The organism is Erwinia sp. L03-1 (genome assembly GCF_058686115.1).
This window is the reverse complement of record NZ_CM178762.1, coordinates 1,614,195-1,670,077: the sequence shown is the minus strand read 5'-3', so window position 1 is coordinate 1,670,077 and position 55,883 is coordinate 1,614,195. Positions and strand designations below refer to the sequence as shown.

Annotated in this window: 55 protein-coding genes and 4 pseudogenes (2 of these 59 cut by a window edge); 31 read left to right on the top strand and 28 right to left on the bottom strand. The window is 56.0% G+C overall.

The window, feature by feature from the left end:
* From AC4PCC_RS07620 to AC4PCC_RS07595, 6 genes are all read left to right on the top strand, one after another.
* A protein-coding gene (locus tag AC4PCC_RS07620) for an AraC family transcriptional regulator (protein WP_492126948.1) crosses the window boundary here: on the top strand, positions 1-305 show its end. Its footprint begins 640 nt before the window's first position; the window shows 305 of its 945 coding nt (coding positions 641-945); its start codon lies beyond the left edge, outside the window; the stop codon is at positions 303-305.
* A 78-nt stretch (positions 306-383) separates the two neighbouring features.
* Positions 384-1,037 carry a LysE family translocator gene (locus AC4PCC_RS07615; RefSeq protein WP_492126947.1) on the top strand — a complete coding sequence of 218 codons (654 nt, stop codon included), beginning with the start codon at positions 384-386 and terminating at the stop codon, positions 1,035-1,037.
* Between the two features lie 226 nt (positions 1,038-1,263).
* The gene (locus tag AC4PCC_RS07610) at positions 1,264-1,701 is read left to right on the top strand and encodes a DcrB-related protein (RefSeq protein WP_492126946.1); all 438 of its coding nucleotides are present in this window, start codon (positions 1,264-1,266) and stop codon (positions 1,699-1,701) included.
* 17 nt (positions 1,702-1,718) lie between these two features.
* Positions 1,719-1,961 (top strand): hypothetical protein, encoded by a 243-nt coding sequence (locus AC4PCC_RS07605; RefSeq protein WP_067707268.1) that lies wholly within the window; start codon positions 1,719-1,721, stop codon positions 1,959-1,961.
* Positions 1,924-3,168, top strand: coding sequence for an RHS repeat-associated core domain-containing protein (locus AC4PCC_RS07600; protein ID WP_492126945.1), 1,245 nt, complete (start codon positions 1,924-1,926; stop codon positions 3,166-3,168). Before AC4PCC_RS07605 ends, AC4PCC_RS07600 begins: the two co-directional genes overlap by 38 nt.
* An 8-nt stretch (positions 3,169-3,176) precedes the next feature.
* Positions 3,177-3,623: an SMI1/KNR4 family protein gene (locus AC4PCC_RS07595; RefSeq protein ID WP_492126944.1), complete on the top strand. Its 447-nt coding sequence runs from the start codon at positions 3,177-3,179 to the stop codon at positions 3,621-3,623.
* A gap of 65 nt (positions 3,624-3,688) precedes the next feature.
* Here the strand turns inward: AC4PCC_RS07595 and AC4PCC_RS07590 are convergent.
* Together AC4PCC_RS07590 and AC4PCC_RS07585 are read right to left on the bottom strand one after the other, a co-directional pair.
* A pseudogene (locus AC4PCC_RS07590) lies at positions 3,689-3,910 on the bottom strand (transposase); the annotation flags it as partial.
* 470 nt (positions 3,911-4,380) lie between these two features.
* Positions 4,381-4,740 carry a hypothetical protein gene (locus AC4PCC_RS07585; protein WP_492127617.1) on the bottom strand — a complete coding sequence of 120 codons (360 nt, stop codon included), beginning with the start codon at positions 4,738-4,740 and terminating at the stop codon, positions 4,381-4,383.
* Between AC4PCC_RS07585 and AC4PCC_RS07580 the strand changes: the two are divergent.
* From AC4PCC_RS07580 to AC4PCC_RS07560, 5 genes and pseudogenes are all read left to right on the top strand, one after another.
* Positions 4,717-5,400: pseudogene (locus AC4PCC_RS07580) on the top strand (RHS repeat-associated core domain-containing protein); the annotation flags it as partial. The gene AC4PCC_RS07585 and the pseudogene AC4PCC_RS07580 overlap by 24 nt on opposite strands.
* On the top strand, positions 5,315-5,713 hold the full coding sequence (locus tag AC4PCC_RS07575; RefSeq protein WP_492127616.1) for a hypothetical protein: 399 nt from the start codon (positions 5,315-5,317) through the stop codon (positions 5,711-5,713). The pseudogene AC4PCC_RS07580 and the gene AC4PCC_RS07575, both read left to right, overlap by 86 nt.
* Positions 5,714-6,139: 426 nt before the next feature.
* Positions 6,140-6,304: a hypothetical protein gene (locus AC4PCC_RS07570; protein ID WP_492126943.1), complete on the top strand. Its 165-nt coding sequence runs from the start codon at positions 6,140-6,142 to the stop codon at positions 6,302-6,304.
* Positions 6,295-6,519: a hypothetical protein gene (locus AC4PCC_RS07565; protein WP_492126942.1), complete on the top strand. Its 225-nt coding sequence runs from the start codon at positions 6,295-6,297 to the stop codon at positions 6,517-6,519. Before AC4PCC_RS07570 ends, AC4PCC_RS07565 begins: the two co-directional genes overlap by 10 nt.
* A gap of 289 nt (positions 6,520-6,808) precedes the next feature.
* A pseudogene (locus AC4PCC_RS07560) lies at positions 6,809-7,153 on the top strand (RHS repeat-associated core domain-containing protein); the annotation flags it as partial.
* A 146-nt stretch (positions 7,154-7,299) separates the two neighbouring features.
* Here AC4PCC_RS07560 and AC4PCC_RS07555 read toward each other — a convergent pair.
* A complete protein-coding gene (locus tag AC4PCC_RS07555; protein WP_492126941.1) occupies positions 7,300-9,102 on the bottom strand; it encodes a DNA/RNA non-specific endonuclease in 1,803 nt (600 codons plus the stop codon).
* Positions 9,103-9,234: 132 nt separating this feature from the next.
* On the opposite strand from AC4PCC_RS07555, the gene AC4PCC_RS07550 reads away from it, so the two are divergent.
* Entirely contained in the window at positions 9,235-9,930 is a 696-nt protein-coding gene (locus tag AC4PCC_RS07550; protein ID WP_492126940.1) for an RluA family pseudouridine synthase, read from the top strand.
* A 110-nt stretch (positions 9,931-10,040) separates the two neighbouring features.
* On the opposite strand, the gene AC4PCC_RS07545 is transcribed toward AC4PCC_RS07550, so the two are convergent.
* Both AC4PCC_RS07545 and katG read right to left on the bottom strand, forming a co-directional pair.
* The gene (locus AC4PCC_RS07545; RefSeq protein WP_067707458.1) at positions 10,041-10,580 is read right to left on the bottom strand and encodes a DUF2058 domain-containing protein; all 540 of its coding nucleotides are present in this window, start codon (positions 10,578-10,580) and stop codon (positions 10,041-10,043) included.
* A gap of 240 nt (positions 10,581-10,820) precedes the next feature.
* A complete protein-coding gene (gene katG, locus AC4PCC_RS07540; protein WP_492126939.1) occupies positions 10,821-13,031 on the bottom strand; it encodes a catalase/peroxidase HPI in 2,211 nt (736 codons plus the stop codon).
* Positions 13,032-13,278: 247 nt separating this feature from the next.
* Here katG and AC4PCC_RS07535 point away from each other — a divergent pair, with 247 nt between their 5' ends.
* From AC4PCC_RS07535 to AC4PCC_RS07520, 4 genes are read left to right on the top strand one after another with little or no spacing between them, the layout of a single operon-like run.
* Entirely contained in the window at positions 13,279-14,190 is a 912-nt protein-coding gene (locus AC4PCC_RS07535) for a metal ABC transporter substrate-binding protein (protein WP_345828089.1), read from the top strand.
* Positions 14,187-14,993: a manganese/iron ABC transporter ATP-binding protein gene (locus tag AC4PCC_RS07530; protein ID WP_492126938.1), complete on the top strand. Its 807-nt coding sequence runs from the start codon at positions 14,187-14,189 to the stop codon at positions 14,991-14,993. The genes AC4PCC_RS07535 and AC4PCC_RS07530 overlap by 4 nt, the downstream gene beginning before the upstream one ends.
* Positions 14,993-15,847 carry an iron/manganese ABC transporter permease subunit SitC gene (gene sitC / locus AC4PCC_RS07525; RefSeq protein ID WP_492126937.1) on the top strand — a complete coding sequence of 285 codons (855 nt, stop codon included), beginning with the start codon at positions 14,993-14,995 and terminating at the stop codon, positions 15,845-15,847. The genes AC4PCC_RS07530 and sitC overlap by 1 nt, the downstream gene beginning before the upstream one ends.
* Positions 15,844-16,680: a metal ABC transporter permease gene (locus AC4PCC_RS07520; RefSeq protein WP_492126936.1), complete on the top strand. Its 837-nt coding sequence runs from the start codon at positions 15,844-15,846 to the stop codon at positions 16,678-16,680. The genes sitC and AC4PCC_RS07520 overlap by 4 nt, the downstream gene beginning before the upstream one ends.
* 106 nt (positions 16,681-16,786) lie before the next feature.
* On the opposite strand, the gene AC4PCC_RS07515 is transcribed toward AC4PCC_RS07520, so the two are convergent.
* The 7 genes from AC4PCC_RS07515 to citC are packed head-to-tail and all read right to left on the bottom strand — an operon-like array spanning position 16,787 to position 23,572.
* On the bottom strand, positions 16,787-18,247 hold the full coding sequence (locus tag AC4PCC_RS07515; RefSeq protein ID WP_345828094.1) for an anion permease: 1,461 nt from the start codon (positions 18,245-18,247) through the stop codon (positions 16,787-16,789).
* Positions 18,248-18,279: 32 nt separating this feature from the next.
* The gene (gene citG / locus AC4PCC_RS07510) at positions 18,280-19,272 is read right to left on the bottom strand and encodes a triphosphoribosyl-dephospho-CoA synthase CitG (RefSeq protein ID WP_492126935.1); all 993 of its coding nucleotides are present in this window, start codon (positions 19,270-19,272) and stop codon (positions 18,280-18,282) included.
* Positions 19,253-19,813 carry a citrate lyase holo-[acyl-carrier protein] synthase gene (gene citX, locus AC4PCC_RS07505; RefSeq protein WP_492126934.1) on the bottom strand — a complete coding sequence of 187 codons (561 nt, stop codon included), beginning with the start codon at positions 19,811-19,813 and terminating at the stop codon, positions 19,253-19,255. The genes citG and citX overlap by 20 nt, the downstream gene beginning before the upstream one ends.
* On the bottom strand, positions 19,803-21,260 hold the full coding sequence (citF, locus tag AC4PCC_RS07500) for a citrate lyase subunit alpha (RefSeq protein ID WP_492127467.1): 1,458 nt from the start codon (positions 21,258-21,260) through the stop codon (positions 19,803-19,805). The genes citX and citF overlap by 11 nt, the downstream gene beginning before the upstream one ends.
* 44 nt (positions 21,261-21,304) lie before the next feature.
* Complete coding sequence (locus tag AC4PCC_RS07495; protein ID WP_492126933.1) at positions 21,305-22,222, bottom strand: aldolase/citrate lyase family protein; 918 nt, start codon at positions 22,220-22,222, stop codon at positions 21,305-21,307.
* A complete protein-coding gene (gene citD / locus AC4PCC_RS07490) occupies positions 22,209-22,514 on the bottom strand; it encodes a citrate lyase acyl carrier protein (protein WP_492126932.1) in 306 nt (101 codons plus the stop codon). The genes AC4PCC_RS07495 and citD overlap by 14 nt, the downstream gene beginning before the upstream one ends.
* The gene (citC, locus tag AC4PCC_RS07485; protein ID WP_492126931.1) at positions 22,511-23,572 is read right to left on the bottom strand and encodes a [citrate (pro-3S)-lyase] ligase; all 1,062 of its coding nucleotides are present in this window, start codon (positions 23,570-23,572) and stop codon (positions 22,511-22,513) included. Before citC ends, citD begins: the two co-directional genes overlap by 4 nt.
* An 853-nt stretch (positions 23,573-24,425) precedes the next feature.
* Here citC and AC4PCC_RS07480 point away from each other — a divergent pair.
* The 8 genes from AC4PCC_RS07480 (at position 24,426) to AC4PCC_RS07445 (ending at position 33,645) form a co-directional block, all read left to right on the top strand.
* Positions 24,426-25,271 carry a winged helix-turn-helix domain-containing protein gene (locus AC4PCC_RS07480; protein ID WP_492126930.1) on the top strand — a complete coding sequence of 282 codons (846 nt, stop codon included), beginning with the start codon at positions 24,426-24,428 and terminating at the stop codon, positions 25,269-25,271.
* Positions 25,268-25,720, top strand: coding sequence for a YqeJ family protein (locus tag AC4PCC_RS07475; RefSeq protein ID WP_492126929.1), 453 nt, complete (start codon positions 25,268-25,270; stop codon positions 25,718-25,720). Before AC4PCC_RS07480 ends, AC4PCC_RS07475 begins: the two co-directional genes overlap by 4 nt.
* 361 nt (positions 25,721-26,081) lie before the next feature.
* Positions 26,082-26,633, top strand: a complete 552-nt coding sequence (locus AC4PCC_RS07470) for a fimbrial protein (protein WP_492126928.1) — start codon at positions 26,082-26,084, stop codon at positions 26,631-26,633.
* A 41-nt stretch (positions 26,634-26,674) separates the two neighbouring features.
* Positions 26,675-27,379 (top strand): fimbrial biogenesis chaperone, encoded by a 705-nt coding sequence (locus AC4PCC_RS07465; protein ID WP_492126927.1) that lies wholly within the window; start codon positions 26,675-26,677, stop codon positions 27,377-27,379.
* On the top strand, positions 27,376-29,901 hold the full coding sequence (locus AC4PCC_RS07460; protein ID WP_492126926.1) for a fimbria/pilus outer membrane usher protein: 2,526 nt from the start codon (positions 27,376-27,378) through the stop codon (positions 29,899-29,901). Before AC4PCC_RS07465 ends, AC4PCC_RS07460 begins: the two co-directional genes overlap by 4 nt.
* Before the next feature lie 16 nt (positions 29,902-29,917).
* Entirely contained in the window at positions 29,918-31,195 is a 1,278-nt protein-coding gene (locus AC4PCC_RS07455) for a fimbrial protein (RefSeq protein ID WP_492126925.1), read from the top strand.
* A 1-nt stretch (position 31,196) separates the two neighbouring features.
* A complete protein-coding gene (locus AC4PCC_RS07450; protein ID WP_492126924.1) occupies positions 31,197-31,940 on the top strand; it encodes a fimbrial biogenesis chaperone in 744 nt (247 codons plus the stop codon).
* A 160-nt stretch (positions 31,941-32,100) separates the two neighbouring features.
* Positions 32,101-33,645, top strand: a complete 1,545-nt coding sequence (locus AC4PCC_RS07445; protein ID WP_492126923.1) for a methyl-accepting chemotaxis protein — start codon at positions 32,101-32,103, stop codon at positions 33,643-33,645.
* Between the two features lie 62 nt (positions 33,646-33,707).
* On the opposite strand, the gene AC4PCC_RS07440 is transcribed toward AC4PCC_RS07445, so the two are convergent.
* A complete protein-coding gene (locus AC4PCC_RS07440; protein WP_345828113.1) occupies positions 33,708-34,919 on the bottom strand; it encodes a pyridoxal phosphate-dependent aminotransferase in 1,212 nt (403 codons plus the stop codon).
* Positions 34,920-34,994: 75 nt separating this feature from the next.
* Between AC4PCC_RS07440 and AC4PCC_RS07435 the strand changes: the two genes are divergently transcribed.
* Positions 34,995-36,134 (top strand): glutamine amidotransferase-related protein, encoded by a 1,140-nt coding sequence (locus AC4PCC_RS07435; protein ID WP_492126922.1) that lies wholly within the window; start codon positions 34,995-34,997, stop codon positions 36,132-36,134.
* Positions 36,135-36,187: 53 nt separating this feature from the next.
* On the opposite strand, the gene AC4PCC_RS07430 is transcribed toward AC4PCC_RS07435, so the two are convergent.
* Genes AC4PCC_RS07430 through AC4PCC_RS07400 form a run of 7 tightly spaced genes read right to left on the bottom strand, consistent with a single transcriptional unit; the run spans position 36,188 to position 42,970 of the window.
* Positions 36,188-37,111 (bottom strand): dihydrodipicolinate synthase family protein, encoded by a 924-nt coding sequence (locus AC4PCC_RS07430; protein WP_492126921.1) that lies wholly within the window; start codon positions 37,109-37,111, stop codon positions 36,188-36,190.
* A gap of 9 nt (positions 37,112-37,120) precedes the next feature.
* Positions 37,121-38,290, bottom strand: a complete 1,170-nt coding sequence (locus tag AC4PCC_RS07425) for a M24 family metallopeptidase (protein WP_492126920.1) — start codon at positions 38,288-38,290, stop codon at positions 37,121-37,123.
* The gene (locus AC4PCC_RS07420; protein WP_492126919.1) at positions 38,274-39,470 is read right to left on the bottom strand and encodes a mandelate racemase/muconate lactonizing enzyme family protein; all 1,197 of its coding nucleotides are present in this window, start codon (positions 39,468-39,470) and stop codon (positions 38,274-38,276) included. The genes AC4PCC_RS07425 and AC4PCC_RS07420 overlap by 17 nt, the downstream gene beginning before the upstream one ends.
* Positions 39,467-40,642, bottom strand: a complete 1,176-nt coding sequence (locus AC4PCC_RS07415; protein WP_492126918.1) for a M20 family metallopeptidase — start codon at positions 40,640-40,642, stop codon at positions 39,467-39,469. Before AC4PCC_RS07415 ends, AC4PCC_RS07420 begins: the two co-directional genes overlap by 4 nt.
* Before the next feature lie 13 nt (positions 40,643-40,655).
* Positions 40,656-41,402 (bottom strand): amino acid ABC transporter ATP-binding protein, encoded by a 747-nt coding sequence (locus AC4PCC_RS07410; protein WP_492126917.1) that lies wholly within the window; start codon positions 41,400-41,402, stop codon positions 40,656-40,658.
* Positions 41,399-42,124 (bottom strand): amino acid ABC transporter permease, encoded by a 726-nt coding sequence (locus tag AC4PCC_RS07405; RefSeq protein ID WP_067707377.1) that lies wholly within the window; start codon positions 42,122-42,124, stop codon positions 41,399-41,401. Before AC4PCC_RS07405 ends, AC4PCC_RS07410 begins: the two co-directional genes overlap by 4 nt.
* Positions 42,125-42,154: 30 nt before the next feature.
* Positions 42,155-42,970, bottom strand: coding sequence for an ABC transporter substrate-binding protein (locus AC4PCC_RS07400; RefSeq protein ID WP_492126916.1), 816 nt, complete (start codon positions 42,968-42,970; stop codon positions 42,155-42,157).
* Between the two features lie 191 nt (positions 42,971-43,161).
* Here AC4PCC_RS07400 and AC4PCC_RS07395 point away from each other — a divergent pair, with 191 nt between their 5' ends.
* The 3 genes from AC4PCC_RS07395 (at position 43,162) to AC4PCC_RS07385 (ending at position 46,249) form a co-directional block, all read left to right on the top strand.
* The gene (locus AC4PCC_RS07395; protein ID WP_067707384.1) at positions 43,162-44,058 is read left to right on the top strand and encodes a GntR family transcriptional regulator; all 897 of its coding nucleotides are present in this window, start codon (positions 43,162-43,164) and stop codon (positions 44,056-44,058) included.
* 94 nt (positions 44,059-44,152) lie between these two features.
* Positions 44,153-44,941, top strand: a complete 789-nt coding sequence (locus tag AC4PCC_RS07390; RefSeq protein WP_492126915.1) for an SDR family oxidoreductase — start codon at positions 44,153-44,155, stop codon at positions 44,939-44,941.
* A 99-nt stretch (positions 44,942-45,040) separates the two neighbouring features.
* Positions 45,041-46,249, top strand: coding sequence for an FAD-dependent oxidoreductase (locus tag AC4PCC_RS07385; RefSeq protein WP_492126914.1), 1,209 nt, complete (start codon positions 45,041-45,043; stop codon positions 46,247-46,249).
* Here AC4PCC_RS07385 and AC4PCC_RS07380 read toward each other — a convergent pair.
* From AC4PCC_RS07380 to AC4PCC_RS07365, 4 genes are all read right to left on the bottom strand, one after another.
* Positions 46,246-46,887, bottom strand: a complete 642-nt coding sequence (locus AC4PCC_RS07380) for a DUF998 domain-containing protein (RefSeq protein WP_492126913.1) — start codon at positions 46,885-46,887, stop codon at positions 46,246-46,248. The two genes, AC4PCC_RS07385 and AC4PCC_RS07380, sit on opposite strands and share 4 nt — an antisense overlap.
* A 5-nt stretch (positions 46,888-46,892) precedes the next feature.
* Positions 46,893-48,122 (bottom strand): MFS transporter, encoded by a 1,230-nt coding sequence (locus tag AC4PCC_RS07375; protein WP_492126912.1) that lies wholly within the window; start codon positions 48,120-48,122, stop codon positions 46,893-46,895.
* A 64-nt stretch (positions 48,123-48,186) separates the two neighbouring features.
* Positions 48,187-49,617 (bottom strand): EmmdR/YeeO family multidrug/toxin efflux MATE transporter, encoded by a 1,431-nt coding sequence (locus AC4PCC_RS07370; protein WP_492126911.1) that lies wholly within the window; start codon positions 49,615-49,617, stop codon positions 48,187-48,189.
* A 59-nt stretch (positions 49,618-49,676) separates the two neighbouring features.
* Entirely contained in the window at positions 49,677-50,264 is a 588-nt protein-coding gene (locus AC4PCC_RS07365; protein ID WP_492126910.1) for a hypothetical protein, read from the bottom strand.
* A gap of 403 nt (positions 50,265-50,667) precedes the next feature.
* Here AC4PCC_RS07365 and AC4PCC_RS07360 point away from each other — a divergent pair.
* Positions 50,668-50,826 (top strand): annotated as a pseudogene (locus tag AC4PCC_RS07360) (IS110 family transposase); the annotation flags it as partial.
* A 473-nt stretch (positions 50,827-51,299) separates the two neighbouring features.
* Here AC4PCC_RS07360 and AC4PCC_RS07355 read toward each other — a convergent pair.
* The 3 genes from AC4PCC_RS07355 to AC4PCC_RS07345 form a co-directional block, all read right to left on the bottom strand.
* Positions 51,300-51,620, bottom strand: coding sequence for a DUF496 family protein (locus AC4PCC_RS07355; RefSeq protein ID WP_067708320.1), 321 nt, complete (start codon positions 51,618-51,620; stop codon positions 51,300-51,302).
* Positions 51,621-51,780: 160 nt separating this feature from the next.
* Entirely contained in the window at positions 51,781-52,839 is a 1,059-nt protein-coding gene (locus tag AC4PCC_RS07350) for an FUSC family protein (RefSeq protein ID WP_067708323.1), read from the bottom strand.
* Between the two features lie 140 nt (positions 52,840-52,979).
* Positions 52,980-53,846: a LysR family transcriptional regulator gene (locus tag AC4PCC_RS07345; protein ID WP_492126909.1), complete on the bottom strand. Its 867-nt coding sequence runs from the start codon at positions 53,844-53,846 to the stop codon at positions 52,980-52,982.
* Between the two features lie 95 nt (positions 53,847-53,941).
* Here AC4PCC_RS07345 and AC4PCC_RS07340 point away from each other — a divergent pair, with 95 nt between their 5' ends.
* Together AC4PCC_RS07340 and AC4PCC_RS07335 are read left to right on the top strand one after the other, a co-directional pair.
* On the top strand, positions 53,942-54,454 hold the full coding sequence (locus AC4PCC_RS07340) for a phenolic acid decarboxylase (protein WP_492126908.1): 513 nt from the start codon (positions 53,942-53,944) through the stop codon (positions 54,452-54,454).
* A gap of 104 nt (positions 54,455-54,558) precedes the next feature.
* Entirely contained in the window at positions 54,559-55,029 is a 471-nt protein-coding gene (locus tag AC4PCC_RS07335) for a DUF3237 domain-containing protein (RefSeq protein ID WP_492126907.1), read from the top strand.
* Between the two features lie 151 nt (positions 55,030-55,180).
* Here the strand turns inward: AC4PCC_RS07335 and dacD are convergent, their stop codons facing one another.
* On the bottom strand, positions 55,181-55,883 hold the 3' portion of the coding sequence (gene dacD / locus AC4PCC_RS07330; protein WP_492126906.1) for a serine-type D-Ala-D-Ala carboxypeptidase DacD. Its footprint extends 467 nt past the window's final position; only the last 703 of its 1,170 coding nucleotides appear in the window; the start codon falls outside the window, past its right edge — the gene reads right to left on this strand; it ends in the stop codon at positions 55,181-55,183.

The window sequence follows — 55,883 nt, the reverse complement described above, 5'->3', positions numbered from 1 at the left end:
GGTTGGCGCTAAAAAGCGTTATCGATGTTTTACAACAGACTGACCGGCAGCCGTGGGCATTAGCAGAGTTGGCAAATATCGCAGGCATGAGTCGCTATCAGCTCATCAGGGGGTTTCGCGCTGCTACCGGAATGACACCGCATTCTTACCAACTCAATGTGCGCATTAATCAGGCACGCCGCTGGCTTCAGTCCGGGCATGAAATTACCGATATTGCTTATCGACTGGGTTTTGCCGATCAAAGCCACTTTCAGCGCGTGTTTAAGGCTTATACTGGCGTAACGCCGGGCTGCTATCGGGCCTGAAAATAATGCAATTTTATTCAATACAACGCTGGTCCAGATCTACACCCTGTTAAATATATCTTTTAAAAGGGTGATATCATGATGCAACAATTTTTTATCGTGGCAGCAGCGCATTTTCTGGCGCTACTGTCACCCGGCCCGGATTTCTTTCTGGTTGCCCGAACATCAATCAAAGCTGGCTGGCGTCACGCAGCGCAAGCTTGTCTCGGAATAGCGATAGCTAACGGTGTGTTTATTCTCGCTGCTTTCAGCGGTCTTACGCTTTTTCGCTCTGGCAGCATGAGCTTTGTTGCCATTCAGCTCGCAGGCTGTGCCTATTTACTGTATCTCGGTATACTTTTCATCCGTTTCGCCGGCACGAGTCCCATCGCCGTAAATAATGTTAAAACCCATGACCTTATAACAGAATCTGCCGATGTATTGCGTCTCTGCCGTGTATTCAGCCTGGGCTTTTTTTCGGGTATTCTCAATCCAAAAAACGCACTGTTCTATGTCAGCCTGGCTACGCTGATTGAAGGTTCTCATACCACGATGAGTTTGAAGGTCTTATATGGGGTGTGGATGTTTAGTATCGTGCTGTTGTGGGATTTACTGATAGCTCTCTTCATTGGCAATCGTCTGGTACTACAATACTTTTCGCAGTTATTACCCTGGCTGGAACGTATCTCAGGAGTCATTCTGATTGGGGTGGCGCTGAGTGTCATCGTGGTCAATGTCATCGCACTGGCTTGAAAATCAGTGTAATCCGCCTTTGATCTGCGGGCCGACTTTTCCAGGCGCGATCTGATAACGCTTACTGTTCAGGTAAAGACAGCAATGAGATCCTCTCATGCCGGGGATCGCTCCAACCCTATTCGATAATCATTATTCGGATGATTACCCGCCATATACACAAGGTAGCCATCCCCCACAGCCTGTGGCAAACTTAAGGTTTTCTGAAGCACAGGGAACCTGCTTTATGCCTGAGAGCCACACCACCTGTCGGTTTACCGAAGGCAATATAACGCTTCCTGACCACTATCAGGATCGCACCGTTAATGTCTTCACCCTCCCCGGTAAGAACACGCCTGCCTTTAATATCTCCCGCGACTCGATGAATGATGACGAAACGCTGTCGGCTTATATTGACCGGCAGTTAATGCTGATGCAGAAGCATCTGAAAGGCTGGAAGCAGACCGAACGGGTGTCTGTTGTTCCCGGCGATAACCTGTTGCAGGGTGAATGTGTGCATGCCAGCTACCTGCGTGACGGTAAACGGGTCTTCCAGCAACAGGCGGTATTTAACACGTCTGAGAACCATATTCTGGTGTTCACTATGTCCCGTGTGGAAAAAATCAGGGACATGGACAGCCAGTGCTTTCAGGCACTCCTCGGCAGTTTTCGGTTTAACACCTGACAATAAGGAACGTTGTTATGTTTGAAGCGGCACGCGTGGGCGATGATATCGGCCATTCCCATGCGCTGGCAGGGATGATTGCCGGAACGATTATCGGTGGACTGATTGCGGCTGCGGGCGGTATTGCCGCCGGGGCAATGATGATTGCCGGTCTCGGTGCGTCCTGTCTCGGCATTGGCGTCCTTCTGGTCGGGGCCAGCATGGCGGTGGGATACCTGACAGGTGAACTGGCGACGTGGCAGCACGATTTATGGCTATGATGAGGAAGGTTGTCTTCTCAGACACTACGAAGCCTGTCCGGACCACAGCACCAGGACGTTCCGCTATGACGCTGCGGATAACCTGCTGCCGGATAATGACCTGTCTGCCCTGCCGCTGACGGATAATCGTCTCACGCGCTGGCAAAATCTGTTTATGAAATACGACTGGTGGGGCAACCTGGTCAGCCGCCGCAGCGGGCTGTATGAACAGCATTACGAATACGACGCGGAAAACCGGCTGATACGGGCTGAGGGCAATGGACCAGAAGGCCGCTTCACGGCGCACTACCATTATGATGCCCTGGGTCGTCGTACCCGTAAAACCGTCACCACCCAGCGTGGCACTACTGAGACCCGCTTCCTGTGGCAGGGCCTGCGACTGTTGCAGGAGCAGCAGCAGAACGGTCAGTATCAGACATACATATACGACCCCAAAGAGGCATACAGCCCGCTGGCGCGGGTTGACCATTTGTGTGACGACAGTCGCGGAGAGATTCTCTGGTTCAGTACCGATCTGAACGGTGCACCGCTGGAAATCACTGATGAACAGGGACAGCTCCGGTGGAGCGGACATTACAGGAGCTTTGGTGAGGTTATCCGTCAGACAGAAGGTTTTCACCGCCTTGCACGGCAGGCCGCCCTTCACCATCAGCCGCTGCGCTATGCCGGGCAGTATGCTGACAGCGAAACCGGGCTGCACTATAATCTGTTCCGGTATTACGACCCGCAGATTGGGCGGTTTACCGTGCAGGATCCGATTGGGCTGGCGGGTGGCGATCTCAATTTATATAACTATGCGCCTAACCCTTATGTATGGATAGACCCGCTAGGTTTGGCATTGAGTGGTGTGGACTTTAGCGGAAGCCCATCCCTCTATCCAGTGACCGGCTCACAGCGTAATATTGTTGAGATTACTCTTCAAGGGGCAAGGGGGCGAGATTTTACTGAAGCTTACAAATTAGCGGGAATAAATGAAGCTGACGCATGGCAATATACATGGCACCACCTGGATGATTTTGATCCTGAAACAGGTAAAGCAACAATGCAATTGGTTACTACTGATGCGCATGTTGCCTCTTTTCCTCACAGAGGGTCAGTGTCTCAGTTTGAAAAACACTTTGGCGTCAAGTATGGCTCGCCGGAAGCTGTGAAAATATCTCATAGTAAGGGATGGCTGAGAGGTCGAATTCCTAAATATTGCCAATAGGTGAAAATATGACGATAAAACTAATTGATTCATCGCCTGCTTTAACTGCGGATGAACTTGACAAAATTGAATCAAAGCTGGGAATTACTTTCCCTCCAACTCTAAAGTCTGTATGGCTAGCAAACAATGGAGGAGTCCTGGAGGGAGGGCGGCGAGTTTACCAGAGCACAAAGTACGAGAATGACATAAAATACTTTCTGCCCGTCTTACATGCAAAAAATGCAGGAACATTAACGGTTGATACATTCTATAAAGCCTTAGTCTACGAGAAGAAACTATTACCTGAGAATTTTATTCCATTTGCAATAGATGGGGGCGGGTTTCCTTACTGTGTTGAAAGAAATGAGGAGACAGTATATTTCTGCGATCTGGAAAACCAGGAGGAAAATCTTCTTGAGCCGGATCTGGATAGTTTCGTAGGAAAAATATTCACCGAGGACGAAGCTTGGGGATAACGCTAAAGTTTTTGTTAATATTTTCTTGCTGGCCCTGTAAATAATCCTGTGTAACTGCCACAGCATTAGAGGTGATCGCTCAGGCGGTCACCGAACTTGATAATAAAGCGACTCATCGCCAGCCGCCAGTTTTGGATCGGCATATTCCATTTTTTTGAAGCATCCCTGTCCGCCAGATAAATGAATTTCCGCACCGAGTCATCTGTCGGGAACACCTTGCGTTTCTATATCCCCTGACGGATCACGCTGTTCAGCGATTCGACGACATTCGTGGTGTAGATAGCCTTGCCCATAGCTGAAGTGATCTTCCCCAGCAATAGGGGACACGCCAGCAAGTAAACTCTCATTCAGATTTTGTAAGATGAAAACTGATACTTACTGACCGTTATTCTTTGAACTGTTGTGTCTCCTGCCCCTGCTTCCGGGTTAATGAAAACCCGTTGCGCATATAGCCAATGGGCATACCATGTCGCCGGTTCTCCTGATATGACGACGGCACGGACTTACTGAGCATCCATCAGGACGGCAACGGTCTGCTGAATGAATATCTGTGGCAGAACATTAATGGGCTGCCACACGTTGCGGCTGATCGTAACAGCGCAGGTGAGCGGCTTAATGTTGATTACGATGTTTAAAACGGCACCCGGCGGGCCGTACCACGCGTTATCACTGGTTCGGTGGAACCGACCGCATTGCGCAGACCCTTTCCCCGGACGGAAAGACTACGCAGGCCACTTATGACCTGCGCGGTCGGCTGCTATCGGATGCCGACGCGCTGAATCATACCACCACGTATCATTATCCGGACGATGAAGAGACGCTGCATGACCGCATCACCGACGCCAGCGGCGACGAAGTACTGCTGGAGTGCAACCGCCAGGGGATGCTGGCGCAACGCACAGACTGTTCCGGCAGCATGACCCGCTTCACATATGACCGCTTCGGGCAACTCCTGAACAGTGTGGACGCGAAAGGTCAGCTCACCCGTCGCGAGTTGAACGACGCCGGTCAGCTTACTGAGATTATCCGTGCCGATGGCAGCAGGGAAACGCTGCTGTGGAACGAACATGGTCAGCCTGCCGTCTGGCGTGACCCGCTGGATATCACTGATGAACAAGGCCGGCTCCGGTGGAGCGGACATTACGGCAGTTTTGGCGAGGTTACCCGACAGACGGAAGGTTTTCACCGCCTTGCACGGCAGGCCGCCCTTCATCATCAGCCGCTACGCTACGCCGGGCAGTACGCTGACAGCGAGACCGGGCTGCACTATAATCTGTTCCGGTATTACGACCCGCAGATTGGACGCTTTACGGTACAGGATCCGATAGGATTGCTGGGAGGCTGGAATCTTTATCAGTATGCACCGAATCCGTTGACATGGACTGATCCACTGGGTCTTTATAATGGTGAAGGTGAGCGAGAACTCGGGAAATATCACGTTTTTCATGAGCATGGTCTGGTAGAATCAGAGTATATGCTTTCAGACAGAGAGCAATTTCGTAGCGGTAACCAGTCAGTATATGAACGTATGCAGACTGATCCTGAGTTCAGGAGAGAAATGCAGACTAAATATCCGCAGGCAGTTGACTGGGTACAACCAGGGCCCAACGGAAAATTCAGGGGTTCCTCACCTCCTGGCCTTACCTGGCATCACGAAAATGAACCTGGTATGTTGGTTCTGGTTGATCATAATGATCATAAAACCTACCATAAAATCTATCATCCCGATGGCTCCGGAGGTCGTAAGAAATGGGGCGGAGGGAACAGTTGTCGATAAAGGATGTGTTATGAAAACGTATAGTGGTTTTAACGAGTTGCTGAATAACTATAAGTCTCTTCCGGAGGCTGGGTGGATTTATACTGACAGTAAGTTAAAAACTGAAAACGACATTTCAAAAGGCCGTTTTTATGTTGCAGAAAATGATGAAGAAGAGTGGGATCTTGATGATACATATTCGGAAACTTTCCTTGAGGCTCCCATATTTCGGGCAGTAATCGATAATAAACTAGAACATCATCCCGATTCAGGTAGTGATGATTTTATGAAAGCCACAATACACTATCTTGAAGAAGATGACTTCCTCGACTGATTTATTTTAATAACCGATCTCCCAGTCCATTAACCACGCTACTGTTTCGGTATTACGACTCACCGACAAACGCTTTAAGGGACAGATAGGGCTTGTAGGTAGATTTCATCTATATCGGTATGCACCAAATCTGCTGGGGTGAATTGCCCCACTTGGATTGGCTTATTTATACTATTGCCAGAATACAAAAAAGAGTAAGCAGAATTGTTCTTTACAAAAATAGAATCATTTATAAAATATCCCAGTTGTATATTTTAATATTTTCATCTTAACTACCTTCTCCCACTTATCAATTTTGATCTTACCCACCAATAGTGGACACGCAGCTAAGTGAGTAAACTCTCAACCAGAGGTGACTCATGACAAAACCAACATCGACCAGCAAAAAGCCCCGTAGAGGAGAACGGTGATAAAAAATATATAATAATGCATGAAGAAGATAAGTTTGGCCGAGGCCCACACCTTCATACTGCTGATGATTTACATGGTAGTCCATTAGAAAAAAATATCAGATACAATCAACACGTTGGTCATATCCCTGAAAATCATAGTGGCATAACAGATATGCGAGGAAAAAAGAAATGTCCATAAACCTCAGAGAAAAACTGAAGGAAACGCAGAAAAAAAATGAGATAAAAAGCATCAAAAACCTGATCATTACTAACACGCACTTGCAAGAAAAAGATATCATTTGTGATGATATTAAATATCAAAATATTATTGATGTGTCTTACGATAAATTAACAATCAAAAAAGATTGTTTTGATGTGATGTCAGAGAGGAAAAGTTTTTCTCTAAAGATTTAGATGAAGAAAAAGTAACTTTTATGGTGAAAACGAAGAGTAATTTTTTTATCTTTACCCTATCTTTCAATAAAGAATAATTTGGAATTTTTCTGGGATGAAGATCGAATGCTGAGTCAATCGAATGATAAAATATTCATTAATTACAACCTGAGTAAAGGTTTTATAATATTAATGAGTGAATACGGATTAGAAACAGGAATATGGTAATTGCAGTTATATTTTCTTCTTCGTCAATTTTTAGTAAGCCTGATAGGATTAGCAGAACGGCCATTACAGTACACATATCTACGACTTTAACGGTGCCCCGCTGTACATTATCGATGAAAGCGGCGAACTCCGCTGGAGTGGGCATTACGGTAGTTTTGGCGAGGTTACCCGGCAGACGGCAGGTTTTCACAAAATCGTGCAGCAAACTGCCCTTCACCATCAGCCGCTGCGCTATGCCGGGCAGTATGCTGACAGCGAAACCGGGCTGCACTATAATCTGTTCCGGTATTACGATCCGCAGGTCGGACGCTTTACGGTACAGGATCCGATTGGGCTGGCGGGTGGCTGGAACCTTTATCAGTATGCGCCAAATCCATTAGGCTGGATTGATCCGTGGGGGCTGGCTAAAAATTCTTGCGTAGGCACACCTAAAGATGCTCAGAAGAAGACAGTTTCTGGCATCCCTGCACGCGTCAGTTAGTCACCACATCGCACCACGCCCTGACATGTGTATTACCCGGGTAAAGGTTGGTATTACACCAACCTGATTGCTGGTATCGTTCCTGCCGCCCTTTACAACAGATCCTGCCACGTCATAATCAGTTTCGCCGTTAACGGCTCCGCCAGCAGTGCGGCATCCGGCTGCCAGCTGTCCCAGTCACGGAAAGCGCTGAAATTAAGCCCGGTCAGGGTTTCCAGCGAGCTGACCGAAACGCGAAATTCATCGACGTTGGGCGCTGCCTCCGGATTCGCCAGCGGCAACACCCGGCGCGGTTCGTCCAGTAATTTATCCTGGCTGACCAGCAGCGCGGTGGCCTGCGGATTGCCCTGTGGCCCAATGCGCAGGACAACCTTCCAGAACATCAGCGGCACCTGTAACTCCCCATACTGTCTGCTTTGTTCGTTGAGAACCGGGCCGGTGAGAACGCTGATCTGCTTTTTTGTCTGCAACACGCCAAATTCAAGGATATAGCGCTCAACCCCCTGCCAGTATTGCTGACTCTGGTTAAAGCGAAAATGCTGCGGTGAGCAGTTGGTAAAATGAAAAGTGTCTTTATTAGCACGAACCGCTTCGGCAGCGCTCCCCCACGTGGGATCGCTGCGGCGGGTAAGGTGGCCCCGATCGAACCAGCGGCTGAACTCGCTGTAGAAAGCCTGACCGGTGACATATCGGCTGTCGATACGGCTGTCCTGATACCAGCTGTCCGCTTCAGGCAACAGCGAGGGCTGACCACTGCTGCGATCGATACTGATATAGCTTGCACCGTCGATGTTGGTGGCGGTAAAAAAGGCCAGTTTTCGCTGCGCGTTCATCAGCAGGGAAAAGTGCTGGTAGTTGAGCCTCGCCTCTGCGCCTTTGCTGCCGTCGGGTAAGGGTGCCACTTCCGCCACGCGCGGCGCGATAATCTCTGCCATATCAATATGCGTACCGGCAAGGAAACCGGCCTGAAAGCCGTCACGATTGCCGTAATTTCCGTCCGGCGCAGCAGCGCTGGCAGCGGGCCGCTGGGGCGTAGCATCAGAGGTTAACGCCTGCATCAGCTGTATCTGCATATCAGCAGAAAGCTGCGGCAGTTCGCCTTTCAGCCAGTCGGTCAACGCGCTGATGCGTATCCCTTCGTTAACCCATTTTCCTTTGTCTTTAACTCCCCCATGATGCAGCGCCACCAACTGCCAACCGTCGTTGAACACGGGCGCACCGGACGATCCGCCCTCACTGTCGGCCTCGTAATGCAGAAACTGTTCGTGCCGGGCCAGCAGCATATTGTTGCGCAGCGTAATCTGCTGTGGCGCGCCAACCGGATGATGGATCAGATTAAGGTTGATGCCCAGCGCATGTTTATCGTTGCGATCGTTAAGCGCCAGCGGCAATGGCGTTTCGCCGCTGCCCTGCAGGACGTCGCCCAGGGCAATCAGCGTGCAGTCAAACTCTGCTGTCGGGCTGGTCAGCCAGAAGCGTTCCGCATCAAGTGAATAGAGGCGACCAGCAATAATTTCGCCCGTTTCGCTCTGGCGATAGCCGAACTGTACCGTCATGGTGCCCTGCGCTGGCGGGTCAGGCAATAAGTGGTGATTGGTGACAAAAAGACCGCCATGCGTCAGAAAACCGCTGCCTTTCGGTACCCCATCCTCCCTTAACAAGCCTACTGACCGGGCCGAGGTTAGCCCCTGCTGCAAAAATGAAATCGGCAGCAGATCGTTAGTATTACCGACAATCACGCTCTGCCGGGTACGTTGCTGAAACGCGTAGCGCTGCGCGCGTCGCCGATCCGGATCGGCCTGATTTCCCTGCGCGAGGGCTGTGCGGGTCTGTTGTCGCTGCTCTGAGGTTAGCGCCAGCCGTGAGGCAATCAGTTCTTTCTGTTGCTCGTTCATTCGCATCTCCATGGTAGGGTGTGAAGCCTTTTAACCATAGCTGCTACTTCTGACGGAACAAGTGGCGATCTGATTCGCCACCCGGCTGGAAATCCGCTACTATCCGCTCCCACTCTCCATCCGGGCGGCCTGATGTCTGTGATTTTCGATACGTTTATTGCCCCACCGTGCCATGACAGCATAGAGACCCTCTATCAGGACGAGCATCTGGTACTTATAAATAAACCCGCCGGGCTACTGAGCCTCTCGGGGAAAAATCCGCAAAATCTCGATTCGGTGCATCATCGCCTGGTACAGACCTTTCCCGGCTGCACGCTCGTCCACCGCCTCGATTTCGGCACATCCGGGCTGATGGTGATTGCCCGTAATAAAGCAATTAACGCCGCTCTCTGCCATCAGTTCAGCCAGCGCACGGTGACTAAAGTCTACAGCGCACTGCTCTGTGGACATCTGGACGATGACGAAGGGGTGATAGATGCTGCGATTGCTAAAGATCCGGCGCTGTTCCCGCTGATGTCTGTCTGCTCCATCCACGGCAAGCCCGCCCGCTCCCGCTATCGGGTCGTTGAGCGCTTTTATCACCGGCTGGAAGAGAGGATGCTGCCATTAACGCGGGTCGAGCTAACCCCGGAGACCGGGCGCACCCATCAACTGCGCATTCACTGCCAGCAGCTGGGCCACCCTATTTTGGGCTGCGATCTGTATGGTGGTCGCCTGCTGCCGGGAACCGAAGGGACACCGCGCCTGATGCTGCACGCCGGTGAATTACACTTTGTTCATCCTGTCAGCGAAGAAGAGATTAAGGCCATACATCCCTGCCCGTTCTGAATGCGACAATCTCTGTTACGATGCCAGAGCGGAGAAGCCCGGCGTCAGGCTAACGCCGGTGCGTGAAGCGTTTGCCCGCTAGCGCTGAACGTGAAGACGCTAGCCGAAACTTACCACATCAGATCATCAGGCACTTTAAAATCGGCGTAGGGATCGTCTTCGTCCTGCTCTTCCTGACTGAGTGCGCTATTTAATACAATGCTGTTCGCATCCCGCTGGGCAATTTTATCGGCCACGCTCGCCGGGATAATAGCGTACTGGCTTTCGCCACCGTTATCGGCGACCAGACGGGCAATGGCCAGGCGACCATTGATAAGCTGGGTTTGCGTCGTCTTATCAACGGCTATTTTTTTAATCAGGTTATTGTCTGTAAAGTTAAAATCAATGCTGCCTTTTGCAATGACCACCCTGTTCATTTCAATAAGCTGTTTCACCTGGGCTTTATACTCTTTCGATAAAGCGGCCTGTTTCTGCTGTTCATTGAGCTGCTTATCACGCTCAAGCTGTGACTTTTTATTTTCTTCCACCGCCTCTCTGGCCTCACGGGCCTGAACGCGTGATTTTTTAGCCGTTTTCTGCACTTTGGCCATTTTTTTGCTGGTCACTAATCCAGCCTTAAGCATCTGCTCTTGTAAGGTGAGTTTTGTCATCTTCGTCTCTAAACCCGTAAAAAAATTTAGGGGATTATACCTGTAACTTTCAGAGCTGTACCAGCCTGTCGGACCGGATCGTCAGGGGGGGAGTATGGAGGGGTTTATTCGCACCGGGTGTGACCTGCTTTCTGGTCCGGACAGGCTGTTGTTATTTGCTGTGGATCAGAAAAGCCCGCTTAAGCGCACTTAAGCGGGCCTGTTGCACAACAATTTTAGCCGTTAGCGGGCCGACAGACTTCAGATGTCGAAGCGATCCAGGTTCATCACCCGGGTCCATGCCGCCACAAAGTCCTTAACAAACTTCTCTTTGGCATCTGCGCTGGCGTAAACCTCGGCGCTGGCGCGTAGTACGGCGTTGGAGCCAAACACCAGATCGGCGCGCGTGGCGGTAAATTTCACCTCACCGCTGACGCGATCGCGCCCTGCAAAGCGTTCACCGGAGGCGTCGGTGGCTTTCCATTCCGTGCGCATATCCAGCAGGTTCACGAAAAAGTCGGCGTTAAGTTCGCCCACTTTGTCAGTGAAGACGCCGTGCTGGCTGCCGTCAAAGTTTGTTCCCAGCGAGCGTAATCCACCGATCAGCACCGTTAATTCAGGCACGGTAAGCGTAAGCTGCTGGGCCTTATCGATCAGCAGATCCTCTGTTGAGGTCTTGCCAAAAGTACGGCGGTAGTTACGGAAGCCATCCGCTGCCGGATTGAGCAGTTCAAACGATTCGATATCCGTCTGTTCCTGACGGGCATCCACGCGACCCGGGGTAAAAGGCACCTCAACATCTACGCTGACCGCCTTCGCGGCTTTTTCTACGCCCACGACGCCTGCCAGAACAATGATATCCGCCAGGGATGCTTTCGGATATGACTGCTGAATAGCTTCCAGAACCGGCAGTACGCGGGCGGCAGTGGCGTTAACCTCCCACTCTCTTTGCGGCAGCAGCGCCAGACGAGCGCCGTTTGCGCCGCCGCGTTTGTCACCGCCACGGAAGGTTGAAGCCGAGGCCCAGGCAACCGAGGTTAGCTCACTAACGGAGAGGCCGGAAGCCGCAATTTTTTCCTTCAGCTGTGCAATGTCGGCAACCGTTGGGTGATACACCGGCGCAGGCAGCGGGTCCTGCCAGATCAGGTCTTCTTTAGGCACTTCTGGTCCGATATAGCGCGCTTTCGGCCCCATATCCCTGTGGGTCAGTTTATACCAGGCCCTGGCAAAGGCTTCGTTAAAGGCCTGCGGATCGCTATGGAAACGGCGCGAAATTTTCTCAAATTCCGCATCGAAACGCAGGGTCAGATCGGTCACCAACATGGTCGGCTTGCGTTTTTTCGACGTATCGAAAGGATCGGGAATAATATCCCCGGCATCAACCGCTTCAAACTGAATAGCACCAGCCGGGCTGCGCGTCTGCACCCACTCATATTTAAACAGGTTTTCGAAGAAGTAATTACTCCACTGGGTTGGCGTCTGTGACCAGACAACTTCCAGACCGGAGGTAATGGCATCCGCACCGACGCCGCTGCCATAGCTGTTTGCCCAGCCAAGGCCCTGCGCTTCAATAGGCGCGGTCTCAGGATCGACATCAACATGGCTGGCTGCCGCTGCCCCATGGGTTTTACCCAGCGTGTGACCGCCAGCGATTAATGCAACGATCTCTTCATCGTTCATCCCCATATTGCCGAAGGTGGCGCGGATAGCCGGAGCCGCCGACGCAGGATCGCCACTGTGCTCTGGGCCTTCCGGGTTAACGTAAATCAGCCCCATTTCCGTTGCACCCAGCGGCGCGCTCGCCAGCGATTCAGGATGGCGGTGTTCAAGCCAGGTGGTTTCATCACCCCAGTTCACATCCATATCCGGCTCCCAGACGTCTTCGCGTCCGGCACCAAAACCGAAGGTACGGAAACCAGAGTTTTCCAGCGCAACGTTGCCCGCCAGGATATAGAGATCGGCCCAGGAAATTTTCTGGCCATATTTTTGTTTAACCGGCCACAGTAAGCGGCGCGCCTTATCCAGGCTCACGTTGTCTGGCCAGGCATTCAGGGGAGCGAAACGCTGCTGTCCGCGACCTGAACCGCCTCGCCCGTCAATCGCACGGTAGGTGCCTGCGCTGTGCCATGCCATACGGATAAAAAGGCCAATGTAGCTGCCCCAGTCGGCAGGCCACCAGGATTGTGATTCAGTCAGCAGCGCTTTGAGATCGGCTTTAAGTGCAGCGTAATCTAATTTGGCAAATTCTTTACGATAATCAAAGGATTCATCCAGGGGGTTAGAGCGGGCTGAGTGCTGATTCAGCAGATCGACTCTGAGCTGATTGGGCCACCAGTCACGATTGCTGGTACCGCCACCCGCCGTTTTATTTGAGTTTCCTGCATGGAACGGACATTTGCTAATGTCGGCTTCTCTGTCTGCTTCCACAATCGGTTTTGCGTCTTTTGCTGCTTCATCAATAGAACTGCTCATGCTCACACCCCTTTTATGTATTCTTGTCGCTACTCTATACGCGGAAATAACGCAGTCACATCTGAAATACCCTATGTATTTGATAGAGCTTCCCTTCGGAATTTTTGGGCGGCTTCAGCTTTCCCTGCCCGCTTCTAACCTGGCGTGCCCCTCATGGAAAAAACTGTTCGCCCCGAGTTATAGCCTGTGCTATACATTATAGCAAATGCTAATTATGCTGTTTTTATAAGCCTTCTGGGGGATTTTTATGCCGTTTGCTCCGTGGTTGAAATCAGGGATTTGCGCCCTGCTGGCGACCTTTCTGTCGCTCACGCCTGCCGCCGCGCAGGAGAAGTTTAAAGTCATCACCACCTTCACCATCATTGCGGATATGGCGAAAAACGTTGCCGGTGACGCCGCCGATGTGGCCTCCATTACCAAACCGGGTGCAGAGATCCACGAATACCAGCCCACTCCGGGTGATATTAAACGCGCCCTGGGCGCTCAGTTGATCCTCGCTAACGGCCTGAATCTGGAATTGTGGTTTAAACGCTTTTATCGCCATCTCGCTGGCGTGCCGGAGGTGGTGGTGTCCGATGGCATTCAGCCCATGGGTATCAGCGAAGGCCCCTACAGCGGCAAACCTAACCCCCATGCGTGGATGTCGCCGGAAAATGGGCTGATCTACGTCGATAATATCCGTGATGCGCTGGTGAAATACGATCCTGATAACGCGGAGATTTATCGCCAGAACGCCGCCGCCTATAAGCAAAAAATTCGCGCCACCGTCGCTCCGGTTCAGCAGGCGCTGGCGAAGATCCCGGCAGATAAGCGCTGGCTGGTAACCAGCGAAGGCGCCTTCTCCTATCTGACCCGTGACTTTGGGCTGAAAGAGCTATACCTGTGGCCGATAAATGCCGATCGGCAGGGAACGCCGCAGCAGGTGCGGAAGGTGATTGACGTCGTTAAGCAGCAGCATATCCCGGCGGTGTTCAGTGAAAGTACCGTTTCCGATAAGGCTGCCCGTCAGGTGGCACGTGAAACGGGCAGCCACTACGGCGGCGTGCTTTATGTCGACTCACTCAGTACCGCCGACGGCCCGGTGCCGACCTATCTCGATTTGCTGCGCGTGACCAGCGACACCATTGTTAAAGGCATCACTGAGGGTTTAGCGAAATGAATCCGCGCCCGGCTCTTCAAAGCGGCATACGGGTTGACGACCTGACGGTGACCTACCGCAACGGTCATACCGCCCTTCGCGCTGCAACCCTGGCGGTTCCGTCCGCCAGTATCACGGCGCTGCTGGGCATTAACGGCTCGGGTAAATCCACATTGTTCAAGGCTATTATGGGCTTTGTGCCGCTCTCCGGCGGGTCAATTACGCTGCTGGGAATGCCGGGCAAACGCGCGCTGAAAAGCAATCTTGTCTCCTACGTGCCGCAGTCCGAAGAGGTGGACTGGTCGTTTCCGGTGCTGGTGGAGGACGTGGTAATGATGGGCCGCTACGGTCATATGGGCATGCTGCGTATTGCCCGCGCGGAAGATAAACGCCTGGTGGATGCGGCGCTGGAAAGAGTGGGCATGTCCGACTTTCGTCACCGGCAGATCGGTGAACTCTCCGGCGGCCAGAAAAAGCGGGTTTTCCTGGCGCGCGCCATTGCCCAGCGCGGCCAGCTGATCCTGCTGGATGAGCCTTTTACCGGCGTTGACGTTAATACCGAACGGCAGATTATCAGCCTGCTGCATGAGCTGCGGGCAGAGGGCCGCACCATGTTGGTCTCTACCCATAACCTCGCCACGGTTAGCGACTACTGCGACCATACGGCAATCGTGAAAGGCACGGTGCTGGCCTGCGGGGCGACCTCCACCATCTTTACCCGGGAAAACCTGGAAAACGCCTTTAGCGGCGCGCTGCGCGGGGTGGTGTTCAGCGATCCGCCGCCTAATCCCCAGGATCTGGCGGCCGTTGGAGAGGTGCGCTGATGGCGTGGCTGGCCGAACCCTTCCACTATCAGTACATGCTGAACGCCATGTGGGTGTCGGCGCTGGTCGGCGGAGTATGTGCTTTTCTCTCCTGTTACCTGATGCTAAAGGGCTGGTCGCTGATTGGCGATGCCCTTTCGCACTCAATCGTGCCGGGCGTGGCGGGCGCCTATATGCTTGGTCTGCCCTTCGCGCTGGGGGCATTTCTCTCCGGCGGGCTGGCGGCGGGAAGCATGCTGTTTCTGAACCAGCGGTCGCGGCTGAAAGAAGATGCCATTATCGGCCTGATTTTCTCGTCATTCTTCGGCCTCGGCTTATTTATGGTCTCGCTGAATCCCACCTCGGTGAATATTCAGACCATCGTGCTGGGCAATATTCTGGCCGTTGCACCGGAGGATATTCTCCAGCTGGCAATTATCGGCTTCACCTCCCTGCTGGTTTTGCTGATCAAATGGAAGGATCTGATGGTGACCTTCTTTGATGAAAACCATGCGCGATCTATCGGCCTGAACCCCACCCGTTTAAAACTGCTGTTCTTCACCCTGCTGGCGGCCTGTACCATTGCTGCGCTACAAACCGTTGGGGCGTTTATGGTGATCTGTCTGGTGGTCACGCCCGGCGCGACGGCATGGCTGCTGACTGACCGGTTTCAGTGGCTGCTGCTTATTGCCGTGGTTATCGGCAGCCTCACCAGCTTTTTCGGCGCCTGGCTCAGCTACTACCTCGACGGCGCAACCGGCGGCATCATCGTGGTCGCGCAGACGCTGGTCTTTCTTTCCGCTTTCGTCTTTGCGCCGAAACATGGCCTGCTGGCAAGGCGCAGGCGTTTTAGCAACGGGCAGGAGGCAGTATGACCCTGACAGAAGTGTTACTTAGTCCACTACAGTTTGATTTTATGCACACGGCGCTGGCCATCGCGGTCATTGTCGCCATTCCCTGCGCCCTGCTCTCCAGCTTTATGGTGATCAAGGGCTGGTCACTGATGGGCGATGCCATGAGTCACGCGGTGTTTCCCGGTGTGGTCATTGCCTGGATTATCGGCATCCCCCTCGCCATCGGCGCGTTTTGTGCCGGGCTGTTTTGCGCGCTGGCTACCGGCTACCTCCAGGAGAACAGCCGCATTAAGCAGGATACGGTGATGGGCATCGTTTTCTCCGGGATGTTTGCCGCAGGCCTGATCGTCTATATTTCCGTGAAGCCTGAGGTGCACCTCGATCATATTTTGTTTGGCGATATGCTTGGCATCGCTTCACAGGATCTCTGGCAAAGCGGCCTCATCGCCTGCGCCATTGCGCTGATTGTCGGAACGAAATGGCGCGATCTGCTGCTGCATGCCTTTGACCCACAGCAGGCTAAAGCCTGCGGTCTGAACACCTCGCTGCTGCACTACGGGCTGCTGAGTATGATTGCGCTGACCATCGTTGCCACGCTGAAAGCGGTGGGGATTGTTCTGTCGATCGCCTTGCTGATAGCGCCCGGCGCTATCGCTATTTTGCTGATGCGCCGCTTTTCGTCGATAATGATCTGCGCCGTGCTGCTATCGGTCACGGTGTGCTTTAGCGGCACTTACCTCGCCTTTTTCCTCGACAGCGCGCCTGGCCCAACCATCGTGCTCCTGTTCGCCATGCTGTTTATTGCGGCGTTTATCTTCTCGGTCCGTCGCGAACGGTACAGGACTCTGTGCTGAGTTTTCAGACAGCGCTGCCCGTTGCGGCAGCGCATTTAAACGTCATTTTATGGAACGGGGCACGGTGAGCGTTGTGCTCACGGATTGCCGTCGGAGCAGCAGGAACTTAGTACCACAGACGCAGAATCGGCCAGCCCACCAGCAGCAGTGCGGCGATGTAAACCACGCCGAGAATGCCGCCCAGACGCCAGTAGTCTTTCGACTTCACATAGCCACAGCCGTAAATGATGACGCCAGGACCGGTCGCGTAGGGCGTAAGCACGCCCATCAGGCCGATGGAGAGGACCAGCAGCATCGAGAGCTGCTCCATGGGGACGTCAAGACCTTTACCTACCGCCAGAATCACCGGTAACAGCGTCGCCGTATGGGCGGAGAGGCTGGCAAAGAGGTAATGAGCAAAATAGAACACCAGCACTAAGGTGATGATGGTCATATCCGGCGAGAACCCGTCCAGATGGGTGCTCATGGTAGTGGCGAACCAGTCGATAAAACCAGATCGGGTCAGGCCACTGGCCATCACCACCAGCGTGGCGAGGTTGACCAGCGTATTCCAGGCGCTGGCGTAGCGGGTTATCTCCTTCCAGGCAACGACCTGGAAGACCAGCATCAGTGAGACTGCCAGCAAACAGACCGCCGTGGCATTCACCACTTTTCCGCCAAAGACCCACAGGCACAGGCTGAGCAGCACCAGCGCGATCAGGCTGTACTCTTTACGCGTCACCCTGCCCATCTCCCGCAGTGCGCCACCGGCCCAGACCGCCACTTCATTGCTGTGCGTAACGCCGGGCTTATAGAGATACCAGGAGATAAGCGGCGCCACAATCAGCAGCAGCAGTCCCACCGGCAGAAAGGCCAGAAACCACTGCATCCAGCTGATTTGCAGCCCGGCGATTTTATTAACAAACTCAATGCCCAGCACGTTCGGCGCCGCCCCGGTGATAAACATCGACGAGCTGAGGCTGGTTCCGACGACCATCATCCACATCAGGTAGCCGCCAATGCGGCGGGATGAGGGATCGTTCGGGAAGGAGTCAAACAGCGGCGGCAGATTTCTGACCACCGGAAAGACGGTGCCGCCGGTACGGGCGGTGTTGGAAGGGGTAAAGGGAGCCAGCAGAATATCGACGATAACCACGGCGTAGCCCAACGTCAGCGTCCGTTTGCCCATAAATTTAACCATAAACAGGGCAATACGCCTGCCGAGTCCGGTAGATTCATAGCCCAGCGCAAAGATAAACGCACCGAATACCAGCCAGACCGTCGTGCTTGAAAACCCCGCCAGCCCCCATTTCAGCGCCTCTTTACCGGCGTTAAAGCCCGGTGCGGCCAGCTCCGCCGGGTCAAACAGCACCCAGTCAGCGGCCAGCACGCTGGCCGTCACCGCAATAAAACTGACCGCCGTGGCCGGAACAGGCTCCAGGATCATCCCGACGATCATGGCAACGAAGATGGCGAAAAAATACCAGGCCTGGGGGGGCATTCCCGAGGGGACAGGTAGCAGTAAAATTGCGGCCAGCACCACCAGCGGTGCCAGGGATTTCATTATTTTCGATGTTAACTCAGACATTTAGCCTCTCCTTAGGCGACCCTCCGGGGTCATCAACACTGCGGCAAACGGGCCAGCAGCCAGCTCACTATCAGTAAATCTGCGCTCCCGCCGGGACTGAGATGACGGGCGATGCAGGCATCGTCGAATTTTTCTAACGCTCTGGTGGCTGCGTGCGCATGGCAATGCTTTCCTCTGCCTGCCTGCGTATGACAATGCTTTCCTCTGCCTGTCTGCGCATGACCGCTCTCTCTTTGTGACAGCAGCGCCGACGACGCCTGTTGTAGCCAGCGCAGCCCGGTCATGCCTCCGCGAGACACCACGTTGGTATCCGCGTTATGCGCCATCAGCCACAGCAGGCAGTCCGTGAGCGCGGCCTGCTCATCCCAGCCGTTCTCTCTGCGCTGGCGCAGCAGGGGTAGCGCGCCATGCATCACCAGCGGAAATCCGGCTTCGGCCTCGCCCCGCGCACCGCGTAGCCCGCAGGCCGCAAACAGGCGCTGGCCTGCCGTTTGTCCGGGGTTGTTATGTTCCAGCTCCCGGGACACCAGCCCCTGACAGATGGCTGCCACTCCGGCACACAGCGCCGGAGCCGTCACCGGGCGCCGCTGCTGATAAAGCCGTCCAAATACCGAGCACAGCAGCGCCAGTGAAAAAATCGTCCCCTTGTGGGTATTCACCCCGCCCGTAGCCTGGAACATATGCGTTTCACACGCCATTCCCACCGGCCGCAGGCGCGCCAGTAGCTGCTCTTCAGGCAGCATGGCATCTTCCCGGCCCTGGTTAATGAAAACGGGAAACCATGCGCCAATCGCGGCGGCGCTGCGCCGGAACGTGCCGATATCCATATCGCGATGCGCACCGCTGTTGCGGCAGTCAACCAGACCGGGCTTAGGCGTAAGCGTCACCTCTGCCAGTAATGCCCGCACGGCATCGGCAGCAAACTGAGCGGGATCCGGGGGGCTGCCCCTCGCATCCGTAGCCAGCAGCTCAGGCTGCGGTAACGCGTCAACGATGCCCGGATTATCAGAGAGTAAAGGCTGCATCTGCCCGCCTGATTATCTCTGCCAGAAGTTCAGCCTGGCTGTGCGTCCGCTGCCTGGCACAGACGCTGGCGGGCAGCGAGCACAACAGGCACCGACGTTCAGCCAGCTGGCTGGCCCGTCGTGACAGAATGCATCCGTCAGCGGTCAGGACATCAATGTCCCAGAGTCGTCCGACAGGAGAGTCCGACTCCCGCGCCACCGCCCATTGTTTCACCTCTTTCGCATCAGCCTGTATCGACCAAAACCCCTCGCAGCCCGTCGCCAGCGCAAACGCTGCTGCCCGTAAAAAATGCCCTGCCAGCGGCTGACCCGCCTGCTGGATCTGCGTCCAGCCGGCGTTGAATATCCGGCGCGTCAGCGCGCTGTCTTTAATCGGGCCGGGCATCACGACGGTCAGCACCAGCAGCGTGACCGGATGCTGCTTCAGCCACTGCTGCTGACGCGCCTGGCGGTTATCGCGGCTGGCGAGCAGTTCCGTCAGGCTGATGGCGCGCCCGGTAGCCTGTGCCGGGATCGTTGCCTGCCCGACGTTATTCAGCAATTTGATGCACCACATCAATCACCGAGCCATCGCGGTAGCGCACGACCGCTACCACATTGTCGGTAAACGCGACAGGCTGCGGATCGCCCGTCAGCAGCCTTGCCCGCTCATAAAGCCACTGGATAGTGACCAGCTCAATGCCCCGATCGCGTAAGCGCTGCGCCAGCGCCGGGCGGGAAGGGTTAACCGCCGTGCCATGGTCGGTGACCAGGATATCAATGCCCGAACCCGGCGTAATGCAGGTCGTTACCGCCTCCACCACGGTAGGCATACGCCCGCGCACCAGCGGAGCAACAACGATCGCCAGCTTCGCGGCGGCGGCGGTATCGCAGTGGCCGCCGGAAGCGCCACGGATCACACCGTCTGAGCCGGTGAGGACGTTAACGTTAAAGCCCGTATCAATCTCCAGCGCGCTGAGCACCACCACGTCAAGCCGATCGACCACCGCCCCTTTGGAGTAAAAGTCAGCGTACTGGCTGGCACTGATTTCAATGTGACCCGGGTTGCGGGCCAGCGACATCGCGGCCTTACGGTCAAAGCTTTGCACGTCCAGCAGGCTGCGGATCAGTCCCTGCTCATGCAGTTCCACCATGGCTGAACTGATGCCTCCCAGCGCAAAGGCCGCGTGGATCCCGCGCGCGCGCATTTTATCAGCCAGAAAACGGGTGACCGCCAGCGAAGCACCGCCGCTGCCGGTTTGCAAAGAGAAACCCTCAATAAGAGAGCCGGATGCCGCAATCACCTCTGCCGCACGTCGTGCAATCAGTAGCTCACGCGGATTGGAGGTGATGCGCGTGGTATCGGCCCCAATTTTGTCGGCATCCCCCACCCGCGCCAGACGGACAATCAGGTCAACCCGATCCTGGGCCAGGCTGGCAGGATAATGCGGATAAGGCAGTATCGCTTCGGTGAGCAATACCACCCTGTCCGCGAACTGCGCATCAACCTGGGCATAACCGAGCGAGCCGCAGCAGGCCTCACCGCTGTAGCCATTCGCATTGCCGTATTCATCACAGCCCGGCACCGCCAGGAAAGCGACATCAATATGCAGCTCGCCAGACGCGATCAGATTGACCCGCCCGCCGTGCGAATGGATCTGTACCGGCTCGCGTAGCAGACCCCGCGATATCGCCTCCGCCAGCGGGCCACGCAGGCCTGACGTGTAGATGCGGCTCACCACACCGCTGCGAATATGCGCGATCAGTGGCGCATGACAGTCGCTGAGCGAGCTGGAGGCCAGGGTCAGATTGCGCAGCCCCATCTCCGCCAGCGTCTCCATCACCTGGTTAAGCGCAAGATCGCCATTGCGGTAGGCGTGATGAAAAGAGAGGGTCATGCCATCCTGCAATCCACTGCGACGGACAGATTCCTGGAGAGATGCGCAGCGCTTCAGGTCGGCAGGTTTTATTGCCCGCTGCTCTGCTTTTACCGCATCCTGGAAAAGCATAACTTCTGGCCGTGAAGGCAAAGTCATCAAACGTTGTTCTCGGTTCATCGGGTCTCCTTACTGTCGCTCTCTTCCTGATGCAGCCCGGAAAGCGCTGCTCTCTCCAGCACCAGCCGGGCGCGTTCAATCACCGGGCTGTCGACCATTTTGCCATTAAGCGAAACCACGCCCCGCCCTTCCCGCTCTGCGGCGGCGGCGGCGTCTATAACCTGCTGTGCATGGTCAGCTTCGCGGGCGGTAGGCGCGTAGAGGTTGTGGAGCAGCGCGATCTGCCGGGGATTAATCAGGGATTTCCCATCGAAACCCAGCTGCTTAATTAGCGCGGCTTCGCGCAGGAAGCCCGCATCATTGCTGGCGTCAGAGTAGACCGTATCAAAGGCCTGGATACCGGCTGCGCGGGCAGCCTGGAGGATGGTGCAGCGAGCGAACAGCAGCTCAGTGCCTTCAGGCGAACGTTCGGTTCGTAGATCCCTGACGTAATCCTCCGCGCCAAGCGCGAGGCCCATTAATCGCGGTGATGCCTGTGCTATCTCCACCGCGTTGGTTATCCCCTCTGCGGATTCAATCGCCGCCAGCAGGCCCGTGCTGCCCTGCTGACGCCCGCAGGCGGTTTCAATGGCGCCGATGGCCTGCGCCATATCCAGCACATCCTGAGCACGATCGGTTTTTGGCAGGCGCACGATATCAGCCCCTCCCCGCACCACGGCCTGTAAGTCCGCCAGGCCATAAGGACTATCCAGGCCATTTACCCGAACGAGGGTTTCCACCTGCTGGTAGAGGGGATGCTGCAACGCATGGTAAACCAGCCGGCGTGCGGCATCCTTCTCACGAAGAATAACGGAGTCTTCCAGGTCGAACATCAGCGCATCTGCCTGATAGATAAAGGCATTGCTAATCATGGCGGCGTTGGCACCGGGAACAAACAGCATACTTCGCCGGACACGTGGCTTAAGCGTCATCATGACTCACCTCCCACGGGAGGGCTTCAAGCCCGCTGGCGCGCATCAGCGCCGTTTCCATTCGCGCACGGATCACACAGTCCAGCGCACCTTTATCATCAACTATCACCTGCACCGGCTCAACCCGATAGCGCGTCAGCAGCTGAAGCAGCGTCTGTCGAATGGCTTCGCCAAACTGCTTTTCCACGCTGCTGGCAATCAGTAAATCGTGCTGTGCCCCCTCCGCAGGCGCGATGCGGACCATCACATCGCTGGACTCAAGCGTTCCGGCCATCGCTTCCCTGATTATTTTCATTCCGTCCTCTGATTATCTGGCTTTCTGTTTTGCGCCGCTGCTGTTTTATGACCTTTTGCCAGCAGGCGTTCTAAATAGTGTTGTGTTGCTTCCGGCACCAGCGGTGAAATAGCCTGCATATCACCGGCGGGCAGCAGTTTCCTTACCCATGAGGCCGAGATGGGCGTCCCTTTATATTTCAGCCGTTCAATTTCAACCAGTTCTATGGGCGGTGCCGTTAATAAAGGCGTCTTTAGCCAGTAATGCATATCGCGGTTATACTTTTCCGTCACGGCACAAAAAGGTTCACTCCCCACAAAACGATGAGTGATGCCCAGGGCGGGAGCCAGAGACTGCCGGAATATTTTTAAGTCGATCTCGGTATAGCAATTATCGACGATGCCTTTTTCTTTAATGAAATAGCAGGGGAATGTAGCCCGTGAAATAATATATTGTGAGCCCTCATGGATTGTCAGATTGGGTATACCACGCGTTCCGGCCACAACCAGATCAAACCTGTCCTGATAGCGAAAGCGGGAGGTATCTTCTCTGACCAGAAACAGATGTAACCAGTTACAGGCCGCCGCCGCCTGCTGCACCAGATACTGATGCCCACGGGTGAAAGGGTTGGCGTTCATCACAATAGCGCCAATTTTCTTACCGGGTTTTCGCAGATGCGCAAGCCGCGCAGCATACCGGGCCAGCCGACAGGGACTGTTTTCCATCAGTACCATCACCCCGGGTACGCGGGCGACAGGGTAGAATCCACACTGCCGAAACAAAGACTCATTTTGCGTGCTGGTACAGAGAAATAGCTGGGTCTGGTTCATCTCCCAGGCCAGGTTAACCAGCTCAGTAGCGAGGCTCAGCCCCAGCCCTTCACCACGTAATTCTGGTGAGACGGCGACACACTTAATGATATTGTCAGCGATGCCGCCGCAGGCCACCAGCCTGCCCGCCTGCGTGGCGGTCACAAACACCCTGATGGTCCTGTCGATGCTCAGATCGCTTTCACGCAGGAAAGTTTTTATTGCCGAAATGGTGCGTTCGTCAGTCCGGTATACCCGATTAAATACCACATGACTATCCATAATAATTTTACTACACCCCGTAATAAATAATAAATTCCCATCTCCAGGAATAATTAAGAAGGTAATACAGGAAAAACAATTTTGTAAAATTAAACATCAGGAATAGTAAACAATTATAAATTTTCTTTGGTGATCAAATTCACACTTCGCATTTAATCTCGCATACCCGAAGGAAATATCACAGCCACCCCTGATTTTATTATAATTAAACAACCAAAATGAACGCCGTATTAACCACATTTGCACATTGAATATAAAATTTAAACATGCATAGTTATTTTACCCTTTCGGGGTAAGCACCATGAGAAGGTACTGAGCGCAAATCTTATCTTTAATGGGTATGTGCCGTTTCGTTTCCCCCCTCCTCGTCAATGACCACAAGGGTCGATAGTCTCCTCTGGAAAGCGGGTGTAACTGTATACTAAACCAGCAATTGACAGGCGCAGACACGAGGGCTCCATCGGCCGCGGTACGACGGGAATATTCAGTCTCTCTGTTAGATTCAGGGCGATGCAGGTGCATAACCCTAAAAGAAATCACGCATCCCGCCAGGGACACTTCCCGCAGCCCCCCCTGCATTCATACAATTTAGCAATTTTCTTAGTTTTTATAACTTATTAAGCTTAAGAAAACGGTATAATTTATTAATCACTGCCGAGGTCTCACTATTGGGTCGTTATTCGCTTGCAGATTGCAGATAAACACTAAAGAAACAAAACTGAGATAACTCAACCAATGAAATACAGTACAGCGCCCTCTAAGCATAAAGCGGCTTTGAAAGCAAACCTTAATATTTAATGAAACTTATCAATTTCTGATCTTACATCACGGAGAAGTCCCGATGAGAAAGTTTTCCATAGGAGGGGAAGTTGAATTTGAACCCGGCAGAAGAGTTATGCGCGGCGGTGGCAAAGAATTAAAAATCCAGTCATCCTCCGTATATTGTCTGGAGTTGCTCATTGAAAATCAGGGGAAGGTGATAGAGCATGAGGCTTTTTATGACTTTGCCTGGAGAAGGTTTGGCATGGAAGTCAGTCCCAATGCGCTGTATCAAAGCATTTCAATGCTCAGAAAAGCGCTGTTAACCTGCGGTAATAGTGAGGACTTTATTCGCACCGTTCCCCGGCGCGGATTTATGCTCTCAGGAAAGGTAGAAATTACCCGCACCGAGTTACAGAATGAGCCTTCTTCAGCTGGTGATGAGGGTGAAAATGATCCCGCCCCCAGGCAGGCAGAGAATGAGGGCAATGAAAACGTCACCATTTTTCCCGAGGAGCTTCCCCTTGCCACTGAGGAAAATCACGCTTCAGAAGCCCCCGTCGGAACATATTCGCAGCCTGAGCGTATCAGACTGACAATAAATAACGCTCTCTTCTGGATCGCTTATGGCGTGGCCTTTGCCGCCATCGTGTTGACACCCTGTCTTTATTTTATCACTTACAGCGTGGATTACGTGAAGAGATTCGATTTTAATGGCTGCGCGTTTTACAGCAATAATATGGCGGATGATGACATCACTATGCAAGCGGTGATAAAAAAGAAAATAAGATGTGATGAACGAAAATATGTCTACGTCACGCTATTTCCGGGAGGAACCAGAATGTCAGTGATACAGTGCGAAAAAGAGATAGGTCCCTTCCTCAGACCTAACTGCATTTCTTATTACTATATAGGTAACCCCCTGTGAGGAAGACTCTGACCTTTGTTCTTATTATGATTGCAATAGGTGAATTATTTTTTTACAGGTTCTGTGAGGACAGTGAGATCAGCTGCGTAGGCAACATTAATTATTTTAAGGGTGATGATAAGCTCTCTCTTACCATCGGTCAGAAAATGAATGATGGGAAAGGGCTGCTCACCCTTTCCGGTGCCCTTTATGAGGGAAAAGAGTCCCGCATCAATGTCAGTAAGGTCATTCAATTTGACTATCATGAGGAAAATAACATCCTTATCGCGCAGTCAACGCTTATTCAAAACTCACCAATGAATGAGATAAAAGGCGAGGAAGAAAAAAAGTGGTTTCCGGAGTTCTTTGTCAAAAAGGGCGGGAAGCTTCCCTTAACCATAAAGAGAACGGGAATAGATACCTGGCTTTTTTACTCAAATCCTGTGCCACTCTTTATCTGCGAAAAGTAGCGATTTATATAAAATCTGAACGACAGGATGAAGGCGGGTTATATCTTCCTGTCGTTCAGGTCGCTACCTCAGTATTGCGCTTTATTATAACACCCATGAAACAGCCGAAAGACAGATACGATCGCCAATCCGCTACAAATCTACCCCGCCGCATCCCTTACGCCAGAGAAATGAGTTAAGTTATTGTTATATATGAATTTCACATCGTGAAAAAGGCTTTAACCTTACTCATCACCTCTCATATGAGATAGATTCAAATTACTTCAGACGATAAAAAAAATCGAGGTGTTAACATTCCCTCCGCTGATAAGAGAGCTGAACCTCCTCACTTTCAGCAGCCTACTCAATCAAGGGGAATTTAATGAAAAACAGTTCAGTATCATTATATTTAGCGCTTACCACCTGTGTTACAGGGGTAATTTCAGGCAATGTGCAGGCGGCATCACAAAATACTATTCGCTTCCAGGGTGAAGTCAATGCCCAGACCTGTAATGTTGACGTTAATGGTGCATCAGGCAGCCCGGTGGTTTTACTGCCGACCGTGTCAACAGGTCAGCTAAGCACTGCAAAAGCCACCGCGGGTAAAACCAGCTTCACTATTAATGTCTCAGGCTGCCCCGCCCCTGCCTCCGGCAGTCAGGATATTAACGTCCTCTTCCAGGGAAACAATATTTCCACTAATGGTAATCTTGGAAATACCGGCACGGCTGAAAATGTTGATCTGCGCCTGTTAGATTCCAGCGATAAAGTGATTGATCTCTCATCGGGCCAGGCAAAGGTGTCGGGAATGAAACTTGCCGAAGGAGCGACCAGCACTTCCCAGGATTATTCCGTGGAATATTATACTGATGCAGGGAATGTTTCAGCAGGGTCAGTATTGAGCAGCGTGCAGTACGCAATTAGCTATCCATAAACCTTATTGCCCCTCCCTTATGCGAGGGGCCGGAGTCCATTGTGCTCAGGCATTTTATTCTCTCTTTAATCGCTGTATTTCTAATAAGCCCCGCGCAGGCAAGCGTTGTCCTGAACGGTACCCGCATAATAATTGATAATGCCCGACAGGAGAAAAATATACAGTTTACTAATTCAGGTCACCACCCTGCCCTGGTTCAGATTACGCCAGGAAACGAGGAAAACGCTGACCATCCGCCCTTTGTTGCTCTGCCTCAGGTATTCAGAATTTTACCTGATGCCGGTCAGACCGTGAAAATAAAAATCACCAGGGAAAACCTGCCACAGGACAGAGAGTCCATGTTTTACCTTGAGTACATTGATATTCCCTCGGTAAAAAAAAATGATGAAGATAAAAACAAGCTTTACCTTATTGTTAAAAGCAGGGTCAAAGTATTTGTTCGTCCGGATGGGATCTCACCCACAGTCGATAAAATACGTGAGCAGCTCTCCTTTAGCCTCAACGGCGGCGATATCATCATTAAAAACCGCTCTCCTTTTTATGCCAATCTCCGCTCTTTTTCTCTACAGCGCGGTACGGAAAAAGTGAATTTTAGTGACGCGGTGACGATTGCCCCCTTCAGTGAAGCTAACGTCAGCCGAAAAGGAAAAGACAGTACGCTTTCCGGTTGGGAAATGCGTGCACTTTTGATTAATGATTTTGGTTCAGACGATATAATAGAAATCTCAAAAAATAAATCGCAATGAAAAACCAATCTTTACTTATAACGCTACTGCTGACGCTGTATGGGATATCGGCGGGCTACGCAAAAACGTCAGCAGATAATGACTATATTTTCGATCCCTCACTGATTCGTGCTGCTTTGCCAGGCCAGTTGAATATTGAAGATGGCACCGGGGATCCCTATTTCCAGTCAGGTGAATATGATGTTGACCTTTACCTGAATGGTAAATTTCAGAGTAACACGCCGTTAAAGCTGCAACGGGAAAACGGAGAGTTTACCCTGTGTCTTCCTCCCCGTTTTTACCGGGCGTTTGCCGTCAGGGAGCGTTATCTTTCTGCCCTGCCCGCAGAAGGATGTACCCATCCCGAACGCTTTCTTCCGGCGACGTCGGTGCGGGTCGATACGGGTAAACTGCGCGTGGATGTCACCATTCCGCAGGCGATGCTTGTTACTCAGCCCGCAGGCTACATTGCGCCTGACAATCTTTCCGAAGGATCCACGATGGCCTTCGTTAATTACAATGTGAATCAGTTCTATTCCGATTATAAAAATGCTCAGCGCTTCGAGTCCACCTGGCTGGGCATTAACGGCGGGATGAATATCGGCATGTGGCGTTTCCGCCAGCAGGGTAATTTTACCCATAATGAATATGGTAATCGCTGGCAAAACACCCGAAGCTGGATGCAACGTGCGCTGCCATCCGTAAAAAGTGAAGTGTCAGTCGGGGAGCTCTTTAGCGCCGGCGATCTGTTTAACGCGGTCAGCTTCCGTGGGCTCAATCTGAACTCGGACGACAGGATGCTGGCCGACTCCCTTCGCGGCTATGCCCCGGAAATCCGTGGGGTGGCTAACAGCAATGCCCGCGTCTCTGTCTGGCAGGGCAGGCAGCGAATTTATCAGACCACGGTGCCGCCCGGCCCTTTCCTCATCAATGACCTGAGCCCGGTGAGCTACGGCGGCGACCTCAGCGTGGAGGTGCTGGAGTCCGATGGCAGTCGTCACCGCTATACCGTACCCTTTGCCGTTCTACCTGAATCATTACGCCCGGGACGAACCGATTACAGCTTTTCTGCCGGTAAGGTCACGGATTACCGCAAAGACAATAACTTCACCGAACTCACGGTTAAACGGGGCCTGACCAACGCCATCACCATGAATGGTGGAATGCGGCTGGGAAATGACTACCGCTCGCTGCTGGCGGGTGGCGTCTGGGCCTCGGAAATGGGCGCCGTGGGATTCAACAGTGCTTATTCTTCAGCCGATCTGAACGACGGCGATACCGCCCAGGGATGGCGCTATGAGCTGAATTACAGCCGAACCTTTGAGCCGACCCACACCACGCTAACGTTTGCCGGGTATCAGTATTCCACGCACGGATACCGTGACCTTAACGACGTCATTGCATTAAATAACAACGCGACCCCGGGGCAGGATAATACCAGCAGCGAATATATGCAGCGTAATCGTCTGCAGATGACCATTAATCAAACGCTGGGGGAATGGGGCAGTATTTATCTCTCTGGTTCCAGGCAGAATTACTATGACGGGCGCTCGCGTGATACGCAGTACCAGGCCGGATACAGCACCGTTATGCCGGGAAATATTTCAATGAACCTGTCCCTCTCCAGGCAGTATACGGTCCGATCGCACTCGCATGACGGTTTTCGGCGGTTTGCAGCACCGACGCGCAGGAATGAATATTTCAAGGATACCCAGCTACAGATTAGCTTTTCAATGCCGTTAGGCTCCGCCACCCACTCACCGTACCTCACGCTGGGAGGCACCCATGACAGCAATAGCGGAAGCAGCTATAACGCCTCGCTGAGCGGCGTGGCCGGAGAAGATCAAACCGGCTACAGCCTGAACGTTAATCGCGACCAGCGCCAGAGAGATTCCACCTTCAGCGGCAGCGTTAACAGGAAAATGTCCCTGGCCAGTCTTACGGCCACCGCCTCAACGTCGTCGCGGTTTAATCAGATGTCGGTGAATGCGATGGGCGCGGCGGTACTGCACAGCGGCGGACTGACGCTGGGGAATTATGTCAGTGATACCTTTGCGCTGATTGAGGCAAAAGGCGCTCAGGGAGCGCGGGTTATCAGTAGCCCCGGCATTCACGTTGACGGTTCGGGATATGCCCTGGTGCCCTCCCTCATCCCTTACCACTATAACGCTATCGCGCTGGATGCCAGCGGCAGCGACAGTCAGGTCGAGGTGCAGAACAGCCAGAAAACCATCGCGCCTTATGCCGGTGCCATGGTCAGGGTTAAATTTCAGACCCTGCGCGGCTATCCGGTGATGATGAAAACGACCACTAACCGGAATATTTCAGTGCCAATGGGCGCCGATATTATCAATGAACAAAGAAAAACTATTGGGACCTTTGGCCAGGCAGGTAATGCGTATCTGCGGCTGAGTGAGACGCAGGGAACGCTTAAGGCCGTCTGGGGTGCGGGTAAAAATGATTCATGCACCATTGAATATGATATCCCAACGCCCAAACCGGATGCGGTTATTACCTATGCAAATGCCGTGTGTCGTTTCTGATTTACCAGGAAAAAAAATGAAATATTGTATTTATGCTTTCGTTGTCCTTATTTCCAGCCTCTGTGCGCCGCTGCAGGCAAACTGTACCCGCGTCAGGGCGGTCGATCAGGGGTGTGATGCCTGTGGCGCCTCTCTGAATCTGGGTAACATTGGCCTGATGGACCTGCGATATCAGCCTGCCGGTACGGTGCTGGCCCGTTCCGTATTTCAGGTTGTTCCCTCGATTAAAAATAGCGATCCCGAACGCGTGCTCTATGAGTGCGACCTGGCGGATAAGGACAAGATCTTTGAGGTGTTCGCCACCAACGGCGACAGTAACGTCGGGGGCGCATGGAATATGGGGGATAACTATTTCCAGACCTATTTCCCCTTTACCGCGCTGAAGCTGGTTCATCTGCGCAGCGGTAAGCCTTTTACGCGGATCTGGCAGAAAGTCCCGCTGACTGACTATGACGTGAGCGGCAATAAAATACTGATTAAAGGCAAGCATTTCAGCCCGATCAGCGCTGAACTGATCAGGACAGATAAAAACAATCGGGATAGCGGCTATGCGTCATGGGGTTGTCCCTCTGCCGCAAAGGACAGCTATACGGGGTCTTATAGCTGCAATCAGCCCAATGGCTACGTGGTTTTTATGGGGCCGGGCCAGAATGTCCCCGAAGCCGGAAAAGACAGCTGGAATAACTTTAACACCTGGATCACCGGGCGTTATATGGCCTTCGGGATGAATACCGCGCCGGTAGCAACCCTTACGCAGAACCTGAGTCAGGGCTGCCGGGTGGAAAACTATACCGCCCACGTCCTCTTTCCATCGGTCAGCATTAACGCGCTCTCGCAGGGCCAGTCGGTAAGTGCGCCGCTGAGCGTCACGCTCGAATGCTCAAAGGCAGCAGAGACGCAATCCGGTGTGGCTTCAGGCCAGATCTCACTGGGTTTTCAGTCCAGCTATGCGGCCTGGCTTCAGGCTCAAAAGCTGGGGCTGACCGGGAGCAATGGCATTTCAGATTATCTGGTGTCCGATCACTATGATTCAGACCCCTCCCTTGCCACTGGCGTGGGTATCAAACTCACTACCTCCAGCGGCAAACCGGTCTCATTTCTCGGCTGGAGTGATTACAGCAGCAATGCCGGATGGCGGCCCGTGCTGGAGGACGCTCAACGAACCAGCGGCGGTCAGGGAGACAGCAACATGTATCAGAGAAACTTCGTTGCGCAGCTGGCTCCGCTGCCGGGTAAAAACATCAGCGCGGGCAAAATTGACGCGACCGCTTATCTCTTAATCAGGTTACAGTAGAATGAAAAAAATCTTCCTGCTCCTCGCATCCTTTGCCACGGCCTGTCCTGCCGCTATTATTCCTCAGGCCAGCCGGGTTATTTTCCATCCGCACCAGGTGCGTGCTCCTTTACTGCTGGTCAACAGCGCTGAAACCCCGGCGCTGGTCCAGATCTGGGTGGACCGGGGTTCGCCGAGTAAGGATCCGGGAAGCCAGGCTTTTCCTTTCGTCGCGCTTCCCGGCGTGTTTACGCTCAATAAAGGCGAAAAAAAGGAGATCACAATCATGCGAAGTGCGCTGGCAGATAAACTCCCCACCGATCGGGAGTCGCTCTACTGGCTGAATCTCTATGAAATAAGCTCGGTCAAAAAAAGCACCCTGAGGGAGGCAAATAATAAGGTGAGTATTGCCTTAAATACCCAGCTCAAAGTGATTAATCGCCCGTTCAAAGAAACGGAATCATTTGAGCAGAGGACCAAAAGAGTGGTGTTCAAACTTCAGCGGTTAACGGGTAAGGAGGGGGTGATCGCCGTTAACAACACCCCCTATTATTTTACGCCCGGAGAGATGAGCCTCACCCTCGGCCAGAATACCTATCCCGTTTACCTGGATGCGGAGAAAAACGTTGCCCCGTTCTCTACCAGGACGTTTCCCCTGCAGAATAAAGCCGGAATATTGCCCGACGGTGAATCGACACTCAACTATACCGCAATAGACGACCAGGGCGCCCTGCATGCCTTTTCCTTTCTGCTGCGTGGGAGCTGAGCCAGGTGCAGGCGAAAGGCTTAATGATGCAGCATTTCGTCTGCCACCTCCCCCCTGTGGCAGGATAACATCGCTTAAATAAATATCCCTCTCACCCTGTTGCTCTCTAAGGCTGCTGTCGATAGTAGATCTGCCCCATAACCTTTAGCTGGATGGATACATGAAAATATCGACCCGTTTAACAGCAGGTTTTTCCCTGTTAATTTTGCTCTTTATTCTTTGTCTGGGCCTGGCATTTAATGGTCTGAGTCAGTCCAGAGACAGTATGAACACCGTCGTTAACCTTAAGCTGAAAAAAGTCGTGCTGGTTAACGAAATGGGTACCACGCTGCGAAATATGCTGGTCGAAATAAGGAACATGGCGCTCTTTACCGATCCTCAGGCCATTGAGTCGGAGCTTTCCCGCTTCGATCAACAAAAGCAGGTGTATCTGCAAACGCGTGATGCGCTTGCCGTCATCATCCATGCCGAAGGGGCCCCCGCTGAAGTGAAGCTGCTGGCAGACGTCAGTGATTCAGAGAAAGCCGCTCTCACCGCCCTTGATACCGCTGCCCATATGGCGCAGCAGCGTCAGCTCCAGGGGTTCGCAGATTATCTCACTCACGGGGTGAGGCCCCCGCAGCAGGTGCTGGTCGCCAGTCTTAATGCCCTGACAGATATTCAGACCCAACAGGCCGAGGAGACGGCCAGGGCAAACAGCGCAGCCGTAAACCGCCTTTCACTGCTGTTAGGCATCATGATGGTTGTCTCCGTTATTGCCGCAGCGATCGTCTGTATCCTGACCGTACGTCTGCTGATGCGTCAGCTGGGCGGTGAACCGGTTCAGGCTCAACGTCTGGCCGCCGCCATCGCCAGCGGCGATCTGACAACGTCGGTCGCTTTACGCCATAACGACAGCAGCAGTCTGCTGGCCTCCCTGGCGGGTATGCAGGTAAACCTGCGCAGCCTGGTGTCGCAGATTAAAGAGGCTGCGGTTTCCGTTGCGCTCGCCTCAGACGAAATAGCCCAAGGTAATACCGAACTCTCATCACGAACCGAACAGCAGGCGGCAGCGCTGCAGGAAACGGCGGCAAGCATGGAGCAGCTAACCGCAACGGTGAAAAGCAATAGCGTCGGCGCACAGCAGACGGCAAACTCCGCCAGGGAAGCGGCGTCACTGGCCCGCAACGGCGACGCCGAGGTTCAGCGAATGACGGTGACCATGAGCGATATTTCCCTCAGTGCGGGTAAGGTGCGTGATATTACCAACGTGATTGAAGGCATCGCCTTTCAGACTAATATCCTGGCGCTGAACGCCGCGGTCGAAGCGGCCCGTGCCGGAGAACAGGGCAGAGGTTTTGCGGTGGTCGCCGGCGAGGTCAGAACGCTGGCGCAGCGCAGTGCGGTGGCAGCAAAAGAGATAAAAGCGCTGATCGAGCAGGCCGTGACGCAGGTGGAAGGCGGCGTGGCCGTTGCACAGGGAACGGGGCAAAGCATCATCAAAATCGTTAATATGGTCGGCAGCCTCGCTGACGCGATGGAGGAGATATCACTGGCGTCATCAGAGCAGATGCAGGGAATTTCGCAGGTCAGCATCGCGGTGAGTCAGATGGATGGCGTCACGCAGAATAATGCGGCACTGGTTGAGGAATCCTCCTCGGCTTCACACTCCCTTTCCGGGCAGGCTCATGCGCTGCGGAGCATGGTGGACACCTTCCGGGTCTGAATCCCGCCGGGCTAATGCCGCAGGCTAAAACACGGCGTCGGCTATCTCTGCCGACGCCTCTTTCAGGCCGTTAAGCGACGGCAGGCGGCCTCAAGCCGCTGGCAGGCTTCCTCCAGCAGTTCGTCTTTTACCGCATAGGCGATGCGCAGATAGCCCGGCATGCCGAAGGCCGATCCGTGCAGTACCGCAACACCCGCCTCTGCCAGCAACCAGCGGGCCACGTCGCTATCGTCAGCCAGGGATTCGCCCGTCGGGGTGATGCGCCCAATCAGCCCTTTACAGTTGGCAAACAGATAGAATGCTCCGTCGGGCGGGGTGGCGCTTAGCCCGTCCGTTGCCGCCACCCATGCCATCACGCGCTGGCGACGGCGGGCCAGCTTCTCCAGCCATTGGGTAAAAAAGGCGGCGGGCTGTTGCAGGGCGGCCACGGCCGCCGCCTGCGAAATACTGCTGGGGTTGGAGGTACTTTGCGATTGCAGAATTTGCATCGCTGCGATCAGCCAGGCGGGTCCGGCGGCATAGCCCAGCCGCCAGCCGGTCATCGCATGACTTTTCGAGACGCCGTTAATCGTTAGCGTTCTCTCTGCCAGCTGCGGCGCCGCCTGAGCAAAGGTAGCAAACGGCGCGCCGTTATAGCGCAGCGGCTCGTAGATATCATCGGCCATTATCAGTACCTGCGGATGGTCGGCCAGCACCCCGGCCAGCGCGCGCAGCTCCTGAAGGCTGTAGATCGCCCCGGTAGGGTTGCCGGGGGAGTTCAGAATCACCCAGCGCGTCTGCGGGGTAATGGCCTGCGCCAGGGTGTCCGGTCGCAGTTTCCAGCCGTGCTGCTCCTCGCAGGGCACGATTACCGGCTCGCCCTCGGCCAGCGCCACCATATCCGGATAAGAGACCCAGTAGGGCGCGGGAATAATCACCTGCTGACCCGGGTCAACCGTCGCCAGCAGCGCATTGAAGATCAGCTGTTTAGCCCCGCTGCCCGCGATGATCTCATGCTGTTGGAATGTCAGGCCGTTATCCCGGGCAAACTTATGCGCGATGGCCCGTTTCAGCTCGGCGGTGCCCGCCACGGCGGTGTATTTGGTCTGCTGACCCACAATGGCCGCTATCCCGGCATAGCTGATGACATCGGGAGTGGCAAAGTCCAGCTCCCCCTCTCCCAGGTTGATGATCCGTTTCCCTGCGGCCTCCAGTTCACGAACGCGATCGGAAATCGCAGCGGTCGGCGAAGGTCTTACCCGCTGCATACGGCGGGCGGTAGTGGTGTTATTCATAAATCCTCTTTGTATATGTTGACTCAGTGAATACAATCGATTGCGTACCTCAACCCAGACAGCCAGGAGCTTGCCGTGTCACTGACTTTTATCCTCGACGATGCCAGACTGCCCGCCCACTATGGTGCCTGTGCGGTAACCTGGGCCAGGCAGCAGCGCCTGCCCCTGTGGAGCCTGCGGCCGACCTTTAGCGGCGACTACCCCGACAGCCATCAGCACGTGGTCGCGGCCGGTTACTGCGTCACCAGCGGGCTTTATACCTGCGACCCGCAGCTGCGGGAGGTGAGCGATATCGCGCAGCTTCCTGCGCATGATGCCGTCGTGGTGCTTGCCGCAGGTGATGCTGAGCGCGTGGCGCACCTGCCGGGAAACCGGCTTTACGCTCAGCACGCAGGCTGGCTGTTACAGCTCTGCGACGCCGCAGGCTGCGTGCTGTTGCGACAACCTGCGCCTGGCGGCCGCTCACGCACCCAGCCGGTCGGTGAAACCCTGGTACTGGGGCTGGTGGGACGGGAAGCGGATCACCGTGAGGTTTATCCTGCCACCCTGGCGGCACTTGACGATGCCGCCCACCCGCTCGGCATTCAGCTCCGCCTGCGTTTTTTACCGCCTGCCGACCTGTCCGCCCCTCTGGATGAGCTGAGCGAACTGGACGCGGTTGTGCTGCCCGGCGGTGCCTCCATGGCGGCCGTCAGCGGGCAGATCCGCGTGGCCAATGCCACCCTACAGAGTCATCTGCCCACCCTGGGCCTGTGCCTCGGTATGCAGAGCATGGCCACGGCGGCGGTACGGCTTCAGCCCGGGTGCGACGGGGCAATCCTGGCAGAGGTGGCACCGGATGCCGCCCTGCACAGTTTTATCTGCTTCGGGGATGGCGCTCACCGCTGCGGGCTGCTGCCTTTTACCCCTGCTGCGCCGCTGCCCGCCCCGCTTCCCCCACGGATGCATTACAACCATCGCTACCGGTTTAACCCCGCCCTTCGCGCCCAGCTGGCCGCCAGCGGTATTGTCGTGACGGCCGAAACCGCCGGGACCGTTGAGGCTATCTCCCTGCCGGACCACCCTTTCTGGCACGGCGTTCAGGGGCATCCGGAACTGCTGTCGCGCCCGGAGACGCCACACGGCCTGTTTATCCGGCTGCTTGAGGCGGCCCTTAGCCAGCGTGGGGTGCGCCGCGCGGGCCTGAAACATCCCCGATCGCTAAGCGATACCTGACCCTCGCAGGCCCCGTTCAGTCTGCGAGGGCCGCTCAGCGGATCGGGTCATCTTTACTCAGCCAGCGTGACGCCGCTGCGCGGATCGCTGGCGAGCGTCGTCATCACGCGGGTTAGCGCCGCCAGCGCCTCTGGCGAGATGGGTCTTAACGGGGCGCGCACCGTGCCGCCGTTAAAGCCGCGCAGCGCCATTGCCGCCTTAACCAGCTGCGGCTGACCGTGCTGGCGCGCCAGCGCGCGGTAGTCGTACCACAGCTGATGCAGACTGCGGGCGGTTTCCGCATCTCCCTGCTCCACCGCGCGAAAGGTTGCCAGAATAATCTCCGGTAACGCGCCGCTGTTGGTGGTACTGATGCCGTCAAAACCACACATCATCGGGCCAAGAAAAGCCAGATCGGAGGCGCAGAACAGCCGCAGCCGACCGCCCAGGCGGTTAGCAATCTGGTCGATAGCCGTCGGGTTGAGGTCGCCCTGTTTAATCCCGACCACGCCCGGGATCTCTGCCAGCTGCACCAGCTGATCGGGTGAAAGGGTGATACCAATGCCGGGCGCGTTGTAAATCAAAATGCCGGTTTTTGACAGCGGTGCCATTTCACAAAAAAAGGCGTGGATCTGCGCCTGGGTGATTTCACTGACAAACGGTGGCGTGACCATCGGCAGGCCGCCAAGATCGCCCGCCAGCGCGGTGAGCTCCCGCACTTCGCGCGGATCGGCGCTGGCGCTGCACAGCATCACCGGAATGCGATCGCCCACGCAGGCCATCACTTCGCTAAACAGCGACCGCCGCTCGGCCAGTGACATCACCGGGAATTCACCGTAGGTGCCGCCAATCAGAATGCCGTCGTAGCCCAGACCGATCACCCGCTCAATATTTTCACGCAGCGCCACAAAGTCGATGGCGCCCTGTGTATCAAAAGGCGTGACGGTAATGTTGAAAATGCCGCGCAGACGCTCATGGCATTCAGTCATATCTTTCATTGTTGTTCCTTACAGCAAAGTTAATGGACGAGCCAGGGTGCCGAGCTGGCGATAGCCCGTTTCGGTTACCACGATGGTTTCACTGACGCCGACGGTAAAATCACCGTAAATGCGCAGCGCGGGGGGAATATGGAAGGTCATCCCCGGCTGGAGTTCGGTGGTGACGCCGCTGTAGAGGCTGAGGATACCGCCCTCGCCCCAGTCGGGCGCGAAGGAGACGCCAATGGCGTAGCCGGTGCGTTTTTTGAAGTTATCGGTGAAACCCGCGCGGTCAATGACCTGCTGGCAGGCCAGATGAGGCGCTTCGCAGGTCGCGCCGGGGCGAATGGCATCCAGCGCCGCCTGGAGTGCCTCCTGGCACACCTTTTCCATTTCCAGCGCGATGGCCGGGGGGCGTCCCAGCCAGGCGGAACGCATCAGCGCGGCGTGATAGCGATCGTGAGCCGCCGCCATCTCCAGAAAGACCGGTTCATTATCCTGTAGCACCCGACGTCGCCAGGTGCCGTGCGGTACGCCGGTGCGCGGACCGGAGGAGACCAGCGGCTCCATGCCGACATACTCGGAGCCGGCGGCAATCGCCGCCCCCATCATCGCGGAGACTAATGCATTTTCGTCAGCGCCCGCGCGGATGGCGGCAATGCCCGCGTTCATCCCGGCATCAACGTAGCGCGCGGCGGCGGTGATTTTTTCCAGCTCCGCCCCGGACTTCACCGCCCGCAGCGGCTCAATGACGCCTGCGGCATCGGCGATATCGCCTAATCGCTGCTGTAGCGCCTCATAGATGGTGACCGGCAGGAACCAGCCGCGCTTATCCAGGCCGATGCGTTTTGACAGCCAGTGATGCTGTTGCAGCATGCCGAACAGAAAATCGACCGGGTTATCGCCATCCTGATACACCGCCGCGTCGGCGATAAAGGTGTTGGCGATAAAGTTGCAGAACTCCAGCTGGCGAATAACGAAGACCGGCTCCCCTTCCAGCGGCAGCAGCAGCGCCTGGAAGGTGTAGTAGCCTGGCGTCTGCTGGCCGGTGAGCCAGAAGATGTTTTCCGGGCCGGTCACAATCATCACGTCGATACCTGCCGCCTGCTGACGTTCGCGGGTGCGGCGGATACGCCGGGCATATTCGTCGGCGTTAAACGCCGATTCGCTGCCCTGAATCACATTATCGGGTAGTTGCATGGTTAAGCTCCTGAAGTAAAGTGGCGCGCGCGGCATCGAAATGCACGCCCAGGCCGGGAGAATCGGGCACGCTGACGCGACCCTGGTGGTAAATCAGGCCGCTGACCGGGTCGTCAGTCAGGCCGTCGGCCCCGTAAAGTTCCGCAAAGTCCGGCTGCACCACGCGGCAGAGCTGTAGCGCGGCCGCCGTAGCCGCGTGGCCTTCATTCATCTGACCGATCATCAGCTTCACGCCCGCAGCCTGCAAACGTCGCGCAGCGCGCAGCGTGGGCAGGATGCCGCCCAGCTTCACCAGCTTGAGGTGTGCCCAGATGGCACTGCCGGAGGTGCCAGGTGCCAGGATGTCATGCTGCGCTGGCTGGCTGTCGCCCGACGCCAGGATGTCATGCTGTGCTGGCTGGCTGTCGCCTGCGCTCAGGCCCGCCAGCCGGGCGATGGCCGCCTCGCCGTTAAGGCTCTCGTCCAGCATCAGCGGGATGCCGCACGCCGCCAGCTCGGGCAGCCGCGGATCGTGTTCCGGCGCAAGGGGCTGTTCCACATAGCTGAGATCCAGGCGGGTCAGCTGCGGCAGACGCTCCAGCGCCCCGGCGACCGACCACTGGCCGTTTACATCAATCGCCAGGGTGATCCCCTCCCCGAAGCGCTGGCGCAGCGCCCGAAGCCGCCGCAGATCGGTGGCGAAATCCGCCACCCCGGTACGCAGTTTGAGCTGGGTAAAGCCGCGTGCCACGTAGCCTTCGGCCTGATCCATCATCTGCGTTTCGCTGCCCCAGAACAGCGTCTGGTTGGTTGCTATCGCGCAGGGCGCGCTGGTCGCGCCCAGCCACTGCGCGAGGCTTTGCTGATGCTGACGGGCCAGCAGATCCAGCAGCGCCATCTCCAGCAGCATCCGCGTGGGTGCCAGTAGTCCACTCTGCGCGGCGTGAACCGCTGCCAGCTGTGCCTCGGGTGGCTGCTCCCAGTCCCAGCGGGCCAGATGATGCTGGACGTTGCCGAGCACCTGCTCCTCGCTGTAGCCGTGCAGATAGCGGATATTCAGCCTGACTTCGCCAGTCCCTCTGTCGCCGCCGTCGTCCAGCGTCAGCCACAGGGTATCGAGCGCGGCCACCGCACCGGAGGCGGCGGTATGCAGGGTGACGCCCGCGTAGTGCAGACAGCCCCGCCACAGACGGGCTCTCATCGGGCCACCGCCACGGGCAGCATCGCCAGCGCAATGTCCAGATAGATCCCGGCGGCGGCGATAAACTCGTCCACGGGCACAAACTCATCCGGCTTGTGCGCCACCGCGAGCGATCCCGGGCCAATCACCACGCCCTTTGCACCCAGCGCACGGAAATGCACCAGGTCACAGCCACCCTGAAAGCCAAACGGGCCTGGCTCGGGCTGGCCGTGACGACGACAGGCCGCCAGACCCGCCTGCACGATCGCCTCGGCGCTGTCGGTTTCCGTCGCGCCGCCGGTGGTCGGCTGCCAGGCGACGATCTCTGCCTCAACGCCAAACTGTTGCTTTGCCGTCTCCAGCAGCTGTTGCAGCTCGGCTTTTACCGCTTCCTCCTCCTCGCCGGGCACCATACGGCGATCGAGCAGCAGCTCGCAGCTGTCGGGCACCACGTTATCAGCATGGCCGCCGTGGATGCGGGTCACGGTCAGGCTGGCACTCCCGACCAGCGGGTGACAGCGGCAGCGCACCTGCTGATGATGCGCTTCTTCCACCAGCCCCAGCAGCTGTCCCGCCCGATAGATGGCATTGATCCCCAGCTCCGGGGTGCCCGAGTGCGCGGTCACGCCTTTCACCCGTACGCGGGGGCGCAGGCTGCCCTTATGGGCAGAAAAGGTGGCGTTGGCGGTCGGCTCGCCAATCACCGCGAAATCAATGGCCGGGGGCGCGTTGCGCACATAGAATTTTGCCCCTTCGCTGGCCACTTCCTCATCGGCGGTAAAGACCCCCATCAGCGTGCCGGACCAGTCCTGACGACGTTGTGCCAGCATGCGCAGGGCTTCCACCATCGCCACCAGCGGGCCTTTGGCATCACAGGCGCCGCGACCATATAGCCGTCCGTCGCGTTCGGTGAGCGTAAAGGGATCGCTGGCCCAGCCTTCTCCGGCGGGCACCACGTCCAGATGGGTGTTAAAGGCAAAGCACGGGCCGTCGCCGTTGCGCAGCACGGCGGTCACGTTCGTCCGTCCGGGTGCGTATTCGCTGAATGAGAGGTCGAAATCCGCCGCCCGTAGCCAGTCAGCAATACACTCTGCCGCCTCGCGCTCCCGGCCCGGCGGGTTCTCGGTATTGATCGCCACCAGCGTGGCAAGGTCCTGCTTCATACGTGCGTCGTTGGCGCGGTAAATGGACATAGAAACTCCGTGATTAATGTAAAATCTGATCGAGAAAGCGGCGCGCGCGCTCGCTGACCTGGCCGGAGAAGAAATCGTCGGCGCTGGCGTTCTCCAGTATTTCCCCCTCCTCCATAAACAGGATTTGGTTGGCGGCCCGGCGGGCAAAACCCATCTCATGGGTGACCACCATGCTGGTCATCCCCTCTGCGCTCAGCTCGGCCATCACGTCCAGCACTTCGCGGATCATCTCCGGGTCCAGCGCCGAGGTCGGCTCGTCGTACAGCATCAGCTCCGGCTTCATCGCCAGCGCCCGGGCTATTGCCACGCGCTGCTGCTGACCGCCGGACAGCTCATCCGGGAAGTGATCGCCCCGGTCGTTAAGCCGCACCTTCGCCAGCAGGTTTTCCGCCTGCTTTCTTGCTTCCGTGCGGTTAAGGCCCAGCACGGTCATCGGGGCCAGCATGATGTTCTCGGCCGCCGTCAGGTGGGAAAACAGCTCATAGTTCTGGAACACCATGCCGATACGCTGGCGCAGCTGATGCGGCGGCACTTCGCCCCGGCTGATATTCTGGCGGCCAAAGAACACATCGCCGCTGTCGGCAGGCGAAAGCAGGTTTACGCAGCGCAGCAGCGTGGATTTGCCGGAGCCGGATGGCCCGATCAGTACCAGGGTTTCACCGCGCCTGAGGGTCAGCGAACAGTTCTTAAGCACCGGCTGACGCCCAAAGGCTTTATCAATGCCGATCACTTCCAGCAGCGGTTTTTGACTGTGGCTCATGACATCTCCCGTTGTGATTCTGACTGTGTGGCCCCGGCGGAGGCGGTGCGCTGCCCCCGGCGGCGGCGCTGTTTAGGATCGAGCGATCGCTCCAGCCACGCCTGAAAAAGCATAAATATCGAGGTCAGCAGCAGGTAGTAGATCCCCGCCGCGCAGAGGGCTTCGAAGTAGCGGAAGCTGGCGCTGGCGGTCTGATTTGCGATCAGCAGCAGCTCCTGTACCGCAATCACCGACACCAGCGCGCTCGACTTCAGCATGCTGATCATCTGGTTACCCATTGGCGGCAGGACAATCCGCGCCGCCTGCGGCAGCACAATCTTGCGCATGATCTGCACGTTGGTCATGCCCAGCGCCATCCCGGCGGTGCGCTGCCCGCTTTTTACCGCCTGAAGCCCTGAACGGAGGATTTCCGCCATATAGGCCCCCTCATTCAGCGACAGGGCCAGCACCGCACAGGTAAAGGCCGGCAGGCTGATGCCAAAGCCGGGCAGCACGTTGTAGACGAAGATGATCTGGAACAGCACCGGGGTGCCACGAAACAGCCACAGGTAGATAAAGGCCACCACCCTTCCTGCACGGAAGGGGGCCTCCTGTAGCAGCGCGAGGATTAACCCCATCACCACGCCGCACAGCAGCGCGCTGACGGTGATCAACAGCGTCATCCAGGCTCCCTGCAGGAACGCGGGTGAGATGACGTACTGCCACATTAATGCTAACGACATAATAATCTCCGGGTTACGGCGAGAGGCGGATTAGAAAATGGCGACCGAGTCCGGGAAATGCCATTTTTCAATCAGCTGGCGGTAGGTGCCATCCTTCACCAGCGCCTGTAGCCCTTTTTCCAGCTGCGCGCGGGTTTCTTCGTCGCCCTTACGCACGGCAAAGGCAATATGGGTATCCGCCTCAAACTCGGGGCCAACCGCCTCGAAGAGATCGGGCTTCTCGTTCATCAGCGCGACGGTGCCAGGGGTTGAGAGGAATTCCGCATCGGCTCGTCCCTGCGCCACGGCTACGGCAGAATCCGTCGCTGACGGGAAGGTCAGGACGTTAATCGCCGACTTGTTGGCATCAACGCACCTTTTACTGTCCTCGCGGGCCTGGCTCTCCTCAATGCCCCCGAGCGTGACCACGATATTCTTTCCGCAGAGCGATAAATCACGCCCGGTTATCCGGGCAGGATTCCCCTTACGCACAATTACCCGGCTGCCGATCTTCATATAGGGCACAAAATCGACCTGGCTGGCGCGCGCCGCGTTGACGTACATCGCCGAGTTGATAACGTCGAGACGCTTACCCTGTAGCGCGGGGATCAGCCCCTTAAACTCCATCTGCATGGGAGCTGCCGTCAGATTGAGGTGCTGACCGAGGGCGGTGATGAGATCAATATCAAAGCCGCTGAGCGTTCCGTCCTTAACGAACTCAAAGGGCATAAAGGTCGCCGCCGTGCCGTAGGTGATCGTGCCCGGCGTGACGGCCTGCGTCGCGGTATGACCGGTCAGGGGGAGCGCTGCGCTGAGGGACAGCATCAGGCCGGTCAGGCGGCGGAACATCATTTTATTTCTGGTCATTGTGCTCTCCTGGTGAAGGCTTGCATTGGCTTTTATGAGTCAATAAATACAATCACTGACGCAGCGGACCTGCGCGCTTAAGGTGCATCTCCGCACCCTCATGGTGCGATTCGGGCTTTACTTCGTTGTCGGGAGTGGCCTGTGTTATTGTCTCTTTTGACCACAATAATGCATTCAGGAACGCTACCATCATGCAGCCCGCTTCTTCTGCAAGCAGTCGCCGGATAGCCCGGCAAATACTCGACCTGATATATGAAGCAAGATTCGATCCAGGTCATCATTTACGTGAACAGCATTTAGCTGATGCGCTCGGCGTATCGCGTACGCCGGTGCGGTCCGCACTGAAGGAACTCACCCTGCTGGGGGCGGTTGAAGCGCGGCCAAACCAGGGTTTCTTCTTAATCAAAAACGTCGATGAGCTGTTGCAGCTGGCTATTGAACAGCCGAAAACCAGCGATCAGACTCTCTATGAAAAGCTGGTGCACGATCGCATCGCCGATGCCCTGCCCATCTCTTTTACCCAGACGGAAATTGCGCAGCGCTATGATGTTGACCGGGGCGTACTGTCCCGTACGCTGCTGAAGCTGGCGGAGGACGGGCTCATCGCTCGCAATACCGGGCACGGCTGGCGTTTTCTGCAAACGCTGGATTCTGAGGTCGCGCGACAAAACGGCTACGGCTTTCGCCTGATGATTGAACCCGCGGCGCTGCGCTCGCCGCTGTTCCGTCCCGATCGCCACGCGATCAAACGCATGCGCGCCCGGCATCTGTGGCTGATCACCCACCCGGATATCACCCTGGTTCCGGCAAGAGAGATTTTTGAAACCGATGCCGACTTTCACGAAATGCTGGCCGAGGCCAGCGGCAACCTCTATGTCCTGCAGGCGGTCCAGCAGCAGAACCGCCTGCGCCGCCTGCTGGAGTTCGGCAGCTACCACAATAAACGTCGCGTCCGGGAGTGGTGCGAAGAGCATGTCGCTATTCTTGATGCGGTGCGCGATAACCAGCCTGAAAAAGCCGCGGTGCTGATGCAGCAGCATCTGCAATCGGCGCACGATCTGGTCGCAAAAAAGGCGGCGAAGTCTTAACTGGCGCACGATTGAGGGGCTAAAATGGCGGCGAAATCGTAAGCGGCATCATTTTTGCATTATCTGCTCCTGAAAATACAACCAGGAGAAAATAATGGATTTGCAAATTGATCACCGCGTGGCGCTCGTTTGTGGGGCAGGCAGCGGTTTAGGACGTGCGATTGCGCTATCGCTGGCTCAGGAAGGGGCGCGCGTCGCCGTCACCGGGCGAAACCGCGAAAAGCTGGCAGAGACCGTGGCGCTGATCCAGCAGCAGGGCGGAACGGCTCAGGCCTGGACGCTGGATCTGGCCGCCCCTGAGCGCTTCACAGAGACACTGAACGCCATCCGCCAGCACTGGGGAGACGTGGATATTCTGGTGAATAATTCCGGGGGGCCGCCGCCAGCCCGCGCCCAGGGCGTGGCGGCAGAGGTCTGGCAGCAGCAGTTCAGCCTGATGGTCGGGGCGCTTATCCAGCTTACCGACCTCGTGCTGCCCGCCATGCGCGAGCGCGGCTGGGGTCGCATCATTACCACCACCTCATCGGGGGTTATCGCCCCGCTGGCAAACCTGGCGCTGTCGAACGCGCTGCGAATGAGCCTGCTGGGCTGGTCGAAAACGCTGGCGGGCGAGGTCGCCGCCGACGGCGTGACGGTAAACGTGATGGTGCCCGGACGCATCGCCACCGATCGGATTGCCCAGCTGGATGCCATTAAGGCCGGGCGGGAGAACAGCACGCCCGAGGCCATCGCGGAGAAAAGCCGCCAGAGCATTCCGGCGGGCCGCTACGGCAGACCGGAAGAGTACGGGGCCGCAGCCGCGTTTCTGGCCAGCCAGCAGGCGGCCTATATTACCGGCAGCGTGCTGCGCGTAGACGGCGGACTCATCCCCTCGGTGCTATAGCGTTGCTTTATCCGCGGCACGGCAGCACAATCTGACACTGGTACGCGTTAATGATAACTATTATCATGCTTTACGATAATATTATCCCGGAGTGTACCTATGCAGGCAGAGCTACCCGAATCAATCACCACTGACTGCTGCATCGTCGGCGGCGGCCCGGCGGGTCTGATGCTCGGCTATCTGCTGGCCCTGGCGGGCGTTCAGGTCGTGGTGATTGAAAAGCACGCTGATTTCCTTCGGGACTTTCGCGGCGATACCATTCACCCCTCTACCCTGCAAATTATGCACCATCTGGGGCTGCTGGATGAGCTGCTCACGCTGCCCCACCAGCAGGCGCCCAAGCTTCAGGCCGAGATGAACGGTCGCGATGTGACAATGGCTGACTTCTCGCGGCTGCCGGTAAAGTGTCGCTTTATCGCCTTTATGCCGCAGTGGGACTTCCTGAATTTCCTGGCGGCTAAGGCCGCCGCGCTGCCGACCTTTACGCTCTACCGCTCGACGCGCCTCGACGATCTGATCTGTGACCAGGACCGCGTCTGCGGGATCCGCGCGTCATCCGGTACGGCCACCACGGAAATCCGCGCGCAGCTGGTGGTGGGAGCGGATGGTCGCCACTCACGCGTCAGGGAAAAAGCCGGACTGACCGGCCGCGAATTTGGCGCCCCGCGCGACGTGCTGTGGTTTTCGCTGCCGAAACAGCCCGACGATCCGGCGGTGAGCATGGGGCACAGAGGGCCAAAGCAGAACGTTATCATTATTGACCGGGGTGATTACTGGCAGTGCGGCTACGCTATTGCCAAAGGTCATTATGAGCAGATGGCGCCGCGGGGTTTACCTGGCTTTAAGCAGGAAGTGGCGCCCTTTATTCCCTTCCCGCCCGACAGGCTGGATGCGCTGACGGAGTGGGATCAGCTCCGGCTGCTTGTTATCCGTATTGACCGGCTCGATGAGTGGGCAAAGCCTGGCGTACTTTGCATCGGCGATGCGGCCCATGCTATGTCGCCAATTGGCGGCGTGGGGGTCAATCTTGCCATTCAGGATGCGGTTGCCAGCGCCAATCTGCTGGTTCCTCACCTGCGGAAAGGTCGCGTCAGCCTGAAAAACCTGCAAAAGGTGCAGAAGCGCCGGCAGTTTCCCACCTGTGCCACCCAGTTTATCCAGATAAAGATGAGCGGCAAGAAACGCAAAAAAAGCAAAAGCACAGGCAGCCCGATCCCCCAACTGGTCAGTCGGCTGCGGTTTTTACCCCATGTGTTTGGCTGGATCATCGGGCTGGGATTTCGTCCCGAGCGGCCCCGACGCTTCTAAGCTTTCGCTCTCAACAGCCACAGGCCGGTGAGGATCTGCCAGCAGGTGATGGGATAGACCGAGGCCCGCTCAATTAACCCCGTCGGCAGCAGGTTAAGGGGGATAATCAGCATGCTGAGCAGGCCAACAGCGCCCAGCAGCAGACTGATTATCCCCCACTGCCGATCGCGCCGTCGGCTCTGGCCACGTAATAGCACACCCGCCGTCAGCAGGCACAGATTCCCTCCCGCAATCGCCAGTACCGCACCAGCCTGATGCAGGGTTATGCCGCCGTTCCCGCCCCCGCTATGAAAAAGCGCAATCATCACGCCGCCGATGCCGTGCAGCAGGCCGGTCAGCAGGAATAGCCATCTGCCTCGCGGACGGCATCCGCTGCCGATCAGTAAGCAGGCAAGGAAAAACAGCATACCCTCGGCGGCAAAGCCCATATTCATCACCGCATGGCGCGGCGAGCAGATCGCCCGCCCGTCTGCCAGCACGCCGCAGACGGGAATGCCAAGGTCGCTAATGTAGTTCTGCATGTAACGGTAAGCAGGAACATGCCAGGCCAGCGCGCTGATTTTTTCGGCGAGCAGATAGACCGCCCCGCCGAGAATAAAGCAGCCTGCACCGATTTTCTGTCTGATTGAGTCGTTCATCCGCGCTATCCGTTATGCAGCCGCTGTCGCGAACGCAGGCTGGGAAACCAGGCCATCCACAGTCCAACTACCAGCAGCGTGCCGATGCCGCCAACGGCCACCGCGGGAGCCGCCCCGAGCCAGGCCGCCAGCATGCCCGACTCAAACTCGCCGAGCTGGTTGGAGGTATTAATAAAGATCGAATTCACCGCACTGACCCGCCCGCGCATTTCGTCCGGCGTATCAAGCTGCACCAGCGCCCCGCGGATCACCATGCTGACCATATCGAAGCCGCCCAGCGCAAATAGCGCCAGCAGCGAGAGCCACAGCTGGGTGGAAAACGCAAACAGCAGCGTCGCGACGCCGAACCCGGCTACCGAGGCGAACATAATTTTGCCGACGTTACGCTCAAGGCTGCGACGGCTGAGCCAGAAACCCACCAGCAGGCCGCCTACCGCCGGTGCGCCGCGCAGCAGCCCCAGCCCCCATGGCCCGGTATGCAGGATATCCTTCGCAAAAATCGGCAGCAGCGCGGTTGCGCCACCCAGCAGCACCGCGAACAGATCGAGCGAAATAACGCCCAGCACGTCAGGCCGACGGCGAATGAAGTGAATACCGGCAAAGACGCTGGCGAAGGTCGCAGGCGCGCGCGGGGGCGGCGCATGATCGTAGCGCAGGCGGCTGACCATCAGAATGGAGATCAGGTAGAGCGCGGCGGTGGTGGCATAGACCACTCCCGGCCCGGCGACATACAGCAGCCCGCCCAGCGCAGGCCCCATCATCGAGGCGGTCTGCATTGAGGCCGCATTCGCCGCCGTCGCACGGGCCAGAATCGCCGGTGGCACCAGCGCCGGAAGCATCGACTGCAGTGAAGGCGCCTCCAGGGTGCGGGCAACGGAGATGATAAAGATCAGGCTGAGCAGGAGGATCTCGTCGGTTCGGTGCGCCAGCGTCAGGCCCGCCAGCACGGCGATGGCAATCCACTCGGTGGCCTGCCCGAGCAGCACCACGCGGCGGCGATCGAACTGGTCAGCAATATGCCCGGCCGGCAGCGCCAGCAGCACGGCGGGAAGAAACTGCACCAGGCCAATCAGCCCGAGGTCGAATGCGCTGCCGGTCAGCGAATAAATCTGCCAGCCCACCGCGATGGAAAGCATCTGAAAGCCGAAGCTTGAGGCGGTGCGGGCCAGCCAGAATGCGGTGAAGGATCGGTAGTGAAAAAGTGAGTCCGTGGCGTCAGAAGAGGGTGTGGGCATAGCGATTCCTGGTGGATGTAATAGCAGGTGTTATTTTTATTGTGTGGTCAGCGGGCAACGATCGTCAGGGCGAGCTGGCCGGTTTGGCATATTTCCATAGCCAGCGTCCGGAATGCATCCGTCGATAGAAAAACCAGCCGCGTACGATCCAGTCGAGGAACATGCCCATCCAGATCCCCACCACGCCGAAGCCCAGCAGCACGCCCAGGGTATAGCCCGCGACGATGCGGCATCCCCACATACCCAGCAGCGATATCCACATGGTGTAGCGCGCATCACGCGCCCCTTTCAGCCCGGCGGGCAGTACCCAGGACGCGGCCCAGAACGGCATAAAGGCGGCGTTGAGCCATACCAGCACTTTGACCACGTGAATGACGTCATCTTCCCGCGTATAAAACGAGGCCAGGATACCCGCGAAGGGCACCGTTAGCGCCGCCAGCGCGCAAAGGCCGAGGGTGGAGAGCCAGAAGATGTGGCGCAGCTGCCGTTCGGGCTGGAGCAGCTGTCCCTTGCCGAGGCGGGTTCCCACAATAATGGTTGAGGCCGATCCGAGTGAGTTACCGGGCAGGTTAATCAGGGAGACGATAGAGAAAGCAATAAAGTTACCCGCAATGACGTTGGTGCCCATTCCGGCGACGAAGACCTGGGTCAGCAGCTTTCCGCCGTTGAACAGGACCGATTCGATACTGGCCGGAACGCCAATGCCCAGCACCTCCATCAGTATGCTGGTGTTGAGCTTGCTGAAATAGCTTCCCAGGGTAATTTTCAGTCGGGGATTGAAGCCGATCATCAGCACATATATTACCGCTACCGCGCCGATGTAGCGGGAGAGGGTCAGCCCCAGTCCGGCCCCGGCAAAGCCGAGGCCCTTCCAGGAGAAACAGCCGTAGATCAGGACGGTGCTGATAATAATATTGAGTATGTTCATCCCGCCGTTGATCAGCATCGGGATTTTGGTGTTCCCTGCCCCACGCAGCGCGCCGCAGCCGATCAGGGCAATCGCCGCCGCCGGATAGCTCCACGCGGTGATTTGAAGGTAGGTGAGCGCCAGCGACTTAACCTGCGGCTCTGCCGCTCCGGCAATCAGATTGATGATGGCCCCACCAAAGAATTCGATCAGTATCGCCAGCAGTATGGCGAAGAGGGTCATCAGCACCAGCGACTGGCGGGCAGCGGCCTGCGCCCGCTCACGGTTGAGTTTGCCGAGGCTGAAGGCCACCACTACCGTGGTCCCCAGGTCGATGGCGGCAAAGAAGGCGATAACCACCATATTGAAGCTGTCGGCCAGCCCGACTCCGGCCATTGCCTCTTTACCCAGCCAGCTGACCAGGAAGGTGCTGAGTACCCCCATCAGCAGGACGCAGAGATTTTCAAAGAATATGGGTACGGCCAGCGGAGATATTTCCCGCCAGAAGAGAACACGGTACGAATGTCTTTTGGGATACCACGCCGAGTGTTTGATCGCCTGCAGCAGAGTCACTCTGAAGTTTTGCAAGTTTGTTCCAGCCGGAAAGAGGAGAGTAGGCCTGATTGATGATGGTAAAAGCCTGACAATTATGCAAAGTCTTTTTGTGGGACTGTTGCGAAAATTTTACTGGAAAGGGGATTTTTTGTGACTTTTTGGATGTGACGGGCTGCTATATCTGCTGTGGCGGTGGGTAATCCCTGCGGGTGACGGGCTGCGATATCTGCTGTCGCGGTGGATAATCCCTGCGGGTGCTGGGCTGCAATGTCTGCTGTTGCGGTGGGTAATCCCTGCGGGTGACGGGCTGCGATATCTGCTGTCACGGTGGGTAATCCCTGCGGGTGACGGGCTGCGATATCTGCTGTCACGGTGGGTAATCCCTGCGGGTGACGGGCTGCGATATCTGCTGTCACGGTGGGTAATCCCTGCGGGTGACGGGCTGCGATATCTGCTGTCACGGTGGGTAATCCCTGCGGGTGACGGGCTGCGATATCTGCTGTCACGGTGGGTAATCCCTGCGGGTGACGGGCTGCGATATCTGCTGTCACGGTGGGTAATCCCCGCGGGTGCTGGGCGTCCTCACGCCACGCTTCGCGTGGTGCCTTTGGCTCCGACTCCAGGCCGGACGGCCCGGTCGCGAGCGGGCATCCCTGCCCGCCGCTCCCTGAGTGCAGCATCCCTGCTGCCCTCGCCTGGCCCTCCGTCTTCGCCGCAGCGCTGCGGATTGCCCTTCACCCGCGGGGATTATCCACCTCTCAGGCTTTGGAGTTGCTTTAAGTGTGTTAGCTAAGCCTTGATCTGACAGATTTTGTAGGTAGAAAATTATCAAATCTGACGGTCTGGTTTGAGCGAGTTATAGTCATTCTCACCCTGAGAATTACACTTTGAAGTGATTCAGGGTATGCGCTTGCTGGTTACGAATATTGAGCGAGAATCATGCGATGATCGCCGCTTTTCTTTCGAGCCAGTAGGTGCTCCACGTTCGCTAACGAATACTCAGGGCATGCAGATAAACTGCTCGCTATATTTCTTTCGAAAAGCGTGGAATGCATACCAATCCCCGATGAAAAGGAGTTGGTGATGACCGCGACTAATCAGTTTGCTGCACATGTTGGTCAGGACTGGGCAGATAAAAAACACGATGTCTGTGTTCAGTTTAAAAACGGTGAACGCGTATTCCATGTGATTGAACATACAGCAGAAGTGACCCTTACCCACAGCCAGCACAATGCAAAGGGAGCAGGCGGGTGGGGCCCGGTGACAGGCATTCCGCAGCGCTGAGTGAAGAGAGGAAGACCCGGATGGGCCAGCAGGGAGGCTGGCACAAGGGCATGCCGGGACAGGGATGTCACGTCATGCCCGGTCCGAAAGGTCAACGAGCGGAGCGAAGGCACCGCGCCACGCGCGGCGCGAGGACCGCCAGGCACCGGGCCCCACCTGTTGGCGACGGTACCAAGCCTCCAGCCAGCAGGCACCACCCACAGGCCACGCGGCCCTGAAGCTTTGGCACAGAGGTTGTCTTATATGCAGAGTTCTCTTCACGTTCAATCCTCTCAAAGTATTGCCTGTAACAGTCTAAACCGCCCTTACCCACAGCCAGCACAATGCAAAAGGCCCCACCTGTGGGCGTAAAGAGTCAAAAAGGGGAATGGCAAACGGACAAAGGGCGATCGACGACCGCCCTGATGTGTCATCAGCAAATGGCTGAAAAGTTACTGCGCCTTAGGTTCACCTGCGGCCTTAAGCCTTTTCGACAGATCACGGCGCTCCTTCGACAAATCGGCGTTCTTAATGATGTAATCATCAACGCGATCTTCATAGTCGCTGCGCATGCTGCTAATAATCTCCTGAATAGCCTCAATGCTCATGCCCGGTTTGATATATTCGCTCAGGTTGTCGAGCAGCAGGACACGCTTCTGGTTATCACGAATTTTCTTTTCGTTGTCGTGTATCTCGCGCTGCAGTTTATTCTTGCGACGGAACATCCGTACAAACTCCAGCACGTCCTGAAATGATTGCTTTGCATTTTCCATGAAGACACCTTTCATTTAGGCCTGTTCGCACAGGCGTCATTATCGTAGCCCTCAGCTTAACGGCTCACCGCCGCCGAAGGCAATTTTCAAACTGTAGAGTCAGACTGGCACTTATCTTACCGCGAAGCGCTAATTCCCGCAGTAAGTTGTTGCATATCGCTTATTTACGCAGCGCCAGGCGTAGCAGATCCGACAGCCTTTCCAACTGTCCGGCCAGCTCAAGACTTAGCCAGACGTAACCGTGGATCGGCGTTTCTACTCCCTCACTGCTGTTAGATGCCTTGATCAGCTGACGCAGCTCGCGGCCAATCTCCGCCAGCTCGGCGTTGTTGGCGGCAATTTTATCTGTGCTGCCCGCAACAATCGCCGTCGAAAGTGCGCGCAGCGTATTTTCGGTCATCTGCTGGGTGCGACGCAGCGTCGGGGCATTAAGCATGATCAAATGACTCTCGCGTGAGGCCCACCATGCGTTCAGCTGCAGCTCCAGCGTGCAGACCATATTGCGATTCAGCGTCTGTATGCCTTCGAAAACCGAGCGCGGCGTACGGGTTTCCTTACTGGCCGGCTCGATCAGCGCACGCATTTTTACCACGCCGGTCAGTAGTCGCTGGAGAGGACGCGTCAGCCGGGGCTTCTCCACCAGATTGGGGGAGACACCGGCATGGTAAATTTTCGCCGTCTCAAGCCAGACGTCCGACATCCTGATTCGCCAGTGGGTATAGGCCTTTTGTGGATAGATGCTGGTGAACAGCAGCGCAAGGATCGACCCCAGAATCACATCGCCGCCCCGCCACAGGGCCGTGGTCATATCGCCCGGCGGCGCACCGCAGATCACCGCCAGGGTAATGCCAATCAGCAGCGCCATGTAAGGATGTTTCCCCAGGGTGAGAAAGCCGCACAGAAACATCACCACCGTACACCAGCCCAGCATGACCGGCAGCGAAATCAGCTCAAGCTTCAGCGCTATCAGCCCGGACACCGAGCCAAAAATCGTTCCGCCTATACGTTGTACCGCCCGGGGAAAGACATTCCCCCATGAGGAGATCGGCCCCATCACCACCACCAGGGTGATCAGCGGCCAGCTCCCCTCGGGGATATGCGTCAGGCGCACTAACAGAAATGTCAGCACAAAGGCCAGCGCCACACGGATGCCGTGAACGGTTCGATAGTTGCGGTAAAGGGTGAATTCAAAGGCCGATAGCGGCTTGTCGGGACGCACTCTGTTCTCCTGGTGGCAGGTCATCGACGTGGATGATACCCGATTGAAAACTCTACGTACCAGACTCCCGTCTTATTTTCTTTCGCAACCGGCTGGCGACATCGGCTAAAAAGCGTACTCGATCCCGCACACCCGGGGTTTCAGGCACTCTTCCTCAGCAGCTCAAGCAGGGTCTGCATCTGGGAATCAATGTTGATAATGTCCTTTTTTACGATCAGATGGAGTGGCGTCGCTCGGCGAATACCGCTCTGCAACGGCAAAATTTTCATCGTACCCGCATTCAGATGCTGCATGATGCGCTCCTCCGGTAGCCAGCCATAGCCAACCTGATGCATAACGGCCTCAATAGCTGCCTCGATGGTGGAAAAGGTCCAGGATTCGCTACTGCTGCTTTCATCCTGCACCGGCGGCTGCTCTCTTTCCGCAATGCGTATCTGAGGGTATTGCCTCAGGGTTTCCTCAGTAAGCGTCTCTGCCTGATGATGCAGCGGGTGATCGCGATGCGCCACGGCAACGAAATCAATGTTCATCAGCCATTCACCGCGCCCGGTCATATCCTGGCGGCGCGTCATGACCATCACATCCGCTTCGGCACCGCTGCCGGCCCAGGTTTCCAGTACTTCCGTGAGGTTGATCTGCGTATGCGGATGCAGGTGCTGGAACCGCCGCAGCGCGGCAAACAGCCTGCCGCGCGGGAAAATACTGTCCACCACCAGCTCCAGTCGGGTGCGGATACCGTCGCGCAATGAGGCGGCGTGAGATTCTACGTAATCAAAGGCTTTAAGCAGCGGTCGCACCTGGGCCAGCAGCAGCGCGCCGGAAGGCGTAAGCACCGTTCTGCGCCCCTGCGGCTCCAGCAGCGTCACGCCTAATCGTTCCTGTAGCAACGCCAGGTTGTAGCTAACGGAGGACTGACTTCTGTTGGTCACCTCGGCAGCCCGGGCAAAACTACCCTGTCTCACCACTTCGTTGAGCAGGCTCCACTGTTCGAGCGTCGACTTATGCATTATTCATCTAAATTATTAATGAGTTTCATCCAAAACTAGCATTATTCATTAATAAAATGAAGAGATAGACTGATCCTACGCCAACAGGAGGAATAATGATGAGCACATTCGATAAACATAATCTTGACGGTATTGTCGGTAAACACCTGGTTTATACCTACGATAACGGCTGGAACTATGAGCTGTACGTTAAAAATAAAGAGACTATCGATTACCGCATCCACAGCGGCCTGGTGGGAAATCGCTGGGTGAAAGACCAGCATGTGTATGTGGTGCGCGTCGGATATCAAATCTACAAAATGTCCTGGACCGAACCTACCGGTACTGACGTCAGCCTGATCGTCAATCTGAGCGATAAACTGTTCCACGGCACCATCTTTTTCCCGCGCTGGGTCATGAATAATCCTGAAAAAACCGTCTGCTTTCAGAATGATCATCTGGCAGAGATGCAGCGTTATCGGGATACCGGCCCGGCCTATCCTACCGAGGTGATTGACGAGTTTGCCACCATTACCTTTGTTCGCGACTGCGGCCTGGATAACGAGAGCGTCATTGCGTGCGCGGCGAGCGAATTACCCGCTGATTTCCCTGAGAACCTGGAAAACTAAAGGGTAGTAGAAGTGAATAACTGACGGAAACACTGGGGCGTCAATTCTGTATTTCGCAGTTATCCTTCTGACTGATCCAATCACTGCGTCTGCCGGGAGTCATCATGCATCCGTCCCTTGAGTTATTTATTACGCTGACTATCCGCGTGGATCGCCCCATCGTTATTTTTAACGATCCGGGTAAGGTAAAAAGACAGCTTATTCCCATATCTGGCGGTGAGATGACGGGAAGGCTGAGGGGGAGGATCCTGCCCGGCGGTGTGGACAGCCAGGTAATTGACCGTGAAGGGGTTTGCCGCCTCTCTGCCCGCTATGGTGTGGAAACGGAGGACGGCAAACGCTTTTTTATCGAAAACAACGGCATACGCAGGGTGCCTGCAAGGTATCTGCCGCAGCTGTTTGCTGATGATATGGCTTTTTTCTCAACTATCCCGCCCGGTGAGATCTATTTTTTCACCACCCCGACCTTTGAGGTCGCTGATGACTCGCTCTCATTTTTGCAGAAAGAGATATTCATTGGCCGGGGGACGCGTGGTAACGACGGGCTGGTAATGGCGTTTTATCAGCTTCGCTAAAACTACGCGGCTAACAGCAGCCCGGCCAGCGGCGTTAACTATGCAGCTAATAGCTGACCTGTCCGCTCCGCTAGAAACAGGTGGCTAACAGCAGCACCGTCAGCTTCGCTCATCTGCAAAGCTGACGGGCCATGCTGGACCGATGCTGAGGTTACAGCTTCTGCTTAATGTAGTCTTCAATACGCGTCAGCACGCCCGCTTCATTTACCGCCTGCAGGGTGACCAGCGGATAAGAGGCCAGCTGCTTGTCGCCGTCCACCAGCTGAATGGTGCCGACCTGCTCGTTGAGCTTCAGCGGCGCTTTAAGGTCCTTGCGCTCAATCACGTACTTCGCCTTAATCTTTTTCACTTCGTCCCGTGGCAGCGCCAGATAGACGTCTTTATCGCTGCCGACGCTGACCTGGTGAGGATTGCCATACCAGACGTTTTCATGGCCAATTTCTTTACCCGCATGGAACAGCTGGACGGTATCAAAATTGTTCTGGCCCCAGACCAGCAGCTTGCGCGCCTGCTCTTCCCTGCCCTTCGAACTTTTCCCGCCCATAATGACCGCAATCAGGCGGCGCTGGCCGTCCACGCTGGAGGCGATAATGTTGAAGCCCGCGCTCTCCGTATGGCCGGTTTTCAGACCATCCACATGCAGGGTTTTATCCCATAATAAACCGTTACGATTTTGCTGAGTAATGCCGTTCCAGCTGAGGGATTTTTCACCGTACATCTGATAAAAATCGGGCTCACCGTAGATGATGGCGCGCGAAAGCTTCGCCAGATCGCCCGCCGTCGTGTACTGACCGGGAGCATCGAGGCCGTGCACGGTTTCAAAATGGGTATTGCTCAGCCCCAGCTTCTGGACG

Excerpts from the sequence above, each read along its gene's own strand:
- AC4PCC_RS07565 (WP_492126942.1), top strand. The coding sequence starts at position 6,295 with ATGTCCATAAACCTCAGAGAAAAACTGAAGGAAACGCAGAAAAAAAAT.
- AC4PCC_RS07405 (WP_067707377.1), bottom strand. The coding sequence starts at position 42,124 with ATGTCGTTAGCATTAATGTGGCAGTACGTCATCTCACCCGCGTTCCTG.
- AC4PCC_RS07410 (WP_492126917.1), bottom strand. The coding sequence starts at position 41,402 with ATGAGCCACAGTCAAAAACCGCTGCTGGAAGTGATCGGCATTGATAAA.
- AC4PCC_RS07460 (WP_492126926.1), top strand. The coding sequence starts at position 27,376 with ATGAAAAACCAATCTTTACTTATAACGCTACTGCTGACGCTGTATGGG.
- AC4PCC_RS07355 (WP_067708320.1), bottom strand. The coding sequence starts at position 51,620 with ATGGAAAATGCAAAGCAATCATTTCAGGACGTGCTGGAGTTTGTACGG.
- sitC (WP_492126937.1), top strand. The coding sequence starts at position 14,993 with ATGGCGTGGCTGGCCGAACCCTTCCACTATCAGTACATGCTGAACGCC.
- AC4PCC_RS07535 (WP_345828089.1), top strand. The coding sequence starts at position 13,279 with ATGCCGTTTGCTCCGTGGTTGAAATCAGGGATTTGCGCCCTGCTGGCG.
- AC4PCC_RS07595 (WP_492126944.1), top strand. The coding sequence starts at position 3,177 with ATGACGATAAAACTAATTGATTCATCGCCTGCTTTAACTGCGGATGAA.
- AC4PCC_RS07455 (WP_492126925.1), top strand. The coding sequence starts at position 29,918 with ATGAAATATTGTATTTATGCTTTCGTTGTCCTTATTTCCAGCCTCTGT.
- katG (WP_492126939.1), bottom strand. The coding sequence starts at position 13,031 with ATGAGCAGTTCTATTGATGAAGCAGCAAAAGACGCAAAACCGATTGTG.
- AC4PCC_RS07555 (WP_492126941.1), bottom strand. The coding sequence starts at position 9,102 with ATGAACGAGCAACAGAAAGAACTGATTGCCTCACGGCTGGCGCTAACC.
- AC4PCC_RS07445 (WP_492126923.1), top strand. The coding sequence starts at position 32,101 with ATGAAAATATCGACCCGTTTAACAGCAGGTTTTTCCCTGTTAATTTTG.
- AC4PCC_RS07385 (WP_492126914.1), top strand. The coding sequence starts at position 45,041 with ATGCAGGCAGAGCTACCCGAATCAATCACCACTGACTGCTGCATCGTC.
- AC4PCC_RS07335 (WP_492126907.1), top strand. The coding sequence starts at position 54,559 with ATGCATCCGTCCCTTGAGTTATTTATTACGCTGACTATCCGCGTGGAT.
- AC4PCC_RS07345 (WP_492126909.1), bottom strand. The coding sequence starts at position 53,846 with ATGCATAAGTCGACGCTCGAACAGTGGAGCCTGCTCAACGAAGTGGTG.
- AC4PCC_RS07430 (WP_492126921.1), bottom strand. The coding sequence starts at position 37,111 with ATGAAAGATATGACTGAATGCCATGAGCGTCTGCGCGGCATTTTCAAC.
- AC4PCC_RS07515 (WP_345828094.1), bottom strand. The coding sequence starts at position 18,247 with ATGTCTGAGTTAACATCGAAAATAATGAAATCCCTGGCACCGCTGGTG.
- AC4PCC_RS07400 (WP_492126916.1), bottom strand. The coding sequence starts at position 42,970 with ATGACCAGAAATAAAATGATGTTCCGCCGCCTGACCGGCCTGATGCTG.
- AC4PCC_RS07395 (WP_067707384.1), top strand. The coding sequence starts at position 43,162 with ATGCAGCCCGCTTCTTCTGCAAGCAGTCGCCGGATAGCCCGGCAAATA.
- citD (WP_492126932.1), bottom strand. The coding sequence starts at position 22,514 with ATGAAAATAATCAGGGAAGCGATGGCCGGAACGCTTGAGTCCAGCGAT.
- AC4PCC_RS07380 (WP_492126913.1), bottom strand. The coding sequence starts at position 46,887 with ATGAACGACTCAATCAGACAGAAAATCGGTGCAGGCTGCTTTATTCTC.
- AC4PCC_RS07545 (WP_067707458.1), bottom strand. The coding sequence starts at position 10,580 with ATGACAAAACTCACCTTACAAGAGCAGATGCTTAAGGCTGGATTAGTG.
- AC4PCC_RS07610 (WP_492126946.1), top strand. The coding sequence starts at position 1,264 with ATGCCTGAGAGCCACACCACCTGTCGGTTTACCGAAGGCAATATAACG.
- AC4PCC_RS07605 (WP_067707268.1), top strand. The coding sequence starts at position 1,719 with ATGTTTGAAGCGGCACGCGTGGGCGATGATATCGGCCATTCCCATGCG.
- AC4PCC_RS07570 (WP_492126943.1), top strand. The coding sequence starts at position 6,140 with ATGCATGAAGAAGATAAGTTTGGCCGAGGCCCACACCTTCATACTGCT.
- AC4PCC_RS07450 (WP_492126924.1), top strand. The coding sequence starts at position 31,197 with ATGAAAAAAATCTTCCTGCTCCTCGCATCCTTTGCCACGGCCTGTCCT.
- AC4PCC_RS07425 (WP_492126920.1), bottom strand. The coding sequence starts at position 38,290 with ATGCAACTACCCGATAATGTGATTCAGGGCAGCGAATCGGCGTTTAAC.
- AC4PCC_RS07440 (WP_345828113.1), bottom strand. The coding sequence starts at position 34,919 with ATGAATAACACCACTACCGCCCGCCGTATGCAGCGGGTAAGACCTTCG.
- citG (WP_492126935.1), bottom strand. The coding sequence starts at position 19,272 with ATGCAGCCTTTACTCTCTGATAATCCGGGCATCGTTGACGCGTTACCG.
- AC4PCC_RS07575 (WP_492127616.1), top strand. The coding sequence starts at position 5,315 with ATGATCATAAAACCTACCATAAAATCTATCATCCCGATGGCTCCGGAG.
- AC4PCC_RS07470 (WP_492126928.1), top strand. The coding sequence starts at position 26,082 with ATGAAAAACAGTTCAGTATCATTATATTTAGCGCTTACCACCTGTGTT.
- citF (WP_492127467.1), bottom strand. The coding sequence starts at position 21,260 with ATGCTTTTCCAGGATGCGGTAAAAGCAGAGCAGCGGGCAATAAAACCT.
- AC4PCC_RS07375 (WP_492126912.1), bottom strand. The coding sequence starts at position 48,122 with ATGCCCACACCCTCTTCTGACGCCACGGACTCACTTTTTCACTACCGA.
- AC4PCC_RS07365 (WP_492126910.1), bottom strand. The coding sequence starts at position 50,264 with ATGCTGCACTCAGGGAGCGGCGGGCAGGGATGCCCGCTCGCGACCGGG.
- AC4PCC_RS07530 (WP_492126938.1), top strand. The coding sequence starts at position 14,187 with ATGAATCCGCGCCCGGCTCTTCAAAGCGGCATACGGGTTGACGACCTG.
- AC4PCC_RS07615 (WP_492126947.1), top strand. The coding sequence starts at position 384 with ATGATGCAACAATTTTTTATCGTGGCAGCAGCGCATTTTCTGGCGCTA.
- AC4PCC_RS07480 (WP_492126930.1), top strand. The coding sequence starts at position 24,426 with ATGAGAAAGTTTTCCATAGGAGGGGAAGTTGAATTTGAACCCGGCAGA.
- AC4PCC_RS07420 (WP_492126919.1), bottom strand. The coding sequence starts at position 39,470 with ATGAGAGCCCGTCTGTGGCGGGGCTGTCTGCACTACGCGGGCGTCACC.
- AC4PCC_RS07495 (WP_492126933.1), bottom strand. The coding sequence starts at position 22,222 with ATGATGACGCTTAAGCCACGTGTCCGGCGAAGTATGCTGTTTGTTCCC.
- AC4PCC_RS07550 (WP_492126940.1), top strand. The coding sequence starts at position 9,235 with ATGTCTGTGATTTTCGATACGTTTATTGCCCCACCGTGCCATGACAGC.
- AC4PCC_RS07340 (WP_492126908.1), top strand. The coding sequence starts at position 53,942 with ATGATGAGCACATTCGATAAACATAATCTTGACGGTATTGTCGGTAAA.
- AC4PCC_RS07415 (WP_492126918.1), bottom strand. The coding sequence starts at position 40,642 with ATGTCCATTTACCGCGCCAACGACGCACGTATGAAGCAGGACCTTGCC.
- AC4PCC_RS07520 (WP_492126936.1), top strand. The coding sequence starts at position 15,844 with ATGACCCTGACAGAAGTGTTACTTAGTCCACTACAGTTTGATTTTATG.
- AC4PCC_RS07390 (WP_492126915.1), top strand. The coding sequence starts at position 44,153 with ATGGATTTGCAAATTGATCACCGCGTGGCGCTCGTTTGTGGGGCAGGC.